Annotated in this window: 39 protein-coding genes (2 of these 39 running past the window's edge); 20 read left to right on the top strand and 19 right to left on the bottom strand. The window is 53.3% G+C overall.

Features of this window, described 5'->3' with window-relative positions; all coding sequences use genetic code 11:
* The 5 genes in view from narH to LDN30_RS02430 are tightly spaced (at most 44 nt apart) and all read right to left on the bottom strand, a layout consistent with a single transcriptional unit that may run on beyond the window.
* Positions 1-293, bottom strand: partial view of a nitrate reductase subunit beta gene (narH, locus tag LDN30_RS02450; RefSeq protein WP_223928640.1) — the beginning only. The gene continues 1,219 nt to the left of window position 1, outside the view; the window shows 293 of its 1,512 coding nt (coding positions 1-293); its start codon is at positions 291-293; its stop codon lies beyond the left edge, outside the window.
* A 1-nt stretch (position 294) separates the two neighbouring features.
* Positions 295-3,987 (bottom strand): nitrate reductase subunit alpha, encoded by a 3,693-nt coding sequence (locus LDN30_RS02445; RefSeq protein WP_223928639.1) that lies wholly within the window; start codon positions 3,985-3,987, stop codon positions 295-297.
* Positions 3,988-4,011: 24 nt separating this feature from the next.
* The gene (locus LDN30_RS02440; protein ID WP_223928638.1) at positions 4,012-5,301 is read right to left on the bottom strand and encodes an MFS transporter; all 1,290 of its coding nucleotides are present in this window, start codon (positions 5,299-5,301) and stop codon (positions 4,012-4,014) included.
* Between the two features lie 44 nt (positions 5,302-5,345).
* The gene (mobA, locus tag LDN30_RS02435; RefSeq protein ID WP_223928637.1) at positions 5,346-5,954 is read right to left on the bottom strand and encodes a molybdenum cofactor guanylyltransferase; all 609 of its coding nucleotides are present in this window, start codon (positions 5,952-5,954) and stop codon (positions 5,346-5,348) included.
* 10 nt (positions 5,955-5,964) lie between these two features.
* Positions 5,965-6,399 carry a hypothetical protein gene (locus LDN30_RS02430; RefSeq protein WP_223928636.1) on the bottom strand — a complete coding sequence of 145 codons (435 nt, stop codon included), beginning with the start codon at positions 6,397-6,399 and terminating at the stop codon, positions 5,965-5,967.
* Positions 6,400-7,370: 971 nt separating this feature from the next.
* Here LDN30_RS02430 and rplM point away from each other — a divergent pair.
* The 10 genes from rplM to LDN30_RS02380 all read left to right on the top strand — a co-directional run bounded on the left by rplM (position 7,371) and on the right by LDN30_RS02380 (position 20,336).
* Positions 7,371-7,835, top strand: coding sequence for a 50S ribosomal protein L13 (rplM, locus tag LDN30_RS02425; RefSeq protein ID WP_223925053.1), 465 nt, complete (start codon positions 7,371-7,373; stop codon positions 7,833-7,835).
* Positions 7,836-7,847: 12 nt separating this feature from the next.
* Positions 7,848-8,234 carry a 30S ribosomal protein S9 gene (rpsI, locus tag LDN30_RS02420; protein WP_223925051.1) on the top strand — a complete coding sequence of 129 codons (387 nt, stop codon included), beginning with the start codon at positions 7,848-7,850 and terminating at the stop codon, positions 8,232-8,234.
* 156 nt (positions 8,235-8,390) lie between these two features.
* Positions 8,391-9,218: a 30S ribosomal protein S2 gene (gene rpsB / locus LDN30_RS02415; protein WP_223928635.1), complete on the top strand. Its 828-nt coding sequence runs from the start codon at positions 8,391-8,393 to the stop codon at positions 9,216-9,218.
* 36 nt (positions 9,219-9,254) lie between these two features.
* Positions 9,255-10,259, top strand: a complete 1,005-nt coding sequence (gene tsf, locus LDN30_RS02410) for a translation elongation factor Ts (RefSeq protein WP_223928634.1) — start codon at positions 9,255-9,257, stop codon at positions 10,257-10,259.
* A gap of 1,272 nt (positions 10,260-11,531) precedes the next feature.
* Entirely contained in the window at positions 11,532-12,149 is a 618-nt protein-coding gene (locus LDN30_RS02405; RefSeq protein WP_223928633.1) for a fumarylacetoacetate hydrolase family protein, read from the top strand.
* The gene (gene porU / locus LDN30_RS02400) at positions 12,146-15,751 is read left to right on the top strand and encodes a type IX secretion system sortase PorU (RefSeq protein WP_223928632.1); all 3,606 of its coding nucleotides are present in this window, start codon (positions 12,146-12,148) and stop codon (positions 15,749-15,751) included. The genes LDN30_RS02405 and porU overlap by 4 nt, the downstream gene beginning before the upstream one ends.
* Before the next feature lie 96 nt (positions 15,752-15,847).
* Complete coding sequence (gene porV / locus LDN30_RS02395; protein ID WP_373316520.1) at positions 15,848-16,984, top strand: type IX secretion system outer membrane channel protein PorV; 1,137 nt, start codon at positions 15,848-15,850, stop codon at positions 16,982-16,984.
* 184 nt (positions 16,985-17,168) lie between these two features.
* On the top strand, positions 17,169-17,690 hold the full coding sequence (ispF, locus tag LDN30_RS02390) for a 2-C-methyl-D-erythritol 2,4-cyclodiphosphate synthase (protein ID WP_223928630.1): 522 nt from the start codon (positions 17,169-17,171) through the stop codon (positions 17,688-17,690).
* Positions 17,691-18,270: 580 nt separating this feature from the next.
* Entirely contained in the window at positions 18,271-19,545 is a 1,275-nt protein-coding gene (locus tag LDN30_RS02385; protein ID WP_223925037.1) for a glycosyltransferase family 4 protein, read from the top strand.
* 17 nt (positions 19,546-19,562) lie between these two features.
* Positions 19,563-20,336, top strand: a complete 774-nt coding sequence (locus tag LDN30_RS02380; protein ID WP_223928629.1) for a glycosyltransferase family 2 protein — start codon at positions 19,563-19,565, stop codon at positions 20,334-20,336.
* 291 nt (positions 20,337-20,627) lie between these two features.
* Here the strand turns inward: LDN30_RS02380 and LDN30_RS02375 are convergent, their stop codons facing one another.
* Complete coding sequence (locus tag LDN30_RS02375) at positions 20,628-20,993, bottom strand: hypothetical protein (protein ID WP_223925033.1); 366 nt, start codon at positions 20,991-20,993, stop codon at positions 20,628-20,630.
* A 93-nt stretch (positions 20,994-21,086) separates the two neighbouring features.
* Between LDN30_RS02375 and LDN30_RS02370 the strand changes: the two genes are divergently transcribed.
* Complete coding sequence (locus LDN30_RS02370) at positions 21,087-22,109, top strand: hypothetical protein (protein WP_223928628.1); 1,023 nt, start codon at positions 21,087-21,089, stop codon at positions 22,107-22,109.
* 599 nt (positions 22,110-22,708) lie between these two features.
* On the opposite strand, the gene LDN30_RS02365 is transcribed toward LDN30_RS02370, so the two are convergent.
* From LDN30_RS02365 to LDN30_RS02345, 5 genes are all read right to left on the bottom strand, one after another.
* A complete protein-coding gene (locus LDN30_RS02365; RefSeq protein ID WP_223928627.1) occupies positions 22,709-23,578 on the bottom strand; it encodes a pullulanase X25 domain-containing protein in 870 nt (289 codons plus the stop codon).
* A 224-nt stretch (positions 23,579-23,802) separates the two neighbouring features.
* The gene (locus LDN30_RS02360) at positions 23,803-25,254 is read right to left on the bottom strand and encodes an Outer membrane protein SusF domain-containing protein (protein WP_223928626.1); all 1,452 of its coding nucleotides are present in this window, start codon (positions 25,252-25,254) and stop codon (positions 23,803-23,805) included.
* A gap of 36 nt (positions 25,255-25,290) precedes the next feature.
* Complete coding sequence (locus LDN30_RS02355) at positions 25,291-26,484, bottom strand: SusF/SusE family carbohydrate-binding protein (RefSeq protein WP_223928625.1); 1,194 nt, start codon at positions 26,482-26,484, stop codon at positions 25,291-25,293.
* Between the two features lie 22 nt (positions 26,485-26,506).
* A complete protein-coding gene (susD, locus tag LDN30_RS02350) occupies positions 26,507-28,180 on the bottom strand; it encodes a starch-binding outer membrane lipoprotein SusD (protein ID WP_223925024.1) in 1,674 nt (557 codons plus the stop codon).
* Positions 28,181-28,197: 17 nt separating this feature from the next.
* On the bottom strand, positions 28,198-31,215 hold the full coding sequence (locus LDN30_RS02345) for a SusC/RagA family TonB-linked outer membrane protein (RefSeq protein WP_223926905.1): 3,018 nt from the start codon (positions 31,213-31,215) through the stop codon (positions 28,198-28,200).
* 218 nt (positions 31,216-31,433) lie between these two features.
* Between LDN30_RS02345 and LDN30_RS02340 the strand changes: the two genes are divergently transcribed.
* The 7 genes from LDN30_RS02340 to LDN30_RS02310 all read left to right on the top strand — a co-directional run bounded on the left by LDN30_RS02340 (position 31,434) and on the right by LDN30_RS02310 (position 45,370).
* Positions 31,434-32,459: a LacI family DNA-binding transcriptional regulator gene (locus LDN30_RS02340; RefSeq protein WP_223925022.1), complete on the top strand. Its 1,026-nt coding sequence runs from the start codon at positions 31,434-31,436 to the stop codon at positions 32,457-32,459.
* 394 nt (positions 32,460-32,853) lie between these two features.
* The gene (locus tag LDN30_RS02335; RefSeq protein WP_223925020.1) at positions 32,854-34,170 is read left to right on the top strand and encodes an SLC45 family MFS transporter; all 1,317 of its coding nucleotides are present in this window, start codon (positions 32,854-32,856) and stop codon (positions 34,168-34,170) included.
* 112 nt (positions 34,171-34,282) lie between these two features.
* A complete protein-coding gene (locus LDN30_RS02330) occupies positions 34,283-37,042 on the top strand; it encodes a 4-alpha-glucanotransferase (protein WP_223925018.1) in 2,760 nt (919 codons plus the stop codon).
* Positions 37,043-37,108: 66 nt separating this feature from the next.
* Entirely contained in the window at positions 37,109-39,247 is a 2,139-nt protein-coding gene (locus LDN30_RS02325; protein ID WP_223928624.1) for a glycoside hydrolase family 97 protein, read from the top strand.
* Positions 39,248-39,263: 16 nt separating this feature from the next.
* Positions 39,264-41,174, top strand: coding sequence for a type I pullulanase (gene pulA, locus LDN30_RS02320; RefSeq protein ID WP_223928623.1), 1,911 nt, complete (start codon positions 39,264-39,266; stop codon positions 41,172-41,174).
* Positions 41,175-41,230: 56 nt separating this feature from the next.
* Complete coding sequence (locus LDN30_RS02315) at positions 41,231-43,174, top strand: glycoside hydrolase family 13 protein (protein WP_223928622.1); 1,944 nt, start codon at positions 41,231-41,233, stop codon at positions 43,172-43,174.
* A gap of 681 nt (positions 43,175-43,855) precedes the next feature.
* Positions 43,856-45,370 (top strand): endonuclease I family protein, encoded by a 1,515-nt coding sequence (locus LDN30_RS02310; protein ID WP_223928621.1) that lies wholly within the window; start codon positions 43,856-43,858, stop codon positions 45,368-45,370.
* Positions 45,371-45,532: 162 nt separating this feature from the next.
* Here the strand turns inward: LDN30_RS02310 and pdxT are convergent, their stop codons facing one another.
* The 5 genes from pdxT to LDN30_RS02285 all read right to left on the bottom strand — a co-directional run bounded on the left by pdxT (position 45,533) and on the right by LDN30_RS02285 (position 49,952).
* Positions 45,533-46,135 carry a pyridoxal 5'-phosphate synthase glutaminase subunit PdxT gene (gene pdxT / locus LDN30_RS02305; RefSeq protein WP_223928620.1) on the bottom strand — a complete coding sequence of 201 codons (603 nt, stop codon included), beginning with the start codon at positions 46,133-46,135 and terminating at the stop codon, positions 45,533-45,535.
* A gap of 4 nt (positions 46,136-46,139) precedes the next feature.
* Positions 46,140-47,012: a pyridoxal 5'-phosphate synthase lyase subunit PdxS gene (gene pdxS / locus LDN30_RS02300; RefSeq protein ID WP_223925006.1), complete on the bottom strand. Its 873-nt coding sequence runs from the start codon at positions 47,010-47,012 to the stop codon at positions 46,140-46,142.
* Positions 46,991-47,944: a bifunctional hydroxymethylpyrimidine kinase/phosphomethylpyrimidine kinase gene (locus tag LDN30_RS02295; RefSeq protein WP_223928619.1), complete on the bottom strand. Its 954-nt coding sequence runs from the start codon at positions 47,942-47,944 to the stop codon at positions 46,991-46,993. Before LDN30_RS02295 ends, pdxS begins: the two co-directional genes overlap by 22 nt.
* Before the next feature lie 143 nt (positions 47,945-48,087).
* Positions 48,088-48,741 carry an MgtC/SapB family protein gene (locus LDN30_RS02290; protein ID WP_223928618.1) on the bottom strand — a complete coding sequence of 218 codons (654 nt, stop codon included), beginning with the start codon at positions 48,739-48,741 and terminating at the stop codon, positions 48,088-48,090.
* Positions 48,741-49,952 carry an NADP-dependent isocitrate dehydrogenase gene (locus LDN30_RS02285; RefSeq protein WP_223928617.1) on the bottom strand — a complete coding sequence of 404 codons (1,212 nt, stop codon included), beginning with the start codon at positions 49,950-49,952 and terminating at the stop codon, positions 48,741-48,743. Before LDN30_RS02285 ends, LDN30_RS02290 begins: the two co-directional genes overlap by 1 nt.
* 126 nt (positions 49,953-50,078) lie before the next feature.
* Here LDN30_RS02285 and LDN30_RS02280 point away from each other — a divergent pair, with 126 nt between their 5' ends.
* Together LDN30_RS02280 and ftsH are read left to right on the top strand one after the other, a co-directional pair.
* Positions 50,079-50,708, top strand: coding sequence for an AlbA family DNA-binding domain-containing protein (locus tag LDN30_RS02280; RefSeq protein WP_223925000.1), 630 nt, complete (start codon positions 50,079-50,081; stop codon positions 50,706-50,708).
* A 356-nt stretch (positions 50,709-51,064) separates the two neighbouring features.
* Positions 51,065-52,918: an ATP-dependent zinc metalloprotease FtsH gene (gene ftsH, locus LDN30_RS02275; RefSeq protein ID WP_223924998.1), complete on the top strand. Its 1,854-nt coding sequence runs from the start codon at positions 51,065-51,067 to the stop codon at positions 52,916-52,918.
* Here the strand turns inward: ftsH and LDN30_RS02270 are convergent.
* From LDN30_RS02270 to LDN30_RS02260, 3 genes are all read right to left on the bottom strand, one after another.
* Entirely contained in the window at positions 52,883-53,863 is a 981-nt protein-coding gene (locus LDN30_RS02270) for an esterase-like activity of phytase family protein (protein ID WP_223924996.1), read from the bottom strand. The genes ftsH and LDN30_RS02270 overlap by 36 nt on opposite strands.
* Positions 53,864-54,352: 489 nt before the next feature.
* Complete coding sequence (locus LDN30_RS02265; RefSeq protein WP_223928616.1) at positions 54,353-56,884, bottom strand: glycosyl hydrolase; 2,532 nt, start codon at positions 56,882-56,884, stop codon at positions 54,353-54,355.
* 67 nt (positions 56,885-56,951) lie between these two features.
* On the bottom strand, positions 56,952-57,671 hold the 3' portion of the coding sequence (locus LDN30_RS02260; protein WP_223928615.1) for a glycoside hydrolase family 88/105 protein. 390 nt of this gene lie beyond the right edge of the window; the window shows 720 of its 1,110 coding nt (coding positions 391-1,110); the start codon falls outside the window, past its right edge; the stop codon is at positions 56,952-56,954.

The raw sequence follows: 57,671 nt of genomic DNA, 5'->3' as shown, positions 1-57,671 counted from the left end.
TCGACCTGCGGCAGATAGGGATTGGAGAACAGTTGCGACATCACTCTCGGGCGGTTGCCAAGGCGCAGTTCCGTGCTGCCGTCCTTGCGCCTGACCCATCCGCCACGATATTTCTCCTGATTCTCCCAGGTTTTCGGATAACCGGGGCCGGGTTTCGTCTCTACATTATTCCACCATGCATACTCCAACCCCCTGCGCGATGTCCAGACATTCTTGCATGTCACCGAGCATGTATGGCATCCTATGCACTTGTCCAGGTTGAGGACCATTGCTATCTGTGATTTGATCTTCATCTTATTCCCATTTTACATTGTCAACTTTTCTCAACAGCACATACTCATCGCGGTTAGCGCCTATCGTACCGTAATAGTTCAGACTGTACGACAGTTGCGCATAACCGCCGATCATGTGCGTTGGCTTAGGGCAAAGCCGTGAGATTGAATTATGTATACCGCCGCGGTTACCCGTCAATGGGCTCAGCGGCACGTTGACGGTACGTCCTTGGTTATGATACATATAGAGCGCGCCCTCAGGTATACGCTGGCTGACACAGGCACGGGCCATGGCCGATCCGTTGTCGTTGATGACCTCCACCCAGTCGTTATCGGCGATACCAAGCTTGGCAGCGTCGCTCTCGCTCATCCAAATTACGGGGCCTCCGCGTCCCAAGGTGAGCATCAGCAGATTATCATTCCACGACGAGTGGATTGTCCACTTGTTGTGGGGAGTGAGCAGGTTCAAGGCAAGGGTCTCGTCCTTAATATTCAACCGCTCCTTGAGATTATTTATTTCCTTCTTCGCCAATGGCGGCTTATACCCCACCAACGACTCGCCGAAGGCACGCATCCAGGGGTGATCCTGATAGAAGCTCTGCCGTCCCGTGACCGTCCGCCATGGGATGAGATAATGAATATTGGTGTAGTTGGCTGTATATTCCGTCGTTTTGTTGTTGATTCCCGACCATATCGGTGTAGGCAACGACAGTCGCGGCTGAACGACGAGATCCTTATAGGTGTATTTTGTCTTGCCAAAATCAGCCGTAAGTGGCTCAGCTAAAGGCAGTCCGACGCTCTTCTCCAGGGCTTTCCACGCCCTGTAGCCGGCATCGCCATTGCTCGTCGGGTCGAGGGTGAGCACGGCATCGCAGGCTTGCGTAGCCTCCTCTATCAGCGGCATGCCATGACTTATGCCTTCGGCGCGGTCGACGCCATTCATCGCCTTCAGCTCGTCATACTCCTTAACGGCCTGCCAGCCAATGCCTTTACCGCCGATACCCTTGTCGCGGACATTCGGTCCGACAGTCGTAAACTGGCGGTAGATATCGGGATAATCGCGCGTCACGACGACAAGATTGCCCATATTCCGACCCGGCTGCGGCATCTCACCGGTCTCTTTCCAGTCGTCGACGGCCAACGGCTCACTGATTTCGCCCGTACTGTCGTGGGCCAACGGGGTGTAGACGACATCTTTTTCGTGGCCGAGATGGCCTACGCTCATCTTTGAGAAGACCTTCGACAGCTCACGGAAGATGTCCCAGTCGGTGCGACTCTCCCATACGGGGTCGACAGCCTTACTGAACGGATGAAGGAAGGGGTGCATATCAGTGGACGAGATGTCCTCCTTCTCATACCATGTTGCAGCTGGCAGCACGATATCGGCGAAGATACTCGACTGCGTCATCCTGTAGTCGATATTCACGACGAGGTCGAGTTTGCCGACAGTATCCTCGCTGTGCCATTTCTCGTATTTCGGCAACGGCTGTCCGCACTGCTCAAGATTCTGTCCGAGAACATTATTCTGCGCACCGAGGAGGTGCTTCATGAAGAATTCCATGCCCTTCGCCGAGCAGCCGATAAGATTGGCACGCCAGATGAAAAGCACCTTCGGACTGTTCCCGCGGGCATCAAGATCTTCGGCCGCGAGAGCCAGTTTATTCTCGTGGAGCTCCCGACAGACATAGTCTTTCTCGCTCATACCGGCTTTGGCGGCCTCACGGCACAAGTCGAGCGAGTTGCGGTTGAACTCCGGCGACGACGGCAGCCAGCCCATACGCTGGCTTTTGATGTTGCAGTCGAGGAGCGTAAGTCCTTTCCACCGGTTCTTATCGGCTAACGGCGAAAGCTGCTCATCGACAGTCACTTTCTCATATCGCCACTGGTCGGCGTGCTCGTAGATATAGCTTACCGTGTTCATGTGGCGCGGCGGACGCTTCCAGTCGAGGGCGAAAGCCATCTGGGCCCATCCGGCCTGCGGCCGCACTTTCTCCTGACCAACATAATGGCTCCATCCGCCACCGTTGACACCGAGAGTTCCGCAGAGCATAAGCATATTGATGGCTGCGCGGTATGTCATATCCGTATTATACCACTGGTTGACACCGGCACCAATGATTATCATGCTCTTTCCACGCGTTTTCTCAGCCGTAGAGGCAAAAGCGCGCGCCGTAGCGATAACTTTCTCAGCCTTGACACCCGTAATCTGTTCCTGCCACTTAGGGGTATAGGGCAGATCATCGTCGTAACTCTTGGCACAGTTGTCGTCGCCGAGGCCACGGTCGATGCCATAATGGGCCATCAGCAGGTCGAAAACGTTGGCACAATAAGCCACTCCGTCCTTCGTCTCCACCTTTACGACGGGAATCTTATGCTCTATGATATCCGGATGCCGGGTGGCATCGAAATGTGGATTCTTATAGTCGGCACCTCCGAAGTAAGGGTCGAGCAGCGTCACCACCTCGTCACGGTGGTCGATGAGCGACAGCCGTGGCGTGAAAGACTTGCCCGTACGCACATCCTCACACTTCAGATTCCACCGGCCTTCGTTGTTCCAGCGGCTGCCGATACTGCCGTTCGGCGTGACGAGCTCGCCCGACACGTCATCAACGGTTATCGGATACCACTCGGCTTTCGTCTTTACGCCGAAGTCGTCCTTGAGGTCGGAGGCCCGCAGGAGCATGCCCGCGGCATAACGTCCGTCACCGGCATCCTCTAATTTCACGAGGAAAGGCAGATCTGTAAATTTCCTTACATATTCATCGAAATACGGCACCGTGCGGTCACGGTAAAACTCCTTGAGGATGACGTGCCCCATTGCCATGCCCAAAGCCGAGTCGGTACCCTGCTTGGGAGCCATCCACACATCGGCGAACTTCGACGCATCGCTGTAGTCGGGCGACACGACAGCCACCTGGGTTCCCTTGTAGCGCACCTGCGTGTAGAACGGCGAATCGGGTGTTCGCGTCGTCGGAACATTGCTGCCCCACAGCAACAGGAACGAGGAGTTGAACCAGTCGGCACTCTCCGGGACATCGGTCTGCTCGCCCCACGTCTGCGGTGACGACGGCGGGAGGTCGCAATAGAAATCGTAGAAGCTCAGACAGGCACCGCCTAACAGACTCAGATAGCGGGTGCCGGAGGCGTAGCTGAGCATGGAGAAGGCCGGAATGGGCGTAAAGCCCACTAAGCGGTCGGGACCGAACTTCTTAATTGTGTAGATATTGCTGGCGGCAATAATCTGCAGGGCCGTCGGCCAGTCGAGGCGGACAAAGCCGCCGAGACCGCGCACCGCCTTATATTTCTTCCTTTTCTGCTCGTCGTCGACAATCGACGCCCATGCCTCCACGGGGTCGTGGTGCTGGGCCAGTGCCGCCTCCCAGAGGTCGAGGAGTTCCTTTCGTATCATCGGGTGCTTCACGCGACCGGAGTTATACAGATACCAACTGTAGCTGGCACCGCGCGGACAGCCACGCGGCTCATGGTTAGGCAGTCCGGGGCGCGTAGCAGGATAGTCGGTCTGCTGCATCTCCCAGGTGACGATACCCTTCTTAACGAAGATACGCCACGAGCACGAACCGGTACAGTTCACGCCGTGAGTGGACCGCACCTCCTTGTCGTGAGCCCAACGCGTGCGGTAGAAATGCTCCCACTCCTCGTTGGTCACGTTCTTCCTATTGATGAAGTATTTCAGATTGCTAAATATCGTATTCATATCATGATGTTCAAAACAGTGTCATTACTTCTTGCGAATCATCCCAAAGTAGTTGATAATCATCACCAGAAGGGCGAAGAATGTAAAGAGCAGGAATCCCAGTCCGTAGCCATACTGCGGCGAGACGTCGACAAGACGGCCCATCAGCGGCGGGAATACGAAGCCGCCGAAGGCTCCCAAGCCTCCCACCCAGCCGTTGGCACCACCCACACCCTCGCTGACATACACCGGGACGAGTTTCATTGTGGCACCGTTGTTAAAGCCGAAGGCCACCGAGATGAGCAGGCTGACGACAAAGGTAGCGCCCCACCCCATCGGGATATTCATAAGAATGCCGGCGACGGCCAACAGGGCGAGGGCACCCATTGATACCTTTTCGCCGCCGATACGGTCGGAGAGCTTTCCGCCGGGCACACGCAGCAGCGCGGCGAGGATGGAGAATACGGCCGTAAGACCGCCGGCAAGCATCGGGTCCAGACCCATAGCTTTCTTCCAGAAAGTCGGGAACCACGCCGTCAGGGCCATGAAACCGCCGAAGGTAGTGAAGTAGCAGAGCACGAGCATCCACGTTTGTGGTATCTTGGCCGAAATCTTCAGACTCGTCGCCGCACTGCCCTTGGGGAAGAGCTCCTGTCCGCAGGCCAGAGCGTTGTCCCTCGCCGTAGCCTCGTCCTTTCCGGCTTTAAGGAACTGGAAATACGGGGGGTTGGCCCCCAACCATATATACAGTATTAGACCGAGGAACATCACAGCCGTCAGAATATAGTAAGCGGCCTTGAAACCGAAGTGCTGGAGCAGTATCGGCAGGACAAAGGCAAGGATGCCGGCCGAGGTGGTGCCCAGTCCACCGTAAATACCTGAGGCATAGCCTTGTCGGCTCTTGGCGAACCAATAGTTCGACTGTGACGCACCGACGGAGAAAGTGGCTATGCCGCAGCCCGCAAGACAGCCGAGGGCGAGGACCACAGGATAGAGTCCTTTCATGCTGCCCGGAGTCTCAACAGGATAGACCGTGAAGAGGAAACTCAGCGCGGCGAGGCCCACGACGGCGGCTGCCAAGAGGAAGAGAAAGCCGCGACGACCGCCATTGCTGTCAACCATGGCACCGAAAGGTATGCGGAGCAGCGATCCCGTCAGCGACGGCACCGAGACGAGCAGACCTAACTCAGTGGCTCCCAAGCCCATAGCGGCACCGAGATTAGTACTCGTTGGACCGAACAGCGAGATGGCCATCACGCCGAAGAAGAAGCCTATCGTAGCTCCCCAGAGAGCGGAGGATGGCGTTCCTTTAAGTTTAAATTGCGATTGTCCCATTATTTCAATTTAGGTGTTTTCGTTAAATATTATTTAGTTATGGTTCATCTCAAATCACCCGGACGATTGACATTGCACAGCATCTCGTCCGTGGTGCTATATATATAATGTGTATCCAAAGCGTCGAGCAGACCTTTCACGCTGTACCGTCCGTCGTTAATCCTCTGGCGGAGCACCGTCAGCGCATCGCGCTCAACGAGCAGGGGGAAGGGCGAAATACTGTCGTCCGACCGCCTCCGCCACGCCACGGCATGCGGAAGGCTTTTTCCCCTACCATCGTCCGCAGGCCCGGCCTCATCGATCATCATGCTGAGGGCATCGCTGTCGACATAGGGCATGTCGCAGGTCACGACAAGGAGCCACGGCGTAGTGCACCGCTCCAGCAGGGTCTCGAGTCCACCCAACGGACCACAGTCGGTGAGTTCGTCCTCAACAATCTCCAGTCCGAGAAATTCATACGACGAGGCGTTGACATGGCTGGCACTGACGACGACCTCGTCGCAGACGGACCGCAGCAGTCGGGCGGCACGTGCGATGAGCGTCTCACCGCCGTAATAGAACAGAGCCTTGTTGCTTCCGAACCGGCTGCTGTGGCCACCGGCCAAGATTGCGGCGGAGAGCATCGTCCCTGAAGTCGTTACAGCTTTGTCCATTGCACGGTGGTCAGCCCACGATAAGCGTCAGGGCCACAGCCACAGCGAATGCGGGAACAGCCAAACGCGACTCCCACAGCGCGACAGCAGGGTTAGCCTTAAACCGCGGACGGAAGGAGAATGCCTGACAGAAAATGGCCATCATGGCTCCCTCGAGGAGGATATACATTGCCGGATGCAGCACACCGCCCTCAACACCGGGGAGGAGGAAGTCGGCCAATTTGATGACTGCGGCCACAACGGCGGTGAGCATCACAGCCACAGAGCCCTTGCCCGAGCGTCCGGCTGCGGAGAGCATGCAGAAGATGCCGAAAGCAAAAAGGATATTTGATGTGCCGTGATGGAGCTGGGTGGCATGGAGAGCCCATCCTATCGTGGCCTCAATAATGCCCCAAATGCTGCCCCAGAACAGAATAGCGAAAAAGATGCTTAATTTAGATTTCATAGATAAATTGTTTTAAGATGCCCCAAAGTTACGAATAAAACACGTAAGATGCAAGCAGTTTGCCGTTTTTTATCGAAGAAAATACGTGCAAACATTATTAATAGTGGGCGCAGAACGCAGTGAGAATCGGCCAATGCGCTTGCTGCGAGCGAGTTGTTTTCGTCCGTCACGGCATGGATTCTCCCGTTTAATACGATGCTTGCTGATGGTCACAAGGGTCCAAACGCCACAACCGCACAAATTTCGCTTGTCCGTGAATCTGCGGTATCTGCAGTGTCTGCGTGTCGAATATACTTCTCACGCTGAACCTACTGATTACACAGATATTCTGTTTTCTCCACGCCAATCAACTGAAGATCTATTTATGAAAAATCTTAACACGATTACAATATGTACCGTTTAGCACTCTCAAACGGACCGTTTGGCATTGCGAAACAGTCCGTTTCAGCGTCCCAAACAGTCCGTTTCGCAACGCCAAACGGACTGTTTTGCTATCTCCATGAGTAACAGCCAGTTACAGAGCCAATTTTAGTCTCATTCGGTTTTGAAATATCCTTACAACTATTATTACTCCTGCATCATCTTTTCCGCCTCGTTCCAAGTGCGCAATTCATCCACTGAATCTCACAATACATTCATTCGTCACACAAGAAACGCAATGGGGCACACGGAGGAACGATGGTTAAATAATCATAAAAAGGAGGCTGTTGCGTAATCATCCTATCCTCAGTTAATATAAATTGTGTACCTTTGCAGCCGCGATTGCGTACTGAGACTTAGAAGGTTCGCAGCCGGCGGATGTGTGAATAGCCGTGTCTCTGGCCGGACACGATGGTTCGTGAATCACCGCCACAAGCATTCAGGGATAATGCTGGATGGTCTCTTTTAGACTGGAGGCGCCGTGAAGGTCCCTGTTTTTCGCACAGATATCTTTTATAAAAACGTTTTTAAAGTAGTATTATTAAATCTTTATGGACACTTTAAGTTACAAGACTATTTCCGTCAACAAGGAAACAGCTAATAAAGAGTGGGTCATCGTCGACGCCACCGACCAGATTGTGGGCCGTCTGTGCTCAAAGGTTGCCAAGCTGCTCCGCGGAAAGTACAAACCATCATTCACTCCTCATGTAGACTGCGGCGACAACGTTATCATCGTCAACGCAGCAAAGGTCGTCTTCTCCGGAAAGAAGGAGACCGACAAGGTCTACACCCGTTATACCGGTTATCCTGGTGGCCAGCGTTTCAACACTCCTGCCGACCTCCGCACTCGCAAGGGCGGTATCGACAAGATGATTCGCCACGCTGTCAAGGGCATGCTGCCCAAGGGTTCCCTCGGCCGTAAGCTGATGGACAACCTCTATGTTATTGAGGGCGCAGAGCTCGGTGGACTCGAGGCTCAGAAGCCTAAGAAGATTGATATTAACCAGTATAAATAATAGGAAATAACGATGGAAACAATCAATGCAATCGGTCGCCGCAAGAGTGCTGTAGCACGTGTCTACCTCACTGAGGGCACCGGCAAAATCACAATAAACAAGAGAGACTTCGAAAAGTACTTCCCATCAGCAATCCTGCGCTACGTCGTAAAGCAGCCTCTGCAGCTCCTCGGCGTTGAGGGTCAGTACGATATCAAGGCAAACCTCGACGGTGGCGGTTTCACCGGTCAGAGCCAGGCTCTGCGCCTCGCCATCGCACGTGCTCTCGTGAAAATCAACGCTGAAGACAAGAAGCAGCTCAAGGACGCTGGATTCCTCACTCGCGACAGCCGTGCTGTTGAGCGTAAGAAGCCAGGACAGCCGAAGGCTCGCCGTCACTTCCAGTTCAGTAAGCGTTAATCGCAGTTTAGCATCTAAATCCCTGGGACGCACTGTGCTTACCCTGGGACTGATTCTGAACGGCAACAGCCCCATCGGCGTTGCGTTTAGCCGGACAACGAATCCGGCAACAAGAATTAACAAGAAAGTAAACAAACAAAACAAAAGAAAGAAAAAATGTCAAGAACAACATTTGACCAGTTATTACAGGCAGGTTGCCACTTCGGCCACCTCAAGCGCAAGTGGAACCCCGCAATGGCTCCTTACATCTTCATGGAGCGCAACGGTATTCACATCATCGACCTTCACAAGACCGTCGCTAAAATCGACGAGGCTGCCGAGGCTCTCAAGGGCATCGCTAAGCAGGGCAAGAAGATCCTCTTCGTCGCTACAAAGAAGCAGGCTAAGGACATCGTTGCCGAGAAGGCCGCAAGCGTGAACATGCCATACGTCATCGAGCGTTGGGCCGGTGGTACACTGACAAACTTCCCGACAATCCGCAAGGCTGTCAAGAAGATGACCAACATCGACAAGATGATGAACGACGGTACATTCTCAAACCTCTCAAAGCGCGAGCTGCTCCAGATCAGCCGCCAGCGCGCTAAGCTCGAGAAGAACCTCGGCTCTATCGCCGACCTGAACCGTCTGCCGTCAGCACTCTTCGTCGTCGACGTCCTCAAGGAGCACATCGCCGTCAAGGAGGCTAACCGTCTGGGTATCCCTGTCTTCGCTATCGTCGACACCAACTCTGACCCACGCAACATCGACTACGTCATCCCTGCCAACGACGACGCCAAGGATTCTCTCGAGGTAATCCTCACAGCTTGCTGCGACGCTATCGCCGAGGGTCTCGAGGAGCGCAAGGCTGAGAAGGCTGACGAGAAGGCTGCTGCTGAGCAGGCTGAGGAGGCTCCACGCCGCGCTGCCCGCCGCGCCCGCAAGGCCGACGACGCACCGAAGGCTGAGGAGGCACCGAAGGCTGAGGAAGCTCCAAAGGCTGAGTAATAACATCAATTTCTAATTCTTAACAATACAGAAAATATGGCTGTTTCAATTGCAGATATCAAAAAACTGCGCGCAATGACCGGTGCAGGTCTTGCTGATGTCAAAAAGGCACTTACAGAGGCTGACGGCGACTTCCCAAAGGCTCAGGAGATTCTCCGCGAGCGTGGTCTGGCCATCGCAGCTAAGCGTTCCGACCGTGAGACCAGCAATGGCGTTGTGCTCGTAAAGAAAGTTCCTGGCTTCGCAGCAATGGTTGCCGTGAAGTGCGAGACCGACTTCGTTGCCGCTGGTAAGGACTTCATCGCCCTGGTACAGGAGATCCTCGATGCTATCATCGAGAAGCGCCCGAAGAACCTCGATGAGGTTAAGGCTCTGACACTCGCTAACGGCGACGACGCAGAGACCGCTGTAAAACGCCGCTCGGGTATCACCGGTGAGAAGATGGAAATCGATGGATACAACTTCATCGAGGGCGACAATATCTCCATCTACGACCACATGGGCAAGCACACCCTCGCTACAATGGTCCAGCTCAACAAGGAGAACGAGGACGCTGCACACAAGGTAGCCATGCAGGTCGCTGCCATGAAGCCGGTAGCTCTCGACGAGGCCTCTGTTCCTCAGGAAGTTAAGGACGAGGAGCTCAAGGTAGCTATCGAGAAGACTAAGGAGGAGCAGGTTCAGCGCCAGGTCAACGGTGCGCTGAAGAAGGCCGGCATCAACCCGAACCTTGTCGACTCGCCGGAGCATATCGAGTCGAACGTAGCAAAGAACTGGCTCACCCAGGAGGATGCTGACAAGGCTAAGGACATCATCGCCAAGACTCAGGCTGAGGCTGCTGGCAAGCTCAACGAGAACATGATTCAGAACATCGCCAAGGGCCGTATGAACAAGTTCTTCAAGGAGAACTGTCTCGTCGACCAGGAGTTCCAGTTCGCTGATGAGGCTGATGGAAAGATTTCCGTCAACGATTGGCTGAAGAAGCAGGACAAGGATCTGAAGATTGTCAACTACAAGCGCTTCACCCTCGCTGCTGAGTAATCGCAGAATAGCATTACAACTCTTATAATGGGCAGTTACCGTATGGTAGCTGCCCTTTTTTATTGTAGTCACGACATTAGCGTATTTCAAACGTGACAGAGATTCGGTCTTACGACCGACCGGACGGCTATAAAGGCCGCCCCTGCAAATGGATAGGTGCTGTTCGTAATCTCTCGCCAAGCCGCCAAGACCGCAACGATTCCGCGAAAGAATTTTTATGTTCCTTGGCGTATCCTTTGCGGGCTTTGCGCCTTTGCGAGGAGATTTTCCTCTCTTTGCCACCACCAGCCTTAACGGGGATGAATCGCCAAATACCCCGGAATAAGCGAGCGATAGCGAGTGCAGTCCGGGGAAAAAGAATGCAGACAGCTATACATTCAGTGCCTCGAAGACGCACAATAGCACGTTGTGCGCCTTTACCTTTGCCATTGACATTCATGCGCGTTCCGCTATTCAACCTCTTCGAGGCTGGTCATAAATCTATATTTCCACTTTCCACCCAAGACTGCGGTCGCTGCGCTCCCTTAGTCAGGGGTTACTGAAGATTAAGCCCCGTCGGGGCTTTACGTTGGCAGAGAACAACGTAAATAAGGTATAATCAATTGAATATCAAGTGGGGGCGGGGCTTTACGGTGACAGAGAATAACCTATCCTCGTTCCCGTCTGAAAATGCCAAAGCAATAATAACAGTATAAAGATTTATATTTCCTCTCACCGTGGTCCCACGAAAAACACTCAATGCTCCAGCTGGGGAGAAAAAAAATCGCGTTAGCGCAGCTACGGCTAATCCCGATGATTATCAGGCGGCTACATCATATTTAGGAAAGAAGAAGATGTGACCGTCTGAAAAATTTCTTGCGAAAAACTTGCAATCGGGGGAAAAATTTTGTATCTTTGCATAAAGGAAAGCGAAGAGCTACGGACAAGAATCCTAAGTTTGTAGCCAGCTAACGTTTTCCTCTTCCCAATAATTTCTACGGAAACACTAAAAACAAAAGAAAGAAGGAGAGGTGCCGGAAAGTACCTGCGTCGTTGCATTGTAAATCAATCATCGACACAGACAATTATCATCCTTTATTAACACGTCACATACGATGTGAGAATTACTTCAATGGGCCACACAAAGGCTCATGAGAACTTCACTAATATACTGCTGCGGTGGACGATTGTTACCTTTATGGAGCCACGACAGACGGGATGAAGAACAAAATACCGGCATTTTCTTTGAGATAACAACCGAAAACACTAACTTTGTGCATAAATACGAATAATATGAAGATATTTTGCTTAGGAATGAACTACCCGCAGCACAATAAATCGCTGCACGGAACGTTAATGAAACCGGAGGAGCCTGTCATCTTCTGCAAGACCGACTCGGCGCTGCTGAAGAACGGAAAGCCATTCTTCATCCCCGACGACTTGGGGCGGATAGAGTATGAAGGTGAGCTCGTGGTGAGGATTTGCCGCCTCGGCAAGTCAGTGCCCGTGCGCTTCGCCAACCGCTACTACGACGCATTCACCGTCGGTGTCGACTTCACGGCGCGCGAGTTGCAGGCACGGCTCAGGGCTAAGGGGTTGCCGTGGGAGCGCAGCAAGAGCTTCGACAACTCGGCTGTCATCGGCGAATGGGTTGACAAGGACAAACTGCCTGAGGTCAACCGACTGCGGTTCCGTCTCGACATCAACGGCAATACGGTGCAGGAGGGTTGCGGAGCCGACATGTTCTTCTCTATCGACGAGACAATAAGTTTCATCAGCCGGTGGTTTACGCTCAAGACCGGCGACCTTCTCTTCACGGGTTGTCCCGCCGGCTGTGGTCCGGTAAGTCCCGACGACCATATCGAGGGATACATTGAAGAGAGAAAAGTTACGAATTTCTGGTGTAAATGAAAGGAAAAACATTACATATTATATTAACGGCAATATGCTTGTTGGCTGCTGTGGCGGCTCACGGACAGTCGCAGCGGTTCTTCAACCTCACCGTTGACGACATAGAGATCGACTCTATGCTGCCGGAGTTCACCTATTCGATACCTTTGGGAAAGAACTATGCCGACTCCACCTACAACCTGGAGATACGCTATCCTGAGTTTATCGAGATGAACAGCCACGACATTGAGCTGTACAACAAGGTCAGCGGTGCTCCCCTACCCGCCCTTCCGCAGATAACGAAACGCATCGTCGTCGACAGAAAGAACGGTAGCATGGAGTTTGCACTGACGCCTATCGTGGAGCGCAACGGGAAGAAAGAATTTCTCGTGAGTTTCATGATTGCCATCACGGCGAAGGCCAAGAAGAGCGCATCAAAGACTCGGCGGCTGCCATCTTCGGTAAGCACGGGAGCAAAAGCATCATCTGCCAACGGCTCAGTCTCGGCGGCATCGCGCTATGCCGCCCACAGCAAGTTGGCGTCGGGACGATGGGTGAAGATCCGCGTTCCTTCCGACGGCATATACCAGCTCACCGATGCTTTCATACAAAGGTGCGGGTTCAGTGACCCGTCGAAGGTACGAATCTTCGGCTACGGCGGGCACTTGGAGAACGAGACCCTCAACGGCGACGACCTGAAGAAGTACGACGACGTGCCCGAGGTGGCCACATGCACCGTCGGCGGCCGACGGCTGTTCTATGGTCGCGGACCCGTAAGCTGGGCTTCGGCGACGGCAACGGTGCGCACACAGAATCCGTATTCGTCATACGGTTATTACTTTCTAAGCGATATCGACGGCGAGGCCCTCACCGTCGACAGCGCAACGTTCATGAGCGACGAGTACGTCCACGACAACGACTATCACGCCATCCACGAGGTCGACAACTATGCCTGGTATCAGGGAGGACGCAAACTGTTCGAGAACGACCCCATTGAGGCCGGATCGTCGCGCACCTACACCTTCGCAAGTCCAGCCGGAGCAAAGAAAGCTGTGGCGGCAATGAACGTCACTGCCGGCACAAGATCGTACTTCACGGTGACCATCAACGGCAAGAGCGGATCCCTACAGTCGATATTGCCGGGACAGTACGACCGTGGCAACGAGAGGAGTCTGACGCAGAATATTGACAGCGTATGTGCCACCGACAGCATAACCATCGCCTGCAACAGTGGCGGGCCACTGCGCCTCGACTACATCTGCATGACCTACGACCAGCCGCGGCCGGTGCCATCGCTCACGACAACCGCGTTCGCCACGCCCGAATATGTCTACGGAATAACCAATCAGGACCACCATGCCGACGCCAACGCCGACATGATAATCATCATCCCCACGAGTCAGAAGCTCCTCGCCCAGGCACAGCGCTTAGCTGCCTACCACGAGCAGCACGACTCGATGACGGTGAGGATAGTTCCAGCCGATGAGCTGTACAACGAGTTCTCGAGTGGCACACCCGACGCCGGAGCCTACCGCCGCTACCTGAAGATGATGTACGACCGCGCCACCGACGACAAGGAGCTGCCCAAGCACCTACTGCTCTTCGGCGACTGTTTGTGGGACAACCGCATGCTCACTACCGACACACGGGGCCTCAACCCCGATGACTACCTCCTCTGCTACGAGAGCGAGAACTCCTACAGCCTCGTCTACTGCTATGTCGACGATGGATGGTTCACACTCCTCGACGACGGTGAGGGTGGCAGCAACACGTCGATAACCCGCACCGACAAGGAGGATATGGGTGTGGGAAGATTCCCCGTAACCACCGCTACCGACGCTAAGGTGCTCGTCGACAAGGTCATCAACTACGAGAACAACAGCAACGCCGGCGGATGGCAGAACACGATAATGTTCCTTGGCGACGACGGAAACAACAATCTGCACATGACAGACGCCAACCGTGCCGCCGACCAGACATCGGCACTGTATCCCGGCTACGTCATCAAGAAGGTCATGTGGGACGCCTACAAGCGAGTGTCCACCTCAACGGGAAATTCCTACCCCGACGCGTCGGAGATAATAAAGAAACAGCAGGCTGCCGGAGCACTGATCATCGACTATGCCGGTCATGGATCGGAGACGCAGATTTCGCACGAGGCCGTACTGCGGCTGAAGGATTTTGCATCATTTACGAACACGAATCTTCCGTTGTGGGTGACGGCGAGCTGCGATATCATGCCCTTCGACGGTACCGTGGAGAATATCGGCGAGACCGCAATGCTCAACAGCAACGGTGGTTCCGTGGCCTTCTTCGGCACCACACGGACCGTGTTTGCCCAGGACAACACTCCTCTCAACATCGCATTCATGAAGTATGTGCTGAGCTTGAAGGACGGAAAGCCGATAACCCTCGGTGAGGCTCAGCGCCTGACGAAGAACCAGATGATTACCGGGCGCGAGGACCTCAGCCAGAACAAGCTCCAATACTCGCTGCTCGGCGACCCGGCCATGTCGCTGAACCTGCCAACGCAGACAGTTGTCATCGACTCCATCAACGGCACAAGTACCACGGGCGAGACGCTCGCCGTGCTCCGCGCTGGATCTGTCTGTAAGGTCAGCGGACACATCGAGAAAGGCGGTCAGACCGACAACAGCTTCAACGGTCTGTTAGCCATCACCGTACGCGACACCCGCGAGCTCATCACCTGCCGTCTGAACAGCAAAGAGGACACGGAGTCGGCATTCAAATTCTACGACCGCACAAAGAATATCTACAACGGCAATGACAGCATCCGCGACGGAAAATTCAGCCTCCTCTTCGCCGTTCCACGCGATATCAACTACTCCGACGGTACGGGGCTGATGAACCTCTATGCCGTCAACAACAGCCATACGGCCATCGCCAACGGCTACACGGAGCAGTTTCTCGTCAATGGCTCCGACACTATAGCCAACGACTCCATCGGTCCGTCGATATACTGTTATCTCAACAGTCCGTCGTTCGTCAACGGCGACAACGTTAATACCACCCCCTACTTTGTGGCAAACGTCAGCGACAAGAACGGCATCAACGCCGCCGGAACGGGCATCGGCCACAATATGGAACTCATTATCGACGGCGACATGACGAAGACTTACGACCTCAACGACAACTTCTCGTTCGACTTCGGCAGCTACACCAAGGGATCCACGTTCTACAACATCCCCGAGCTGAGCGAAGGAAGGCACCAGCTGCTCTTCAGGGTGTGGGACATACTTAACAACTGCAACACAGCGAGACTCGACTTCAACGTCGTGAAGGGGCTGAGCCCACAGATCAGTAATATCAACGTAACGAACAATCCCGCCACAACGTCGACGACATTCATCGTCCAGCACAACTTTGCGGGCTCTAACGTTGACGTCATCATCGATGTCTTCGACATGAGCGGCCGTCTGCTGTGGCAGAACGCCTCAAGCGGAGTATCGACCGGTAACACCTTCACCGTCGACTGGAATCTCACCACACAGAGCGGAGGACGGCTGCCTACCGGTGTCTACCTCTACCGCGTGCGCCTCAGTTCCGGCGGCAGCAAGAGAGTGTCGAAGGCCAAGAAACTGATTATATTGAACAATAATTAAGAACCGACAGCGTTAGTAAGGATAACGATTCGAAACAATAGGAAACGACAAATGAAAATAGACCACATCAGAATATGCGCATTCTCCGTTCTTGCCATGGGAGCACTGACAGCGCAGGCACAGGAGAAGCGCGACATGTTCAACCCGGAGAAGACGGAGGTGACCTCGCAGACCATCGCGCCGGACGCACGGGCAGGAGGAATGGGTGACACCGGAGCCGCTACCGACCCTGATGTCAACTCACAGTACTGGAATCCGGCCAAATACCCGTTCACCATCAGTAGGGCCGGTGTAGCACTCAACTACACACCGTGGCTCCGGCAACTCGTCAACGACATCGACCTCGCCTATCTTGCAGGTTACTACCGCATCGGCGACTATAGTGCCGTGAGTGCCTCGCTGCGCTATTTCTCCTTAGGAGAAGTGCAGGCCTCCTCGTCGCAGAGCGGCAACTACGACCTGACCGTCAACCCTTATGAGATGTCGGTCGATGTGGCCTACTCGCTGATGCTCAGTGAGACATTCTCAATAGCGGCTGCAGTGAGATGGATATACTCCGATCTGAAATACGATTACACCGAGGATTCGAAACCGGGGTCTGCCTTCGCTGCCGATATCGCAGCCTACTATCAGAACTACATCAACATCGGAAGTCGCGAATGCCAGTTGGGACTCGGTCTGAACATCTCAAATATAGGTTCAAAAATCACTATGGGCACCGACGACCGCAGTGAGTTCATACCGACGAACATGCGTCTTGGAGCCTCGCTGATGGTACCTATCGACGAATACAACAAGTTCAGCATCTCAGCCGATGCCAACAAACTCCTCGTTCCTACATATCCACAACAAGAGGACGGCGAGTCGACAGAGGCTTACCAGGATCGCGTCCAGAAAGACTACTACGACGTGTCGAGTATTGCCGGAATCTTCAAGAGTTTCGGCGATGCCCCCGGCGGATTCAAGGAGGAGCTGCAGGAAGTGCGGTGGAGTGTCGGTGGTGAGTACACCTACAACGACCGGTTCAGCGTCAGGGCCGGCTACCACCACGAGAGTGAGAACAAAGGTAACCGCAAATACTTCACTGTCGGAGCTGGATTCAAGATGAATGTATTCTCCCTCGATGCAGGATACGTCATTGCCACAGCCAAGAGCAATCCTCTCGACCAGACACTGCGTTTCACACTTTCGTTCGATATGGACGGAATCAAGGATTTGTTCCATAGAAGATAATGGCTAAAGTCATTAAGGAATAAATCCTATACTTGCAAGACAACAGCACCGTACATAAGCTGCGCTGTTGTCTTGCAAGCGTTTTCTTCGTTTAAAATCGCCGTGATGCCAACGGGCAAACACCCTGATTTTATAATCTTTGGCGGTCAACAACCACACTAAACAATATTCAACACACATAACAATGGAAAACAACACTGACAACAATAGTAGCAACAGCCCGCTACTGCCATTCCGCGTAGGGATGGGATACGACGTACATAAGCTCGTAGAGGGCCGAGACCTCATCCTCGGAGGAATAAAAATCGACAACGACCGCGGACTCCTCGGCCACAGCGACGCCGACGTTCTCATCCATGCCATCAGCGACGCTCTGCTCGGAGCCGCCAACATGCGCGACATTGGCTATCACTTTCCCGACACCTCGGACGCTACCCTCAACATGGACTCGAAGATTATCCTCCGTAAGGTCGTCGACCTCATTGCCACAAAGGGCTATATGGTGGGCAATATCGACGCCACGGTATGTGCCGAGCACCCGAAACTAAACCCTCACATCCCCGCAATGCAGGAGTGTCTGGCCAAAGTGATGGGCTGCGACGCTGATGCTGTATCCATAAAGGCAACAACCACCGAGCACCTTGGATTCACCGGCCGCGAGGAAGGTATCTCCGCTTATGCTGTGGCGATGATAATCCGCAAATAAACCGGTAAATATTACGACGAGGAAGCGACGAAGGCCGTACACCGTCGGTGGCGATGAACCGCCGACGACAAAAGCCCGCACCAACCACCTCAGTTAGTATCGTCTAAGGCGCACAAGAAAGTAACAATACAGCGACAAAAGCCCGCGCCGACCGTCTCAGTTCGTATTGTATAAGGAAGTGCAATAGCTATAGAAATAGAAAACGCTGAAACTCTCACGAGCCCCAGCGTTTAAGCCTATGTTTAACTAAAAATCCTTTTCAAATCGAACTTCAGTCTCACGACCTCGGTTGTCATCCTTATACGAATCTGTTAAACTTCTACCTTAAAATAAAATAACTAAAAACCTAAATCTATTACTACTAACCTAAACAATCTATTAACCTTTTGACGATGCAAAGGTACTACTAATTTCTCGTCGGACAATAACTTTAACCGATTTTTTATAACTATTTCATACTTTATTGACCCAAATCAAGGTCTTTTAACCAAATGTGCACGTACACAATGATTATTTTCTCAATTTTCTTGTCAGATGAATCATTTTGCATTACCTTTGTATTAGTTATAAGCACAGGACTATGAGAGTACTTATCATCAACACCTCAGAGAAGACAGGCGGTGCCGCTGTAGCCTCCAACCGCCTGATGAACGCCCTGAACAACAACGGCGTGAAAGCGCGCATGCTCGTGCGCGACAAGGAGACCGACGAGATAACGGTATCGCCGGTAGGTCATCCGTGGAAAGCCCAGTGGGCATTCCTTTGGGAACGACTGTGCATATTCCTACACCTCCACCTCAAGCGCAAGCATCTCTTCGAGATCGACATCGCCAACGCCGGTGTCGATGTCACCCACAGCCGCTACTTCAAGGAGGCCGACGTCATCCACCTCGAATGGATAAACCAGGGAATGCTGTCGCTGAGGGGAATCAGAAAGATTCTTGACAGCGGCAAGCCAGTAGTATGGACGATGCACGACCTATGGCCCGCTACGGCAATATGCCACTACGCCCGCGGATGCAAGCGCTACATGGCATCGTGCCACGACTGTCAGCTGCTACCCGGTGGAGGCAGCAACCGTGACCTCTCATCGAAGGTATGGCGGAAGAAGCACAAGACCATCAGCGGCCACACCATCCACTTCGTGGCTTGCAGCAAATGGCTGCAGAGGCAGGCTGCTGCCAGCGGTCTCTTCCGTCACCAGACCGTCACAGCCATTCCGAACCCTATCAACACGCACGTCTTCTGCCCTGCAAGCAAGGAGGAGGCTCGCAAGCGGCTCGGCCTGCCAGTCGACAAGCGCGTGATTCTCTTCGTATCGCAGAAAGTCACCGACGAGCGCAAAGGCATGAAATACTTCATTGAGGCTCTCGACAAGATGGCGGCCAACGACCCGTCGGCAACGGCGACAACAGTCGTGGCCATCCTCGGAGGGCACGGTGAGGAGATTGCCGGCAAGCTCAACTTCACCGCCTACCCCTTGGGCTACATCGCCGACGAGAGGGCCATCGCCGACGTATACAACAGTGCTGATGTCTTTGTGCTTCCGTCGCTCGAGGACAACCTCCCGAACACCATTATGGAGGCCATGGCCTGTGGTGTGCCCTGCGTGGGATTCAACGTAGGAGGAATTCCGGAGATGATAGACCACGGAAAGACCGGGTACGTGGCTAAGGAACGCGACACCGACGACCTCGCCAAAGGCATCGACTGGGCCATCGACGCAAGCCGCAAGAGCGAGCTGTCGGCCAATGCCGTCAGCAAGGTGCAGCGCTGCTATTCCGAGCACGCTGTGGCAATGAAGTACATCGATGTCTACAGCGACGCCCTGGCTCAAAGGGGTTATAACATATAAACCGACAACTCTACAATATGAAGATAACAATAATAACGATAACATACAACGCGGCGGCAGTGGTGCGGCCGACCCTCGATTCCGTTTTCCGACAAGCCCACAACGACGTCGAGCACTGGATAATCGACGGGGCCTCGACCGACGACACCCTACAGATTGTCGAGGAATACAAACGCCACGACGACAGCACAGAGAACGGCCACGAGGTGAAGATACTGTCGGAACCCGACAAGGGCATCTACTACGCCATGAACAAAGGCCTCGAGCGTGCCACCGGCGACTATGTACTCTTTCTCAATGCCGGCGACACATTGGCATCCGGCAATACCCTCGACGAGGTATGTGCCAGCGTCGGCGACGGCGAGAAGCTGCCGGCGGTCATCTATGGCGATACCGACATCGTCGATGCCAATCACAACTTCATCCGCCACCGCCGTCTCGCACCACCGGAGCGCCTCACGTGGCGGTCATTCCGTCATGGCATGTTGGTTTGTCACCAGGCTTTCTATGCCCTACGCGACATTGCCAAAGATATACCCTACGACACCCGCTACCGTCATTCGGCCGATGTCGACTGGTGCATAAAGGTCCTGAAGGAGGGCAAACGACGCCGTCTGCCCAACCGCCGTGTACATGCCGTCGTTGCAGATTTCCTCGATGGTGGGGATACGACGCAGAACCACCGCGACTCGCTGAAAGAGCGTTTCGACGTTATGCGCCACCATTATGGTCTGATAACGACCGTAGCCATGCACGCGTGGTTCGTAGTACGTGGATTTATAAAAAAATAGAGCAAAGAGGAAGTATGCATGCGTAGAGAGCATCGATCATCCTCACCAAAAACAATATATTCCGCAAAGCCAGAATGGAGTAAAGAAAACGGAATAAAATAGACGATGCCCGCGCCAAAGATGTTCTTCGCCGACTCGATGAGCCACAGCGACGGGCAAAAAACATCAGCCGAGTCATAGTGTCTTGGGATAAAGGAGACCGCAAGACTGCTGCGCCAAGACATAGAAAAGGGAGGCCTCACGAGGAGACCTCCCAACACTTAAATCTTATTCTTATTGCAAGAATGATGATTACTGGATATACGTCTTGCCGTTCTTAACAACAACGCCCTTGTAAGCCTTTGTTACCTGCTGGCCAGCGAGGTTGAAGATGCGGTTGTCTGTGTTGACAGTTACAGTCTTCACAGCGTCGATACCGTCAGCGTTAGCTGTTGCATGGAACTCTACAGCGTGGCTTGTCGGGTCGTAAGAGATGACGACCTTGTATGTGCCGGCATTAGGAATGTTACCAGTAGCGTTAGAAGCTGGGTAAGCTACGCCCCAAGCGTGATCCTGGACAACCTTGAACTCGAAGTCGGTAGAAGCCTCAGCGGTGAAGTTTCTCTCGAGAGTATAGAGGCCATCGTAGTCGCTGTTAGGATCGTCAACGAGGGTCATGTCGTTGGTGCAGTAAAGATAATATTTTTTCCGTTCACTGTTTTGTTTTTCAGTTACTTTGACCTATCTTTGCAACTATAAGTACCTAATTCTATGAATCAAGAACAACTTCAACGCCGCATAGAACTCGCCGGACCCAAGAAGCAGTCAATGGCACGGCGGAAGCAGGACCACGACTACCAGTCGCGCCGTATGTACATGATAACGATGACAACCGAAGGACGCCAGCCCCTCCTCGGCACCGTCGTCGGCGATCCACGCCAGCCCTTCGGCAACGAGGAGGTCCCAAGGACTGTGCCCTCGCCGCTGGGACAGGCAATAACCGCCTGCTGGTATGAGATAGAGAAGCGTAATGACGATATTTCCGTTGTTGCTTTTCAGCTTATGCCCGATCACTTCCACGGTATCCTGTTTGTGAAGGAGCACATTGACAAGCATTTGGGGACTATCCTTAACGGCTTCAAGACTGGCTGCCGCAAGGCCTTCCGCACCCTCTGCCCCGTCGAGTACGCCGTCGCATTGCGACGACAAACGCAACGACGAGGACGGCATGACGATGATCACGGCATTCTCTTTGCCCCGGGCTATAACGACAAGATACTCTTGCGCGCCGGGCAGCTTGACAACTGGAAGCGATACTTAGCCGATAATCCCCGGCGCCTTCTGGTGAAGAGACAGCACCCGGAGTTCTTCCGCGTACAGAGGGCGATGGCATGGAAAGGAATGACGTTCTCGGCAATTGGCAACCTGTTCTTGCTCCGAAAGCCGTTCCTCGTGCAAGTGCAATGCTCGAGAAGGCTGACGGAAGAGCAGATAAAGGAAAAGACTGATGCCGCACTAAAGCTGTGCCAGCAAGGCGCAGTGCTTGTTTCACCGTCAATCTCTCCTGGTGAGAAAGCCATTATGCGAGCAGCCTTTGAGAAGGGCTATCCGGAGATAATCATTAAGGACAACGGCTTTGCACCACTAACAAAACCTTCAGGGGCAGGCTTCGACGCATGTGCCAGTGGGCAGATGCTCTTCCTTGGTCCTACATATCATAGCAACGAGCACAAGGCTATAACCCGCTCACAATGCCTTAACCTTAACGACATTGCAGAAAAGCTTTGCCAATAGCAGGTGCAAGAAAGCTTTGCCAATAGCAGGTGCAACAAACTTTGTTTTAGCATATGCCAATAGAAAAGGAGGACCCCGTTAAGAGTCCTCCCTTGACTAAAGTTATATTCTTATTGAAAGAATGATGTTAGAGTTTACTTTGCAGTAAGCGTGCAGTATGCATAGCCGTCAGCCCAAGCATACAAGGCGACGTCGTAAGTACCAGCAGCATTAACATTAGCGCCACCCTGAACAAGATTGTCAACAGTGCCACCCCAGTTGATCCCACACCAAACTTCTTTACTTCACGGAACTTGCCGCGGCTCTTGTCCACTACAACCACACTAATGGTGCCAGACCTATTCTTCTTTTTGCGTACAAACATGACGCAAAGGTAATCAAAATCGAGTTTGCGTCACCCTAAATTCAAAGACAATTTTATAACTACTTCATTTCCAAGCAGGTGAAAATGTAAATGCTTTTTGCGCTAAAGTCAGGAATAAGCCGGCAATAGAAGATAAACTTATTACGCAACCCTGATGAGCGAGGATAAAAAAAAGGGAGGCCTCACGAGGAGACCTCCCAACACTTAAATCTTATTCTTATTGCAAGAATGATGATTACTGGATATACTTCTTGCCGTTCTTAACAACAACGCCCTTGTAAGCCTTTGTTACCTGCTGGCCAGCGAGGTTGAAGATGCGGTTGTCGGTGTTGACTGTTACAGTCTTCACAGCGTCGATACCGTCAGCGTTAGCTGTTGCATGGAACTCTACAGCGTGGCTTGTCGGGTCGTAAGAGATGACGACCTTGTATGTGCCGGCATTAGGAATGTTACCAGTAGCGTTAGAAGCTGGGTAAGCTACGCCCCAAGCGTGATCCTGAACAACCTTGAACTCGAAGTCGGTAGAAGCCTCAGCGGTGAAGTTTCTCTCGAGAGTATACAGGCCATCGTAGTCGCTGTTAGGATCGTCGACGAGGGTCATGTCGTTGTTGGCATCGTCCTGCTTCCAGTTGCTGCCGAAGAAAGCCTCAGGAGAACCAGCAACAGTGTAAGTGTGAGTAATCTCACCAGCGTTACCAGTCTTTTTGTACTGGAATGTCGGCGTAGGAGTCGAAGCAGAAGTAGGAGTCAGAGTGATGGTCACGGTGTAGACAGCAGTCTCAGGAACTGAAGCCTTCACATTAGACGGAGTACCATCAGCATTGAGGTTCTCGTTGTCACCCCAGTTACCGAGTGACCAGTCGCCGTCGGTGTCACCCTCACGAACCTTGAACTCGTAGTTGGTACCAGCCTCGAGAGTCACGCCCTCGCTTGTGTAGGTGTAAGTACCATTGTTGTTTGTCATCTCGGCACCATGATTCCAGTCGGTTGTACCTGCTGCGTCAAACTGGAAACCCATGACGTGCAAAGACTGTGTCGGAGTGTACTGTGCATAAGCACCAACAGCCATGAAAGCGGCTGCTACAAGAGTAAATAATTTCTTCATAATTGTTCTATTTAAGTTAATACGTTATTAGTTACCTTTTTTCGGATACAAAGATAAGCAAAATAGCAATAGGATATTCTAATATTATGAAAAAAATCATTGCACGGCTGTGCAAACGTTTACACAAAGCTATCTACAGGCGGAAACGAAAAAGTCCCACAATGGACCTTTACTTCCATCATGGGACTCTTATACTACGTTACTGAGCTTATACTCAGCTAATTTTACTCAGCTACGATGTTCCAAGTGCCGTCGATATCGTTTAGGTAGAACGAGTACTTGCCTGCCGGTAGAGTAACGTCGTAGGTACCAACGCCGAAGGAGTAGTTCTGACTCGAGATTGTCTTTCCTGCTGCCGATGCACCCCATACAGTACCATCGTTTGCAACGAAGTGGACTGTTGTTGCGCTGGCCACGTTGACATCATTGACAAACCAGTTGTGAGGAGCCTTGGCTAAGTGGGTCAGAGCCTTATTGATGCCGCTGACTGTCACTGAAGAGTAAGTCTTTGAAGGCTCGCTGACAGCTTCCCACTGGTAGGTCGACGAGTTCATATCGAGGGTGAACTTATACCATCCGGCAGAAGGAGCAGAGATGAAGCCTGCCTCTGTACCCTGAGTGACAGATCCTGTAGCGGTCGTTGCATCAGGTGTTGTTGCACCGAAGAACATTCCGCTGTTGCCGAAGTTGGCGATATCCCAGATCTTCATATCCTGGGTACCGTTCCACTTCGTGGTCATAGTGTAGGTATTGTCACCGTTAGAATAGAGCATCAGGCGCTTCTTACCGCGGTTGGCAGAGTTGTAAATGTAATACTCCGTAGGAGCGCGACGAATCTTGTAAGTCAAGTTGATCGGGTCGAGAGTTATTACATACGTACCGAGCGAGAAGATACCTGCCGACTGCGGCTCGCCATAGACAGGGTCGTTTGCATAGACAGCGAACTCGTCGAGAGCCTGGTCGCCATTAGTCGGAGCACCAATCTTACCTTTGTTTACTTCGTCCCATGTTGGATTGGCCTCATCATAGTTAGAGGCGCGATAGAAAGCGAAGTAGTTAGTGGTGTTGAACTGCGATGTCGAGACGGTAGCACTGTATGTGCCGTCGCCGTTGGCAGTCATCCACACCGGGGCAGAGAGGTCGAAGCCTTTGCCGTTCTCCTTAAAATGACCGAGGAGGAAGTATCCCTTCGGGTCGACAGCAGGAACTGGATCAGGAGTGATAGAGCCTGTTGTTGTACCCTCGGTATCGAAAGTTACAGCATCGCCGGTAGCGAGGTTGATAGACACCTGCGACTGCACGTTGAGCTGCAGAGGCTCAGCCTTGCGGTTGCCGTGAGCCTTGAAAGCCATCTTGGAAAGGGTGGCAGCCGGAACGGTGATATAGTAACCGTCGATGGAGCCTTTGACCGACTCGCCGTTGATGACGAGATTCTTCAGGGTGATACCCGAGATGCCGTCGTTGCCCTGATTCACCTGCACGAGGCGTATGTTGCCATCGCTGTCGGGGAGGACAGTGTTGGCCTCGGGACCATTGGCAAACGTTACACCATACTTGGCAGCTGCCTCTTCCTGCGAGTAAGCCTGTGGCGAAGCCCAATCAGAGTAGTCCTCGTTACAACTTGCAAGACCTATGGTAGCCAGGAAAGCCAAGCTATATAATATTGTCTTTTTCATTGTTTCGTTAATTTATAGTTATTGACTTTTACAACCTTACTTCACGCTGGCGTCACCATTATCGAAGTTGACATAGAGCTTCTGACCAGGAGCAACTTTAACAGAGTACTCAGCTCCCAAGTTCTTTTCCCAGTTGTCAGGTAAGTTGACAAGACGCCAGAAAGCCTTACCGTTGAAGATTGTGAACTCCGTTCTCCACCAATCCTGCTTAGGAACCTTAATGTAAGCACGCAGCTCACCGGCACCGGTAAATGCAGGAGATACCCAGTCGCCGTTAGCGTCTGGCTTAGTCATCTCCCAAGTAGCGTTAGCATCGGTCCAATCACCACCTGCGCCGGCACCGATAACGTAAGCCTTAGCCTCGTAGACATGCAGAGTGTAGTGACTCTCTGTCAAACGGCCGTCCTCACCGGCAGCAATCTCATCGTCGAAGACAAGTGTGTACCAGCCTGCGTTAGCGAATGCAATATCGCCGTCAGCACTCTCGCTGACACCTGCGCTTGCCTGATCGTCAACCGCGAAGATATTGCTGAATCCGCGGAGTTTGTCAGTAGTAGCACCGAACTTGAGCGTACCACCTGCCGGCATGTAAACCATGGTGTAGTAGCTGTTGGTCGTCGGACTCTTAACACCGTAGATAGGCGGAACCGACTTGATGGCTCCATTGTTGTTGGCAGCGCCCTGGATGTAAAGCTGACCAGGGATAGTAGCCAGAGGAGCAACGTAAGTGGCCTGGACGTGCGGCAGGGTGATAACGTTAGAGTAAGTCTGACCCAGGTTATCGGTGTTGTCGATGATTGCACGCAGACGGATGTTTACGGGCATATCGGTAGGCACCTTCACCGTGTTGTCGCCCTTCTGGTAGAGTTGGCAGACAGCATTGTTCAGCTCGCTGGCATCGACACCCATCTTAGCGGTGGTGTACGACGTGCTCAGCTCGACGAACTGCGTGCTGTCGGTGAAGTTGTTGTCGAGAGAAGCCTGCACATAGTAGCGCACCGGATAAGGAACGCCACCGTAGTTAGGCTGCGTGCAGGTGAGTGTCAGTGTGTTGGCGCTCACCAGGTCGTATGTATTGTTGGTTGCGTCAGCCGGGGTGTTGAGCTTAAACTCCTCGTTGACGTGGCTGAGGTCCAGTGTGGGGTTGTCGTCATCGTCCTCACTGCAGGAAGTGAGCATGAACGGCAGAACCAGAGCCGGAAGCAACATTAGCTTTAATATATTTTTCATTGTTAATTCGTTTTTAGGTTGATTAATATCCAGGGTTCTGTGTCATATTCGGGTTACCGGCAATGTCGATAGCCGGGATAGGATAGACATTGTAGTGAGAGTCGACACCTGTACCGCCGGCTACACCACCCTTAAAGTCCCAGAGATACGAGCTTCCGGTGAACTCACCGAAGCGGACGAGGTCGGAACGGCGGCGTCCCTCGAAGAATGTCTCACGGCACCACTCGTCGATAAGTGTCTGCTTGTCGACCGAAGCGATAGTGTTGGCATGAGCGCGGGCACGCAGAACGTTGATATCCTTGATGGCATTGTCATCGTCGCCGAGACGCCACTCAGCCTCTGCACGTGTCAGATAGATGACACCGAGACGGAACAATGGAATATCTGTGTCAGAGTAGGTATCGTTATGGCGGGCACCACCGTCAGTACGGTAGTTGGTCCACTTCACGATCGATGCACCATTGAGGAAGCCAGAGATAGTCTTGCCTGGGTTGAGGGTACGGTAGCCACCGCCGACACCCATGTAGAAGAGAGCGCGGTCGTCGCCGGCCTTCTTCTGGACATCCTTGGTCGAAACACCAAGAGAATCGTCGTAAGCGATAACTTGCGACTCGGTTGTGCCAGTGTAGTCCTTCACCTGCTTTTCAGTAGCGTGAGGAATGTTGGCAGCTGTCGGGAAGAACTTCTTGACGAGATCCTCGCGGGCAAAGTAGCAGGTCCAGTAGTTATTGATGTTGCGGTATGGCATACCGGCACCGCAAGTAGAGCTGACGAGGAAGGTAGAGCCACCATACTCCTCAGTGCTGTTACCGTCCTGGCGGATCGGGAAGATAATCTCCTTCATAGCCTGCTGGTTCTGGTCATTGTCGCCCATGAAGAGCTGCTCGTAACCGGTCCAGCCGTTCTTTGCCTGGGTGGAGAGAGCGTACTTGCCGCTGTTGATAATCTTATCGCAGTAGTCCTTTGCTTTCTGATAGTCCTTAACCTTACCATCGGTGTAGACGGCAGAGTTGAGAGCCAACTGAGCGTGAAGGGCATAGGCAGCGCCCTGGTCGGCACGGCCGAAGTTCTTAGAGTCGTCGTAGGAACCGATCTCAGCGAGCTGCGGCTCAATCTCGGTCAACTCCTGGTCAATCCAGTCGTAAAGATCCTTGCCACTCTTCTCTACCGGCAGAGAAGTATCGAACTTATCCTTGAACGGAGCCTTGTGGAAGAGGTCGAGGAAGTAATAGTAGTGGAGAGCGCGCAGGAAACGCACCTCGGCCGTAACCTGTGGACCAGCGTTCTCAGCCTCCTTGGTGATGAACTGGTTGTACAGGGTCACGTCGTAAGCCAGACGGCTATAGCACCAGTTGGCACGTGTGGAGCTCGATGTCCACGAAAGGTTGGTGATAGCAGGCACGTCGGTATCTCCCTGCCAAGCCCACAGACACTCGTCAGAAGGCATATCCTGAAGGTTGAACACGGTACGGTAGAAGGCGCTCTCACCCTCATCCATACTCAAGTCAGGTTTTCCTGCACCACCCTGCTGACCGGTAAGGCCAAGGGTAGCATATTGTTTTGCAAGCAGCTCGTTCAGGTCGTACGACGGTGAACTGTGCGGGTCGATCGACGAGATGTTCAGGTCATCGGAGCACGACGACATGCCAAGGGCGAGAAGGCCAACGACTGCTGTCTTGATAAATATATTTTTCATTGTTGATTTCCTTTCTATTAGAAGTTAAGATTTACACCAAGTTGGAAACTCATTGGACGCGGGTACGGGTTGGAGTCGATACCGTTGGCAACCTCCGGGTCGATACCGTCATACTTGGTAATCATGAACGGGTTCTGCCATGTGAAGAATACACGGCCGTCGAGGGTCTTGATACCGGTGCGTGTGGTAACGAGTGACGGGAATGAATAACCAAGAGTGATGTTAGAGCACTTGACGAACGATGCGTTACGGACGAAGTAGTCGCTGAGGTAGTTGTTGACGACAGTGGTACCGGTCCAGCCGAGGGCTACGTTGTCAGGAGTGTTGTTGTGGAAAGCACTGTTGGAGAAGAGTCCTGAAGCCGAGATGATGGCATTGCGCGACAGATAGTCGTAGTAGACATAGTTGCCGAGTGATGCGTGGAACGATGCGCTGAGGTCCCAGTTCTTGTAGATGAACTTGGTTGTCAGACCCATTGTCACGTCAGGAGCCGGATCCTTGTAATAGTAGCGGTCGGCATCATCAATCTTACCATCGGCGTTACGGTCGACGACAACACCCTCGATAGGTTTGCCGTTCTTGTCGTAAGCCTGCTGGTAAACGAAGAAGCTGTTGGCAGCCTCGCCCACCTTATTCTTCTGGATACGGGTGTTGTTACCACGGCTGATTTTGTTGCCTACCCATACCCAGTCGGTAGCTGTAGCGTCGAGGGCAGTGATACGGTTGTGGTTCCAACCTACATTATATGTAACCTGCCATGTGAAGTCCTTAGTAACGATAGGACGTGCGTCGAGAGAGAGCTCAAGACCATAGTTGGCCATGCTGCCGATATTCTTCATCAGCTGGTCACCGAAGTTGATACCTGCTGGGATGTCGACGGTAGCAAGAAGGTCGTGAGTCTTACGATAGTAGTAGTCGATGCTTGTCGATACACGGTTGTTGAGGACTGCGAAGTCAACACCAGCGTTGTAGGTAGTTGTCTTCTCCCAAGTCAGATCGCCGTTGTAGCGGTTCGGACGGGTTGTATAATAATATGTGTCGCCGAAAGGATACATTGCGTGAGAGTCACTGCGTACGTACAGCGGAGCATAGTAGAAGTCGTCGATACCGTTCTGCTGACCGGTCATACCCCAGCCTAAACGGAGTTTGAAATCGTTAATCCAATTTACATTCTTCAGGAACGGCTCCTTGTTGATACGCCAAGCGAAAGCGGCTGCAGGGAAGTAACCCCACTTGTTGCCTTCAGAGAAACGGCTTGAACCGTCGGCACGGAAAGTAACAGTGAGAAGGTAACGCTCAAGAAGGTTGTAGTTCAAACGACCGAAGTAAGAAACCAGGCTGTTGTGAGTAGCCCACTCCTGCTCTGAGCGGAGAGCTGGTGACGGAGCACTCGCGTCGCTGGCATGCTGGATGGCACCGCCCTCGTTGTAACCGGAACGGTGGTAGTGGCTGTCCTCGGCACCTGCCATGATGTCAATGCCATGGATGCCGAAGGTGTGAACATACTGCAGATATGCGCTACCTACGATATTGTACTTATAATAGCGTGTGATGCCATGATAGCCGTAGTAGTTGTTAGAGAAAGAATACGGGCTGATGTCATCGCTCTGGTGAGAGTCGGTATACTGCGAACCGAGACTTGCATGGATGTGCAGGTCCTCGAAACCATGAACCTTATAGTCGGCCTCGATATTACCCGAGAGGTCGTTGGCATTGGCGAATGTCTGCTTGAGGTTCAGCAGGGCAACAGGGTTCTGAGGAGCATTAGAGTTAGAGGTGTAAGTCCAAGTAGGATCAGTGAACGACGCTGTGTTGATGGTCTGATAGTAACCGTCGAAGAAGCGGTATGCAGGGTCGTTTGAGTATACGTTGCGGGTAGGATCCATAGCCAAAGCAGCACCAATGGCACCACCTGCATCAGCATAACGGTCCTTCTCAAGCATGTATTTGGCAGTGATATTGAATTTCAGGTGATCCTTGAGGAATGAAGGTGCGAGGTTCACGCTGGAATTGAAACGGCTCATATAGCTGGTCTTAACGATACCCTTGTCATAGTCGTAGCCGACGCTGACGCGGTAAGGCATATTCTTAAGACCACCCGACATACTCAGGCTGTGATGGTGAGAGATGACATCCTTGAAGATGTGGTCCTGCCACTTGTTGTTGGCTGTGCCGAGATTGTCGACCTGGTCGGGAAGGATCTGACCTACGAGTTTGCGGTACTGATCACCGCTGAGGACATCATATTTCTTTGCGATTGTCGACAGAGTGACATCGCCGTTGTAAGAGAACTTAGGCTTTGAGCCGGCACGTCCTTTCTTAGTAGTGATGATAATGACACCATTAGATGCACGCGAACCGTAGATGGCTGCGGCAGAAGCGTCCTTCAGGACTGTAAATGTCTCAATATCATTAGGATTGATCATAGCCAGTATGTTCGACATACCGGTAGCAGTGTTGTTATCGATTACAAGACCGTCGATAACGTACAGAGGGTCATTGGAGGCGTTCAGCGAAGCACCACCACGGATACGAATCTGTGCACCAGCACCTGGAGTACCGCCTGCGGTCTGGACATCCACACCGGCAACCTTACCGACGAGCATATCGCTGGCGTTGTTGGTGATACCCTTCGACATTTCATCAGGGTTGATGGCTGCCACAGAACCGGTGAGGTCCTCTTTCTTTGCCGTACCGTAACCGATGACGACAACTTCATTGAGGGCTTTGGTGTCCTCCTGCAGTGTCACCACTACATTTGGCGACACAGCCACTTTTGAGGTGAGGTATCCTACATAAGACACACTCAGAGTTGAGCCTTTGGCTGCTTCAAGGGTGAAGTTACCGTCGAGGTCCGTGATGGCACCGCCAGTAGTACCGTCGATACGTACTGTAGCACCAATGATAGGCTCGCCGTTAGCATCCTTGACGTGACCAGTGACAGAAATGTTCTGTGCAAAGGCTCCGACAGACAGAAGAAGTCCGCACAACAGAGCGAACAACCTGACAGGGAATTTAAGTTTTGCCTGCTTCATCATTCTTTAATATTTAAGTTAGTTACTAAGTTATAAAATGTTTCGAAGTCGTTTACGCTGCAAAGTTATGATTGTTTTGGGCTCGTTAGCGTTTTTTTTCAATAAATCTTGATATAGAACAATGTAATCGATTGCACAGCGTTATTAAATAAAAAGACCACATAGCAGAACAATTTAAGAGATTCTTATTTAATTTTGCAATGCAAACCTAAATGAAAATGAAACAGAACTCGCCCATAACGATGAAGGATATTGCACGCGACCTCGGTGTCTCGGTGGCAACGGTGAGTCGTGCGCTGAAAGACAGCCCGCGCATCTCCGAAGCCAAAAGGAAAGAGATACAAGAGTACGCGCGCGATCATAACTTCCTGCCTAACGTAATTGCGGAGACTCTGCGCAAGAGCCGTGTGCAACCAAACAAGGTCATCGGCGTGATAGTCCCGCAGTTCATACATTACTACTTCGCAAGTATCCTCAAAGGTGTGGAGGAGGAGGCCAGCCGACGTGGTTACCGCATAATGGTGGCCCAGAGTGATGACAAATATGAGCGTGAAGTGGAGATATGCAAATCGTTCTACGCCAACAAATGCTGTGGAATAATAGTGTCGATGGCAAAGAACACTACAAAGTATGACCACTTTCAGAAACTCATTGACATGGGCATACCTCTTGTTTTCTACGATAGGATTTGCACGGGTGTGAACGCCAGCCGCGTCGTCGTCGACGATTATATGGGCGCTTACACAGCCGTTACTCATCTTATCGACACCGGCTGCCGTAAGATTGCCTACTACGGTATGGTGCAGTCGATGGAGATTGACAAGAACAGATTCAACGGCTACGAGGACGCGCTGAGGAAGCACGGGCTGAAACCGAATCCCGACTGGCTGAGGAAATGTGACAACAGAGCTGATGCCGAAGTGGTCACACCGGAAATTCTGGCTCAGCCCGACCACCCCGATGCTTTCTTCGCCATCAACGATGATACAGCCATCGGCATTCTATACTCGGCAAAGAAAATGGGGTTCGACGTTCCCGACGATATCTCCATCTGCGGATTCACCAACGGCAACCGCGCCAAGGCCTGCAATCCAATGCTCACTACGGTGGAGCAACGGGGAGTGATGGTTGGCGAGGAGGCTGCAAACATCCTCATCGGACAGGTGGAAGGAAGTCTGCCGATGGACAAGGTGGAGAAACGGGTCGTCAGAACACGACTGATAATACGTGGCACAACGCGATGAGCAGCAACAGGTCTAAAACGCCACACGCTGAGCGGCAGCAGGTCAAAGGCGGCAAGCCAATCGCCGCGATACAGATCTTCATAATGAGCAGATGACTTAAAAGGCGGAAGACCATCAGGCAATGGAACTACACATTATATATATAGCACTCGTAAATGTATTTTCGCGTCAGCTACATTAATATATATGTGGATATTGGAACGGTCAGTCACGACCAAAGATAAGACTGAAAAGCATCGTCAAGCACAATATTGCGCAAAAAGTGCAAATCGTGCAAAAAAAAACAATACAAAAGGTCGAAAAGCAACATTAGAACCAACAAAACAAAAATATAAATACAAGAACTCGTCTATAGGCATTATGCTATGACAGTCTGCTAATTTGAATAAAAATTATGAACAATGAACTAAAAAAGAAACCCGACCTAAGTTTCTGGAGCCTGTTCAACCTGAGCTTTGGATTCTTCGGCGTACAGATTGCCTACGCTCTTCAGAGCGGAAACATTTCACGAATTTTCTCAACGATAGGCGCCGATCCTAAGAGTCTGTCGTTCTTCTGGATCTTGCCACCACTGATGGGAATGATTGTCCAGCCCATTGTCGGTGTGCTGAGCGACAAGACATGGTGCCGTCTGGGGCGCCGCATACCTTATTTGATAGCCGGTGCCATCATCGCCATCCTCGTTATGTGTCTGCTGCCTAACGCCGGAAGTCTCGGCACCGGAAGTATGGCCCTCATCATTGGTGCCGTCATCCTGATGTTCCTCGACACATCACTCAATATGGCCATGCAACCGTTCAAGATGATGGTTGGCGATATTGTCAACGAGAAGCAGAAAGGCACAGCCTATGCCATCCAGAGCTTCCTCTGCAACCTCGGTCAGGTGGTCGGTTTTGCACTTCCTTTCCTGATGTCCTACATCGGATTCAGCGATGATGCCACCCACGACGTACCGATGTCGCTGAAAATGGCATTCTATGTTGGTGCCGCAATTCTAATAGTCTGTGTCATATACACTTGCGTAAACGTAAAGGAGATGCCTCCACACGAGTACGCTATGTACCACGGCGGCAACGAGAAAGAGGAAGAAAAGAGCGTCGGAATAGTAGAGCTTCTGAAGGATGCACCGGGCAACTACTGGCGTGTATTCGTCGTACAGTTCTTCTGTTGGGCTGCTTTCCAGTTCATGTGGATATATTCCAACGGCACAATTGCCGACACAGTATGGGGAACCCTCGATCCGAAGTCGGCCGACTACCAGACAGCCGGCAACTGGTTGGGTATCGTTCTCGCCGGACAGGCCGTAGCCAGCGTAGCCTGGGCCGCCGTCCTGCCGTTCATTGAGAATAAGGCCGGGCTGAAAGTAGCCTATGGCATTAGCATCGCCATCGGCGCAGTAGGCTTCGCCATCATTCCTTTCGTCCACTCTCAGGCCTTGCTGTTCGTGCCTTACGCTCTCATCGGCTGCACATGGGCAGCAATGCTGGCACTGCCGTTCACCATTGTCACGAACGCTCTTGAGGGCCGACCACACATGGGCACCTATCTCGGACTGTTCAACTGTGCAATCTGCTTCCCACAAATCGTTGCAGGACTCTGCGGCGGACTCATCCTCGGACTGGTTGGCGGCATACAGAGCAGCATGATGTTCGTAGCAGCCGGAAGCCTTGTTTTAGGCATATTCAGCGTCAGCGTCATCAAGACGAAATAGCAATAAGGCAACCGTTTGCACAATTCCGATGCAAGAAGTGTGAACGGTTGCCATTTCACTATAGATAAAATTAACTAACTTTGGAGTTGAAATCAAAATCATTAAACCGCATATGAGTCTTCATTTCAATATCAACTACAACACCGTCTTCGGACAGGAGCTGATCCTGAACGTCATCGACGGGGTCGACGATGGAGAAGAACGCATCTCCCAATATCACATGTCGTCATACGACGGAAAGACATGGCAGTACACCATGCGCAAAGGTGTCACCCCCGGTGGCCGCTTCGACTACTTCTATTCCGTAAACCGCGGAGATGTCTGCGAGCGTACAGAATGGAGAATGATCTCCCACAGACTGGAAATCAGCGAGAGGAACGCCGAGAACTATATATGTTTCGACAACTGGATAGACATTCCCGACGATTCCTACCTCTACACATCGGCATTCAAGGACTGCGTATCGCCATCGAACGTCGTACCTGTAAAGGAAGAAACCTTCAACCGCACAATACGTCTGAAGGTCCGTGCCCCACAGCTGAAGAAAGGCCAGAGCCTCGCTGTTGTCGGCAAGGGCGACGCATTAGGCAACTGGGATCCCGATCATTGCATAGAGCTCGTTCAGCACAACGACAACGAATGGATTGTCGACTTGGATGCTGACACCCTCAATACCAAGCAGTTAGAGTTCAAGTTCTTCATCCGCGACGAACACAATGACTATGCGCCCATCTGGGAGGCCACCAACAACCGCGTCGTCGACCTCATAGATATCCATAATGGCGACGTCGTTGTCTACAGCCTCCCCGAGGCCGGTTTCGACATCTATCCTATGAAACTCGCCGGAACCCTCGTCCCGGTATTCTCATTGAGGAGCAAGACAAGTTTTGGCGTGGGCGATTTCGGTGATGTGAAGAAGATGATTGACTTCATAGCCAAGACTCATCAGCGCGTACTTCAGATTCTTCCCATCAACGATACAACGACAACTCACACGTGGACAGACAGTTATCCCTACAGCTGTATTTCCATCTTCGCGTTACATCCACAGTATGTCGACCTCACTCAGCTTCCGCCGATTGCCGACGCAGCAAAAAGGAAGAAGTTTGAGGAGCTCCGTCAGGAACTCAATGCACTGCCGCAGATCGACTACGAACGCGTAAACAACGCCAAGACCGAATATCTCCACATCATCTTTGAGCAGGAAGGCAAGAAGGTCCTCGCCTCGGAGAAATTCAAGAAGTTCTTCAAGGAAACAGAGCAGTGGCTCGTCCCCTATGCCGAATATTGCTACCTGCGCGACGTCAACGGCACTGCCGACTTCTCAAAATGGCCCGACCACAACCAATGGAGCGAGTCCGACCGCGCCGAGCTGACTTCAGCAAGGACGAAAGCATATAAGACCGTAAGTTTCTACTACTTCGTTCAGTACGTCCTCAACACCCAGATGGAGGACGTCCACAAGTATGCACGGGCTCACGGAGTTATCCTCAAGGGCGACATTCCTATCGGCGTGAACCGCTACGGTTGCGATGTATGGTCGGAGCCCCGTTACTTCAACCTCAACGGACAAGCCGGAGCACCGCCAGATGCTTTCAGCACGAACGGCCAGAACTGGGGATTCCCGACCTACAACTGGGACGAGATGATCAAGGACGGATGCCTGTGGTGGGTACGCCGGTTCAAGAATATGGCCAAATTCTTCGACGCTTACCGCATCGACCATGTCCTCGGATTCTTCCGTATCTGGGAGATTCCAATCAATTCCGTCCACGGTCTGCTCGGACAATTCCAGCCATCGCTCGGCATGACGCGCGAGGAAGTTGAGGGCTACGGCCTGCATTGGCAGGAGGAGCTATTCACTACACCGTTCATCACCGACTGGGTGCTCGACCGGATGTTCGGCGACCGTGCACAATACGTACGCAACAACTTCATCGAGCACAAGGACGAGCAGCACTACCGCATGCGCGCCGATTTCGACACCCAGCGCAAGGTGGAGGCTTACTTTGCCAAGGCCAATGCGGAACTGAGGAAGAAGCTCGACACCGCCGACGAAACTGAGGCTCAGAACATCAAGGCCAAGATTACCGAAAACGACAACCTGCGTGACGGTCTCTACGCACTCATCAGCGATGTGCTCTTCGTCCGCGACCACAAGGATGCCAACAAGTTCCATCCACGCATCAGCGTGCAGTTCGACTTCATCTTCGAGAGTCTCTACGACAGCGACAAAGCCATCTTCAACCGCCTGTATAACGACTACTACTATCGCCGCAACAACCAGTTCTGGTATCGCGAGGCAATGAAGAAGCTGCCAAAATTGGTCAACGCCACACGGATGCTGGTCTGTGCCGAGGACCTCGGCATGGTGCCCGACTGCGTATCCTGGGTGATGAACGAGCTGAAAATCCTCAGTCTCGAAATCCAAAGCATGCCAAAGGACCCGCAAGTCCGCTTCGGCCACTTGTCGCGCAACCCCTACCGTTCGGTATGTACGATATCCACCCACGACACCCCGACACTGCGCCAGTGGTGGGACGAGGACTGGAACCGCACCCAGGACTACTACAACAGCATGCTCTACCGCAGGGGTCCGGCACCGCATCCACTGCCGGGATGGCTCGCCCGCGACATTGTCAGCCGTCATCTCACGTCGCCGTCAATGGTGTGTGTCATAAGCATTCAGGACTGGCTGAGCATCGACGAGAAACTGCGGTTGCCCGACGAGAACGCCGAGCGAATAAACATCCCCGCCAATCCAAAGCACTACTGGCGTTACCGCATGCATATAAACATCGAGGATCTTATCGCCAACACCGACTTCGTTGCCAACATTTCAGAACTTGTCACCGAATCGGGACGTAAATAATTCCACAGCCCGCTGCCGCTTTTGTGGCAGCGGGCACATTAGTGTCTAACAACCATATAGAAAATTATGAACAATATCAAACTATTCATAGCCGCACTGCTGCTGCCGCTGACAGCAGCCGCACAAACGGTGACATCGCCTAACGGCAACGTTTCGCTGACATTCTCGCTGACCGGCAATGGTGTACCGACGTACGAAATGAAATACAAGAACCGCGAGGTGGTAAAACCGAGCCATCTCGGACTGGAGTTGGCCAAGGACAAACACGCCAGCAAAGGGCTCCACGAGACATCACTCATGGACGGATTCACGGTTACGAGCACCAAGACATCGACTTTCGACGAGACATGGACACCCGTCTGGGGGCAGTACGGCAAGATTCGCAACAACTACAACGAGCTCGCCGTCAACCTCACCCAGCCATCGACAAGTCGCCGGATGACAATTCGTTTCCGCGTCTACAACATCGGAATAGGCCTGCGCTATGAGTTCCCACAGCAGGACAGCCTCGTCTATTTTGTAATAAAAGACGAGCATACACAGTTCGCCATGACCGGCGATCACACCGCATGGTGGCTTCCCGGCGACTACGACACTCAGGAGCAGGAAACCCAGGAATCGAAACTGTCGGAGATAAGGTCTCGCTTCCACGACGCCGTAAACTGGAGCAATTCCTCCGTTGCCGTATTCTCACCGACCGGAGTACAGACATCGTTGCAGATGAAGACTGCCGACGGACTCTACATCAACATCCATGAGGCCGCCTGCCTCGACTACGCCACGATGCACCTGAACCTCGACGACAAGACCATGACATTCGAGTCGTGGCTGACCCCCGATGCCACGGGGATGAAAGGCTACATGCAGACACCGTGCCAGACACCTTGGCGCACAGTGGCTGTCAGCGATGATGCCCGCGACATGCTCGGCGAAGCTAACAGCTTGATATACAACCTCAACGAGCCCTGTAAGATAAAGGATACGAGCTGGATTCACCCGACGAAGTTCTGCGGTGTCTGGTGGGAGATGATTGTCGGAAAAAACTCATGGAACTACACCGACGAATTCCCCTCCATCAAACTCGGACAGATCGACTGGAACAAGGTGAAGCCTAACGGCCGCCATGGAGCCAACAACGCGGAGGTGAGAAAATACATCGACTTCGCGGCCAAGAACGGCCTCGACGAGGTGCTCGTCGAGGGTTGGAACGTCGGTTGGGAGGACTGGGCCAACCACTGGAAGGAGGACGTTTTCGACTTCGTCACCCCCTACCCCGACTTCGACATCAAGGCCCTCAACGACTATGCTCATTCCAAGGGCGTTAAACTGCTGATGCACAACGAGACATCATCGTCGACCCGCAACTACGAGCGCCACCTCGAGGATGCCCTCAATCTCATGAACAAGTATGGCTACGACGCCGTGAAGACCGGTTATGTCGGCGACATCATCCCCCGTGGCGACCACCACTACTCGCAGGCTATGAACAACCACTATCAGTACGTCGTCGAGCAGGCTGCCAAGCACCACGTCATGGTCGATGCCCACGAGGCCACCCGTCCCACCGGCATCGGCCGCACATGGCCTAACTACGTGGCTAACGAGAGCGCACGTGGCGGTGAGTATGAGGCTTTCGGCGGCAGCTACCCCAACCATACGGTCATCCTGCCGTTCACACGTCTTCAGGGCGGTCCTATGGACTACACCCCGGGAGTGCTCGAGACCCAGCTGAAGAAGTGGAGCGACAACACATCCTACGTCCACACCACGCTCGTCGGACAGCTCGCCCTCTACCTCGTCATGTGGGGACCGGTGCAGATGGCTGCCGACCTGCCTGAGAACTACGCCAAGTACAACGATGCATTCCAGTTCATCAAGGACGTCGCCGTCGACTGGCAGGACTCAAAGTATATCGACGCCGAACCCGCCCGCTACATCACCGTAGCCCGCAAGGCCAAAGGTTCCGACAACTGGTTCGTCGGCGGAAAGTGCGATGAGCACGGACACAAGGTCAACGTGAAACTCGACTTCCTCGATGCCGGCCGCACTTACGACTGCACCATCTACGCCGATGCCAAGAATGCCGACTACAAGAACAATCCGTCAGCCTACACCATCACCCACAAGAAGGTGCGCCGCGGCGACGTCCTGAAGATGACAGAGGCACCCGGCGGCGGCTTTGCCGTCAGTTTAATAGCTAAATAACATCAATCCGTAAGACATGAAAATATTCCCACTATTGCCAGCAATAGCATCCATACTCCTCCTGAACGCCCTTCCGGCACGTTCGCAGACTACATTCAACGAGGTTGAGTACAGTCCACGGCAGACCGTTTTCAAGCTCAACGCGCCCAAGCAACCTAAGCTCACCCTTTACAAATCGGGACAGGGCGACACGCGCCTGAAGCACATAAAGATGCAGCCGGCAGGAAAGAACGTATGGACATGCACCGTTAAGGGCGACCTCAAAGGCAAATTCTACACGTTCAACATCGGTAAGGGCGAGACACCGGGAGTCTTCGCCAAGGCCGTGGGGCGCTGCGGAAAGCGCGGAGCCATCGTCGACCTCAAGGATACCAACCCCGCAGGATGGGACAACGATACCCAGCTGACTACTAAAAAGATGACCGACCTCGTCATCTACGAGCTCCACTACCGCGACTTCTCCGTCGACCCGAGTTCAGGACTTGTCAACAAAGGTAAGTTTCTGTGCCTTACGGAGAAGAAAGCTATCGATCATCTGAAGGAGTTGGGTATCAACGCCGTACACGTGCTGCCGTCGTTCGATTTTGCGTCGGTCGACGAGAACCATCCGGAGCAGCCGCAGTACAACTGGGGCTACGACCCGCTGAACTACAATGTACCCGAGGGCAGCTACAGCTACGACGCCTCCAATCCCACAAGGCGCATCTTCGAGTTCAAGACGATGGTAGAGAAGCTCCACGAGAACGGCATCCGCGTCATCCTCGACGTGGTCTACAACCACACCTTCGACCTCGACCACAGCAACTTCAACCTTACGTTCCCCGGTGCCTACTACCGCTACACCGCCGACGGCAAGCCCAGCAACGGCTCCGGCTGCGGCAACGAGACAGCATCGGAGAAGCCCCTCATGCGCGAGTTTATGCTCGAGAGCGTAGCCTACTGGGCCAAGGAGTACCATATCGACGGTTTCCGTTTCGACCTCATGGGCTGCCACGACATCGAGACGATGAACCTCATCCGCAAGGAGCTCGCGGCCATCAATCCGAACATCTTCGTCTATGGCGAGGGCTGGAGTGCCGGTCAGTGCGCTCTGCCCACCGACAGCTTAGCTGTCAAGGCCAATATGAAGCAGATGCCGGGCATTGCCGCTTTCTGCGACGATATGCGCGATGCCCTCCGCGGGCCGTTCTCCGACGACCATAAGGGTGCGTTCTTAGCAGGACTGCCAGGATACGAGGAGAGCATCAAGGCCGGCATTGCCGGAATGGTGGCCCACCCGCAGGTCGACTACTCTAAGGTGAACTACTCCAAGGAGCCATGGGCCTTGGAGCCCACGCAGATGATCAGCTACGTCAGCTGCCACGACGACATGTGCCTCGCCGACCGTCTGCGCGCCGAGCTGCCAGGCATCAGCACCGACGAGGCCATCCGTCTCGACAAGATTGCCCAGACGGTAGTATTCCTCTCGCAGGGTGTTCCGTTCATGCTCTGCGGCGAGGAGATGTTCCGCACCAAACAGGGTGTGCACAACTCCTATAACTCGCCCGACTCCATAAACCGTATCGACTGGGACAACCTCAAACGCTACCCGAAGCTCTACTCCTACTATTGCGACCTCACCCGATTCCGCCGCGAGCACCCGGCTTTCCGTATGGGCTCGGCTGAGGAAATCCGCAAGCATCTGGAATTCCTCCCGACGAAGAACGGAATGGTGACGTTCATGCTCAAAAACCATGCCGGTGGCGATGAGTGGAACAACATCATCGTGTGCATAAACGCCGGCGATGACGACCAGCTCGTCGATATCCCCGACGGGAAATGGTACATCTGCGGTGACCTCGATGCCATCGACACCTACCGCTCCGACGAGTTCGTGGGCCACACCCTACGCATGTACGGCCAGTCGGTAAAGATTCTGCACGACTGACCGCGCACAACGGCAGGAAAAAAGCAACCAGCCGAAATTCTTAAACCCAATAAAACATGAAGAAAATATTATTGTTAGCATTATTGCTTATATCAATGACAATGAGTGCACAAGTTAACGTCAGCCGCATCGACCCTACCGACTGGTACGTGGGAATGAAGGACCCGTCGCTCCAGCTGATGGTCTACGGCAAGGACATACGGTCGGCAAGCGTCAGCACCGACTACCCCGGCGTGAGCATCGACTCACTGGTGAGGCTCGACTCACCAAACTACCTGCTCGTCTACCTCAACCTCAAGGGGGCGCAGCCGGGGACGATGAAACTGACCTTCACCAACAACGGCAAGAAGAAAACCGTAGGCTACGAGCTCAAGCAGCGTGCCATGGCCGGTGCCGACCATAAGGGCTTCTCCAATGCCGACGTCCTCTACCTGCTCATGCCCGACCGCTTCGCCAACGGCAACCCCAAGAATGATGTCGTCAAGGGCATGCGAACACAGGTCTGCGACCGCACGCAGCCAAGCCTGCGCCATGGTGGCGACCTCGAAGGCATACGCCAGCACCTCGACTACTTCAACCAGCTCGGGGTGACGGCACTGTGGTTCACGCCTATTCTTGAGAACGACTCACCCGACCAGAACGGTTTCAGCACATACCACGGCTATGCCACCACCGACTACTACCGCGTAGACCCGCGTTTCGGCACCAACAAGGAGTATGCCGAGCTCATCCGCGAGGCCCACGCCCACGGACTGAAGGTGGTCATGGATATGATCTTCAACCACTGCGGCTTCGAACATCCATGGGTGAGCGACATGCCGTCAAAGGACTGGTTCAACTCTCCCGACTGGCTCTCGGAGAAACAAGGCAACGGCCTCGACCCGATGACCGGCAAGGGCACCGGCAACAATAAGAGCAAATACCTGCAGACCAGTTACAAGCTGACACCAGTCCTCGACCCCTACGCCTCAAAGCAGGATCTGAAGGAGACCGTCGACGGATGGTTCGTGCCGTCGATGCCCGATCTCAACCAGCGCAACCCGCACCTCATGCGCTACCTCATCCAGAACTCGGAGTGGTGGATAGAGACTGCCGGCATCGACGGAATACGCATGGACACCTACCCCTATGCCGACAGGAAGGCAATGGCAGGATGGATGAAAGTCCTCGACAACGAATATCCCAACTTCAACACCGTAGGCGAGACATGGGTCACCGAGCCCGCCTATACAGCCGCATGGCAGAAGGACTCGAAGCTCTCGACGATGAACAGCTATCTGAAGACGGTCATGGACTTCAGTTTCTACGATAAGCTCAACCAGGCCAAGCACGAGGAGACCGACGACTGGTGGAAAGGCTTCAACCGCATCTACAACTCGCTCTGCTACGACTATCTATATGCCGACCCCTCACATGTGCTGGCATTCATCGAGAATCACGACACCGACCGGTTCCTCGGCAACGGCAAGGATTCAACAGCACTGCGCCAGGCCCTCGCTCTCCTGCTCACCATCAACCGCATACCGCAGCTCTACTACGGCACTGAGGTACTGATGAACGGCACGAAGGAGGTCACCGACGGCAACGTACGAAAAGACTTCCCGGGCGGTTTCGCCGGCGACAAGCACAACTGCTTCACCGAGCAGGGACGCACCAAGGCCGAGAACGCCATGTTCAACTGGACCCTTCAGCTCCTCCACTGGCGCCAGGGCAACGACGTCATAGCCAAAGGCAAGCAGACTCAGTTCATACCTTGGAAGGGTGTGTACGTCATCGCACGACAGTATAACGGCAAGGCCGTCATGACCATCCTCAACGGCAAACGTAGCGACAACACCCTTGAGGTGGAACGCTACAAGGAGATAATCGGTTCGGCCACCACGGCACGCGACGTTATCACCGGCGCTACCGTCGACCTGACAAAGAACATCCAGCTCTCGCCGCGTCAGACACTGATAATAGAGTTCGGCTCTACAGCCGATGCCTCAGCGCAGAAGTAAGCCGACAGCTGTGGCGTTGGCATGCGCTGATAATCCGACGCAGACCGGAAAACAAAAGATTCCGGGCGGATAGAAAGTGCAAAAGAGCACAAACAGAATGTAAATATAATTCAAACAAATATTCAAAGAGGAGTAGACTTCTTACTCTCTGATACACAACAACTTACGCAAAGGGGCCGTTTTGGATTGCAAAACGGCCCTTTTTGCATTGTCAAACGGCCCGTTTCGCACGACGAAACGGGCCGTTTTGCGTTGCAAAACGGTATGTATCGGAATGGTGTCAAGATATTTCAGCATAAAGCACCTGTCTTCTTATACAACGGAAGAGTCTGGAACAACAGGAAAAAGAGATCCTGTGCAAGCACAAGGGTTCTATTTGTTTTTGTCAGAACAGAATGTGCATCCTAACCTTAGCACCTATTTATAAGTATCAATCGTATCAGCCAGGCATTATAAATTTGGCGTTAAGCATTGACGAAGTCAGGGGGAAATTTTATCCGTCGAACGTATTTACATGTCCGGCAGAACATCACCGGAATAAGATTCGGCGCACCGAACAAGCTGAGATACAAGGTTTTTTAACCTTATTGTCACATTACGGGCATCAGATTAATGCCGAAAAGTTTGCCAATCAAGTCAAAACGACGTAACTTTGCAACCATAAACATAACCTACAACTCAATGAACAAAAGATTACTCTCAAGGGCAGCGTTCCTCGTGCTGTCCATCGGCATCAGCCTCAGCGCACATGCCATCAACCGTCAGGCCCTCACCACGTATGCCGCTTCGCTGAAAGGACTCAAAGGCGCCAGCCTGAAGGCGGCCCTCATGCCCCTGCTCAAACCGCAGCAAGTGCTCGAATATGGCTCAGGACAGGGACATACGTGGAGCGGATTCTACAAGACCGACCGCAACACCGAGACCAACGAGTGCTACAACCGCTACAGTTCGAAGAAGTTCTACTTCGATCCCTCAAATCCCTATAAGGCCATCTCGGGCATGAACATCGAGCACTCTTTCCCCAAGAGTTGGTGGGGCGGAGCAAAGAACAATGCCTATAAGGATTTGTACCACCTCTATCCGTCGGACAAGGACGCCAACTCGTCGAAATCGAACTACCCTATGGACGAGGTCAAGAACGTAACATCGGAGGACGAAGGCTACGACAAGGTGGGTACCGGAGTGCACACCGGAGGCAAAGCCTGGGAGCCAGGCGACAGATTCAAAGGTGACTTTGCGCGGACGTATATGTATATGGCCGTAGCCTACGGCGACCTGACATTCTCGGAAACAGGACAACAGACGATGAACAACGAGGACTACCCGGGACTGAAACCGTGGGCATCGACACTGTACATAGCCTGGAACAAGACCGACTCGGTGAGTACGCTCGAGCTCGACCGCAACAATGCCATTGCTGCCATCGAGGGCAACCGCAACCTCTTCATCGACTATCCTAACCTCGCCGAGTACGTATGGGGCGACAGCGTCGACGTGGCTTTCGACCCCTACACGTCGATAACAACGGCCAGTGACGACGACCGCTATAGCAACAGCGTTTCGCCCGACGAGCCCGGAGGCGACACGGAGAAGTATTATTTCGTTGCCGCAACGACTGTAACCTCTGGCAAGCAGTATCTCGTTGTGGCTAAGGACGGCAACACACTATACGCCATGGCACCTCTCGGCAGCTCGCAGAAGTTTGGTTATCCTAAGGCCGACAAGGTGAAAGAGGTCAGCGATACCATCCGCACGACCGCGCTCACCGATGCCTTCACGTTCACCCAGGACGGCAACGGCTACACTATCGCCGACGCCACAGGCCGCTATCTCTGGCACGAGGGTTCGTTCAAGACCATCAGCGTGAGCACCGACGCAAGCAATGCAGCCACATGGACGCTGACTGCCAATGCCGACGGAACATTCAAGATTCTCACCGATGCCGTTTATTACATCCAGTACTCCACGAAGTTCACGTCCTACGGATGCTACAACTCGGAGCAGGGGCTCATGCCGATGCTCTACGAGCGGGTGGAAAAGGGCGGCACACCGGATGCCATCACGGCCATCACGAGCAGCAAGAAGACCGCCGACGGACGCATCTTCAACCTTCAGGGTCAGTATGTGGGTACCGACGCGAGCGTTCTCCCGCACGGAATTTACATCCTCAACGGCCGGAAGATTGTCGTGAGATAACGAAATTTATATGCCGAACGGCTGAATGGTTGCCGTAATATGCCGGAATAAACCACGACAACGGCAACAAAGAAAATCCCTTTCCATCGCCTGCTGAATGCAGAACGGCGGAAAGGGATTTTCTTTTACCTTTGTCCGATGGACGTCGGGAGCCGCTGACGGCTATCTGTGGCCGTTGGCCCAGTTGGTGGCGATGCCTGCAAAGAATTCATGAATGCGTGTGTCGCCGTTCAGTTCTGGATGAAAGGCAGTGACAAGTTGATTATGCTGACGCGCAGCAACGATATGTCCGTCGACGGTGGCGAGACTCTCGGCACGGCCGTACACCTTATTAATATACGGCGCACGGATAAAGGTCATCGGCACACGGCCGATGCCCCGGAAGTCGGCCTCGGTCGAGAAACTGCCCAACTGGCGGCCATAGGCATTGCGGCGCACGTCGATATCCATTGTCGACAAGCGGTCGAAGTCCTCGCCCTCAACGCTCTTGGCCAACAGTATCAGTCCGGCACAGGTCCCGAAAACGGGCAGTCCCGACTCTATGGCCTCACGGATGGGTTCGAGAAGTCGAAGATCGCGGAGGAGCTTCAGCTGCACCGTCGACTCACCGCCGGGGATTATCAGTCCGTCCTTAGGCCGCTGCCAGTCAGCAAGTTGGCGCACCTCAAAGCTGTCGATGCCAATACTGCGGAGCATCTTCTCATGCTCTACGAACGCGCCCTGAAGGGCAAGGACAGCTATTGTCGGATGTTTTGATTTCTCCATAGACTTATTTTCCTCTCTCAGCCATCAGAACCTTAATCTCCTCCTCGTTGATGCCGACCATCGCAGGGCCGAGGTCCTCACTGAGTTCGGCAAGTTTCTTCGGGTCGTTATAGTTGGTGACGGCCTGGACGATGGCTGCAGCGCGCTTGGCGGGATTGCCGCTCTTAAAGATTCCGGACCCTACGAAGACGCCCTCGGCACCGAGCTGCATCATCAGGGCAGCGTCGGCAGGGGTTGCAACGCCACCGGCGGCGAAGTTGACAACCGGCAGTTTGCCGTTGTCGTGGACGTACTTAACAAGGTTGTAGGGGGCCTGCAGCTGCTTGGCGGCCTCATAGAGCTCATCCTCGGCGAGGTTAGCCAGACGGCGTATCTCGCTCTGCATGATGCGCATGTGCTGAACGGCCTGAACGACATCGCCCGTGCCGGGTTCTCCCTTCGTGCGGATCATCGACGCACCCTCGGCAATACGGCGGAGCGCCTCGCTGAGATTCTTGGCACCGCAGACGAAAGGCACCTTGAATTTTGTCTTGTCGATATGATACACATTGTCGGCAGGCGACAGCACCTCGCTCTCGTCGATATAGTCAATTTCTATGGCCTCAAGTATCTGTGCCTCGGCAATATGCCCTATTCTGCACTTTGCCATCACAGGTATCGATACGGCCTGCTGTATTCCCTTGATCATCTTCGGGTCGCTCATCCGCGCCACGCCACCGGCAGCACGTATGTCGGCCGGGATGCGCTCGAGGGCCATAACAGCGCAGGCACCAGCTTCCTCAGCCACCTTAGCCTGCTCAGGTGTCGTCACGTCCATAATCACACCGCCCTTGAGCATCTGCGCAAGATTGCGGTTCAGTTCTTGTCTGTTTTCCATTTTCTGTTCCTGTATTCTGTGGGGGACTTCCCCGTTTGATTCCGAAAGAATTTTGACAGATGAGCCTGATTCGCAAAGCCGAAGTCGGAGGCAATCTGCTGAACGCTGTCAGCAGTGGTGTCGAGACGGGTCATAACCCCCTTGACGACATAACCGTCGATGATGCTCTTCGGCGACTTCCCCGCAATACGGCGGCAGACCTGTGCGAGATAGCGTCCGCTGACGTTCAGCGCGTCGGCATAGTGGGCCACATCACTGTTGCGCGAATATTCGGCCGCGACAACGGAAAGGAACTCGTTGTAGAGTTCGCCGCTGCGGCCCTGCAGACGGCCGACTTTGCCGGTCCGACGAGCAATGAACGTGCGGGCCTTGTCGGTGGCGTCGGCGACGGAGATGCCGTCGGCAAGGTAGACGGCAAGGGCCGACGAGAAGTCGTTGGCGTAGCCGTGACCGGTATTGTCGGCAAGCAAGCAGATGTTGCCGCCTACATAATCCCGCAGGAGGGTCTCACTCTCGCGCTGCCGCATGACGATGACCGTACACAGAGGAAACAGATGCCGGCGTATCTGGTCGATGACATCGGTGCCCATGAGGCGGTCGCCACGGCTGGAGAAGAGTATGGGGTCGTAGACGACGGCCGACGGACGGTAGCGGCGGAGGGCCCTGACGATGACTTTCAGCTGTTCAGCCTCGCGAATCATTCCAATCTTCACCACCTCAGGCTCCACATCGTTGATGATGGCGTCGAGCTGACCGCTGACGACATCAGAGGGCAGATCGTAGAAATCCTGGATGCCAATGGTATTCTGGATGGTCACCGACGTGACCACCGATACGGCCTTGGCCCCAAGCGAGGTCATCGTGTTGATATCGGCCTGGATACCCGATTCGCCCGTACTGTCGCTACCTGTGATTGTGAGGATTGTTTTCATCTTGTCATTATATTGGGAAGCATTGGGAACAGAATGTCGTTTTCCTGCCCCTCAGTTCATTCCGGCTGCAAAGGAACAAGAAAAAAGGGAACTGTCATAGACGTGTTCCCTTTTTGACAAATATTACTTCATTTTTTACAAAATCATTCAGCGTCGATGATCGAAACCTCGTCGAAATCCTTTAGAATATCGAGGATGATGTCGTTGCGCTGGTCGCGCTTCATGCGCACCTCCATGTGGACATCGTAGAAAACGCCGCCGGAGGTGTGCTTGTTCTTTATCTCGTAAGCCACGACTTCGACCACTGTCTGACGTATTTTCGTGATGGCCTCAGCGATATCGGCACGCGACGGCGACGAGAATGTTATCTGCATTGCCGATGCCCCCAACTGCGGAATGATGTGGTTGAGGACCTCCAAGCCTAAGAGCATGAGCACTGTGACGAGCGCTGCGACATAGAACATCCCCACGCCACACGCCATGCCGATGGCAGCCGTCACCCACAGGCCGGCAGCAGTAGTCAAACCGCGGATGACATTGCGCTGGAATACTATCAGTCCGGCACCGAGGAATCCTATTCCTGAGACCACCTGCGCCGCCACGCGGGAGGTATCCTTAACACCATCAACAAAGCCGTAGATGGAGATGAGGGTGAAAAGGGCCGAGCCGATAGCCACGAGGAAGTGGGTACGGAATCCGGCGTCCTTGGCGCGGTACTCCCGTTCCAGGCCCACGATGCCCCCGAGGACCATCGCGACGACGAGGCGCAGGGTGAAGGTAAGAATATCGTCAGTCATCAGGCCAGACGTTTCTCAAGGCGCTGACGGATAGCGGCGATGAACTCCTTGGAGTTTGCGGGTTTCACGTCGACACCTTCCATGAGGTTCACGAGGTCCTTGGTGGCGATGCCGTCGTTGAGCGTGTCGAAGCAGGCAGCCTCGAGCTGATTGCCGAAGTTCACGAGTGCGTCGATGCCGTCGAGCTCGCCACGCTTGCGCAGGGCCCCGCTCCAGGCGAAGATGGTGGCCATAGGGTTCGTCGATGTCTCCTCGCCCTTGAGATAGCGGTAGTAGTGGCGGGTCACGGTGCCGTGGGCAGCCTCATACTCGTAATTGCCGTCGGGCGATACGAGCACCGATGTCATCATAGCCAACGACCCGAAGGCTGTCGAGAGCATATCGCTCATGACGTCGCCGTCGTAGTTCTTGCAAGCCCAGATGAAGCCGCCCTTCGACCGGATGACGCGGGCCACGGCATCGTCGATAAGGGTGTAGAAATAGGTGAGGCCGAGCGACTCGAACTTTGCCTTGTATTCCTGTTCGTAGACCTCCTGGAATATCTCACGGAAACGGGCATCGTAGGTTTTCGAAATGGTGTCCTTGGTGGCAAACCACAGGTCCTGCTTAGTGTCGACAGCAAACTTAAAGCAGCTGTGGGCAAAGGAGCGAATCGACTTGTCGGTGTTATGCATGCCCTGGATAACGCCCGGTGCGTCGAAGTTATGGACCACCACTTCCTCGTGCTTGCCGCTCTCGCCGTCGAAGACGAGCTTGGCCACGCCGGGCTCATCGGCCCGCAGTTCCACACTCTTGTACACATCGCCGTAAGCATGGCGCGCAATGGTTATCGGCTTTTCCCAGTTTTTCACCACAGGGTGGATGGAAGGAATGGTTATCGGGGCCCGGAAAACGGTGCCGTCCATAATACTGCGGATGGTACCGTTAGGACTCTTCCACATCTTATGGAGCTTATACTCGGTCATGCGTTGCGCATTGGGGGTGATAGTGGCACATTTCACGGCCACACCGTACTTGCAGGCGGCACGGGCAGAGTCGATAGTGACCTGATCGCCGGTCTCGTCGCGGTGAGGAAGACCAAGGTCGTAGTATTCTGTCTTCAGGTCAACAAACGGAAGGATAAGCTCGTCCTTGATCATCTTCCACAGTATGCGGGTCATCTCGTCGCCATCCATCTCTACGAGAGGGGTCGTCATCTTAATCTTTTCCATAAACGCGTTATTAGTAATATTAAATTGTCGTAAATCCAATCGCAAAGATAGTAAAAAGTTTTCGGATTCAAACTTTTTAGGGTATATTTGTGCTTAAAAAAGAATAAGGACGAGAAAAAACAGAAGATGGACGACAAAAAATACCTCACGAGCCTCATTTCGCAGGGTGAGCACAGTCAACAGGATTTCAAATATAAGGTTCAGGATGCGGTGAAACTGGCACGGTCGGTGTCGGCCTTTGCCAATACTGAGGGCGGAAGACTGCTCATAGGTGTCCGCGACGACGGAAACATATCGGGTGTACGCTCCGAGGAGGAGATATACATGATGCACGCAGCAGCATATAAGTACTGTCGGCCGGAGTCGGGGATTAGTTTCGGAACATACCATGCCGACGGGCGCACGGTCGTCATTGCCACCATACCGCCTGCCACACGCAAGCCCGTGTGCGCCATCGATGACGACGGGAAGAAGGTGGCCTTCGTCAGGATAGCCGATGAGAATATTGTTGCGTCACCGGTGCTGTTAGAGATTTGGCGGCAGGAGCAGATGGCGCAGACCGTAATGCACTACACATCGACGGAGCAGGCATTCATCGCGGTCATGAAGGCGAACCCGCAATCGACGCTGAACCGACTCGTCCGCCTCAGCAAGCAAGGCCGTCACCACGTCATCGGGACGCTGGCACGACTCGTGAGATACGGTATCGTGAAATGGGAATACGAGGATACGAAGTTTCTTTTCTCCTTAGCGTGAGGGAAATTGTACGGTAGCAAACGCCACGGCAGAACTTATTTCCGCGCCCTACCCTCCTTTCTATACCCCTCACTACCCCCCCCCCTTCTATACCACAGAAATTTGGATTCGGGGAAAAAATTATGTACCTTTGCACCGAAATAACAATGAGTGTTGGCCAACTTTATTTTGACTGGGCATTATATAATGTATTGTTTAGTCATTTTGGCTATGCGCTTATTCGCAAAAGAATACCATGAGAAACACTACGCAGACATACGGATTGTGGTCAGCAATGCTTTATTTTTCTGTCACAAAAGGTGTTAGGTACACTTTTTGCGAGATGAGAAAATAGAAGAACAAAGATATTTCTGACTATGGAAAAGAAACAAAACCAACGACCGCAGCAGTCATGGCTCAACTGGAACACATTCTTTTGGGTTATGCTCCTGCTGCTGATTATCAACTCGTTCGTCTACCCTAAGTTTGGGCAGCCGACCGTCAAGGATACCGATTACGCCACTTTTATAAGCTATGTAGACCATGGCAAGGTCAACAAGGTGGTCGTCAAGGACGACATTATCTACTTCACAGTGGGTAAGGAGCAGTTTAAGACCGTTGAAGTCGACGACCCTCAGCTCTCCGACAGGCTCCTGAAGGCGAAGAGTCCGAATAAGTCGGGGCGCATCGAGTTTACCAAGACGCTGCCGCAGAAGAACTCTCCCCTACTCGATTTCATTATCTGGTGGATACTTCCCGCACTCATCTTCTTCGGTCTGTGGCAGTGGGGCGCAAAGAGAATGATGAAAGGAGGTGCAGGCGGTGGCGGCTTCCTGTCGCTCGGAAAGAGTGGTGCGAAAGTCTATGCCGAGCGCGATGTGAAGACGACCTTTGCCGATGTAGCCGGTCAGGACGAGGCTAAGGAGACGCTGAAAGAGATTGTCGACTTCCTCCATAACCCGAAGAAATACACACGTTTGGGTGCAAAGCTGCCTAAAGGCGCCCTCCTCGTTGGACCACCGGGAACGGGTAAGACCCTCATAGCGCGTGCCGTAGCCGGTGAGGCCCACGTGCCTTTCTTCTCGATATCGGGAAGTGCCTTTGTACAGATGTTCGTAGGAATGGGTGCCGCAAAGGTCCGCGACCTCTTCCAACAAGCCCAGCAGAAAGCTCCGTGCATAATCTTCATCGACGAGATCGATGCCATCGGCAAGAGCCGCGACCAGGCTATGGGCAACGACGAACGGGAACAGACGCTCAACCAGCTGTTAACAGAGATGGACGGCTTCGACGCAACGAAGGGTCTCGTCATCCTCGCGGCAACAAACCGCCCCGAGACTCTCGACAAAGCCCTTCTGCGACCAGGCCGTTTCGACAGAAGAATAATCATGGAGCTCCCAGATCTTGAGGGACGCAAGGCCATACTGCAAGTTCATCTCAAGGACGTCAAGCACAGCGACATCGACCTCGACAAGGTGGGGCGTGCCACTGCCGGTTCGAGTGGTGCCGACATTGCCAACATTGTCAACGAGGCGGCTCTCCGCGCCGTCCGTCTGAACAAGAACGAGATAGATACCGACGACCTCTTGGAGAGCGTCGAGACGGTCATTGCGGGCGAACAGAAGAAGGGTGCGGTAATATCGCCCGAGGAGAAACGCATCATATCCTATCACGAGATAGGTCATGCGATGGTTGCAGCCTGCCAGTCGCACTCGGCTCCGGTGGAGAAAATAACCATCGTTCCGCGCACAAGCGGTGCCTTAGGCTACACCATGCAGGTCGATGCCGGCGAGAAACACCTTATGAGTAAGGAGGAGATGCTCAACCGCATAGCCACACTGACAGGCGGACGCGCCGCAGAGGAGGTAATGTGCCATACTGTCACAACGGGAGCCAGCAACGACATTGAGAAAGCTACACAGCTCGCACGCGAGATGATAACTATCTATGGCATGAGCGATAAGTACGGTATGATGCAGCTGGAGGAGGTGCGCAACCGCTACCTCGGCGGCAACACGTCGCTGACATGCTCAGCTGAGACCGCCCGCGACATCGACAAGGAGGTGGCGAGGATCATCCATGAGGCCCACGAGAAGGCCACGCGGATTATCACCGAGCACAAAGCCGAAATGGATGCGGCCACTGCCATCCTCCTGAAGAAGGAGACCATCACCGGCGAAGAGTTTATGAAGGTTTTAGAGGACAATAGTCCGGAACCAGTCGCGGAGTAACCGCCCCTCCTGATTCTGGCTGTCAGCACACAGGATGATTACCTGCCGGCCGTCGGCAAGGACCGGTCCTACACACATTCCCTCATAGTTTGCGAAGTCCTTATGAATGAGGTTAAAGCTTGTACGCCACATAGCTACAAGCTTTTTCTGTGCCGGACGGGTCTTGTCCTTAGTGTCTATACAGTAGACGCGGTTCACCACCCACGCTCCGAGGTACGCTTTCGGCACCCAGGCCTCGCGCTCGAGGACGAGCAGACGGCCGTCGTCGAGGGCACAGAGGTCGCTGACGCCATCGGCATATATCCTTGCCGGACGCGTGCTCAGTGGCGTATCCATGATATAATCAATCGTGGAGCAGTAGTTGAGATTATCGTCGAACGACATCAGCCGCAGCCGGTTGCGAATGCCGTTGACAGCGTTGGCCTGCTGACCGTCCTGCGGCAGGGTGCTCTCCGTTGTCGTCCAGAAGCGGTGAGTGTGAGCGTTGTATGTCAGCGACTCCAAACCGTAGTTGCCCAATGGTCCGTTGATAACCGAAGGCAGTTTCAACTCACGCCCCGTAAGCTGTCCGTCCATGTCGTACTCGAGCACGCGGTTGTCGGTTTCCCCACTGATAAACACGGTATTGGCAGGCTTGAAATAGGCTATGCCCTCACCGTCGCGGGTACCGGCGCGTCCCGACGACAGACTGCCCACCCTCCGAACGTTGGCTATCTCACCCGTGATGGAGTCGATATCTATATGGAATATGTCGAAACCGTCGTTCTTCGGCTTGTCGTTGACGACCACATAGCGGTTGCCGCCGATACGCGACAGACCACTGTAGTTGCCTGCCGGCACACTGTTCTTATAGTAAGCCTGCTGGTTGAGAAGTCCAATCTGCGCATTCAAAGGCACATAAGCCACACTGAGCAGAAACAAAAGCGATAGAAATTTCTTTTTCATCAATACAGTAATCATCAATTTTCAGAAGTCAATTGTAGTCCATTATGCTGCCGCCGCGCCACGAACGGTACTGATTTACGAGCATCCGCCAATCCGCGTGAGCCACAATAATAGGACAATATATAATGAACGTACAATCAATCAGATTATTTTACGAATGGTATATAAAAGAAATGGCGCGACTCACGCCGCGCCACTGATTTCTTCTTTACGCCGAACGAAAATGCTGTTCAGCGAGCCGAGGCTTCACGCCTGGCTAATTGCTTTTCAGGAACCCTTTCGGGTCATTCGTGCTGACCTATAGGAATCAGCTCCTGTGACCTTTTGTATCACACTGCAAATATACGAACAGTATTTATAAAATACAAGTTTTTTGCCCATTATTTTTGCGGTGCAATACATTTTTAACATTGTAATCGCACACAATCAAACTTCCGTCCATTCGCAGTTCGAAATTGTTGCTTATTACAGATGTTACGAGAGCGGAAATCACTCTGCCGACAAGTCCATGAGCGTCACAGCAGAGTTAAGTCCACTCTTGACAGGTTTCCATCCGGCATAGGTAGTATGCTTGTAGTTGATGTCGACGACATTGATCTCCTTCATCTTCCGCCACTTCACCCCGCGCCGGTCCATATCGGCAATGCGGTTGGCCGGAAGATTGGTTACCTCGATGCGGATGACGTTCTTTCCGGCCTTCAGCGTGTTCTTAGTATCGAGGATGAATGGTGCCGACCAGGCGCAACCTACGAACTCTCCGTTGATATACACGCGTGCCGACTCTCTCACATCGCCGAGGTTGATGGCCCAATGGCGTTTAGCCTCAGACTTTGAAAGACGCATAGTAGTGGTATAGACACCCGTTCCCATGGTCACTTTCACACTGTCGTCGTCGAGATTCTCCCATGTCTGAGGATGATCCAGCGTCCATGTGCGCGCCACATGAGGATGGTCCTCGACGAAGCTGAGCGTCCACGGAGTGTCGATGACCTTTGCGGGGGCATCGCGGCGCACGATGGCAGCAGCAGAGCCGGCCGAGCGGAAGCCTGCCGATGCCAAGGCACCAGCACTCTTTCCCACAAGCAGGAAACGGCTTTCGCCACTGAGCATTGTCACCCGGACACGTCCATTTCGCATCTCAGCAGCCGAATACTCATCGGTAAGAGGATTATACCACATGGCCTCAGCCCCCGGAACAGCCAACGGCACATAGTCGTCGACGTCGTTCGGTGTGAGATTAGCAATGAAATAATGCCATCCCGACGGATTACTGCGTCTGATATACCGCAGATGGAGAACGGTGCTGAGAGCCTCAGGGGTGGCCTTAGCAGCGAGTGCCGCAGCATCGATGGGTTTGCGCGGGTCGATAATTCCCTTGTATTTTGTTCCGCCTTCGGTGACTATCGGTGCCGACGATGCCGTCGAGAGATTTTCCAGACCGCCCACCGACGAACGCGCCAGCTGCCGGTCGCTGATGTAATCGTAGCCATAGCCGAGCGAGTCGACCTCCATAACGGCGCGGATGAAGTCGGGAGCTTTCTTACCCATAGTATTGATGTCGAACATCATCAGCAGGTCCTTGGTGTTCTTCTTCCACATCTCGCGGACGGGAAGGTATATGAGGAAGTCGTTGTCGGGACTACCCCACTGCAGGAAACGCTGACACCGCTCTATATATTTCATAAGGTATGGAGCGTCACGCCATATACTGTTTGTCGGACTCATATCGATAGAGGCATAGAACTTCCACCCCGGCCACGGGTCGTTCTTAGGACTGTAGGCCGTTCCGTGGAAGAACATCCGGTTCACTCCGCACGTATACATAAGGTCGAGGTCGGGTTTCATCTGGTTCAGCGAGGTGCGGAAATGCTCCGTCAGCCACGTGAATGTCTCACTGCTGACAAGCTTTTTCCCCGTGACATGAGCCGCCGACGGGGCATATTTCAGCATACTCACGTCGGAGAAGTTTTTCCGGGTGAATCCAGGATCGGTGCGCAAGCCACGAATTCCGAAGTCGGAGAGTCCGAAACCCTCTATCTCCGGTATGTCGACAGCGGCATAGAGGTCAAGGAGATTGGCGGGAGAACCGTGGGCCTGGTTGCGGACGACGACCCCATGACTATGAGCCCAAGCCGTCCATTGGAGGGTAAAATTCTCATAGAGCATGTCGGACAGCGTCTCACGATAGTCGCTCACCACCTTCGCATCGCCGTCGAGGAGCTTGTCGAGGTTGTCGAGAAGACTGTATCCGCGCCGTTTCTCAAACTCATCGGCCAACGTCGGTGTCCAGTTTGCGCCGTAAACCTCATAGCTGTCGTTGAAGAACGTCGTGGGATAAGGTGTGGCGTTAGCAGCGAAAGCCGAGTCAATATGGGTCAGATAGTGCTTGACGGCATTCTTGTCGAAGTGGTCGATGACCCATCCTTCGCCGCCAGGAGCCGCCCGTTTCACCTTTTGCCGGGTGCGACCGATGAAGAGTGCTATAACCCTCTGCCTGCCTTTTTCGCCTGTGGGGAATGTCCTCACGGCCGACAGCCTACTGTAAGGGCGCTCTTTCTGCGGTACGGCAAAGTCTATTTTGTCTGCTTTGACCGACTTGCTGACGACAGTATCGACAAAGACGGCCTTACAAGCGCCCTCACTCAGCGGCACCCACGGACCGCCGAAGGGCCATCCGGTGCCGTTGTTCATATCCACCTGCATGGAGTCGCGGGCAGCAATCTGCTCCGTAATCCGCAGAGCGTGCATCCACTCTGGCGACAGATATTTCAGTTCGTTGCGTTCATTGCCCTGCACACCATATATTGGTGTTATCTCGACGGTACCGATACCGTGGCGGTGTAGCTGGTCGAGGTTCCACTGAAGGTTCACCGAGTCGACAGCCGACCCTAACCACCACCACCGCGTTCCGGCCTTACAGGTGATATTATCCTGAGGCTGGAGAGGCGTATTCTGCGCTGAAACCGCAGCTGTAGCGGTCATCAGCACCAATGAAAAAGCTATATTCAGTTTTTGCGACATATCATTTTTTATTATTTATCGACTATCGTTTGAATACTATCAGGAAGCAGTTTGTTGTGCCGAAATGTCATTTTCGGTTGTTTATCAACCGATAGTATTCCACCGCACCGAGCAACCAGCAGCCGGTGCCATAGTCCTCGAAGTCAGGAACGCTGTTGAATGTCACGGGCTGTCCAGTCGACGGATCAGCGCCCGTGCCTTGGTTGTAGCCGAGGAAACCATTGGCGTGAACACAGCTGCGGAGAGCTTTCCACGCCTTGTCGCACACGGGACGATACTCCTTGGCATCGAGGATGCCGTTGCGCACACCCCATGCCATTCCGTAGAGGAACAGTGCCGTACCCGTCATCTCCGGTCCGGCATAGTTCGTCGACACAAGGCTGGCATTCCAATAGCCGTCGCGGCGCTGCAACTTGACAAGGGCGTGAGTCATAAGGAGATAATCCTTCAGAAGCTCCTTATAGTAAGGGTCGTCGGCATCGACAGTTTTCATAACCCTCACCAGTGCGGCATAAACCCATCCGTTGCCCCGACTCCAGTAGCAATTCTTACCGTCGGGCTCCTTGTACGGTGCCTTATAGACGCTGTCGCGCCACCACAGACCATCGGTAATATTGAACAATCCACGACGGTCACGGGCATCGCGGTAGCAGTCCATGGCATAATCGAGGTAGTGGCGGTCACCACTGATTTTGGCATACTTGGCATATACGGGCATTGCCATCTGTATGGCGTCAATCCACCACCAGTAGTCCTTTCTGCCGGTAGCCATCTGATGGTTTAGATT

Source organism: Prevotella lacticifex, from assembly GCF_019973375.1.
In the GTDB taxonomy this organism is placed as follows: domain Bacteria; phylum Bacteroidota; class Bacteroidia; order Bacteroidales; family Bacteroidaceae; genus Prevotella; species Prevotella lacticifex.
The sequence above is the reverse complement of the archived record's forward strand: the minus strand, read 5'-3'. Positions and strand labels throughout refer to the sequence as shown.

Bases quoted from the DNA above. Each gene is read 5' to 3' on its own strand.
- LDN30_RS02445 (WP_223928639.1), bottom strand. From the start codon at position 3,987: ATGAATACGATATTTAGCAATCTGAAATACTTCATCAATAGGAAGAAC.
- LDN30_RS02440 (WP_223928638.1), bottom strand. From the start codon at position 5,301: ATGGGACAATCGCAATTTAAACTTAAAGGAACGCCATCCTCCGCTCTC.
- mobA (WP_223928637.1), bottom strand. From the start codon at position 5,954: ATGGACAAAGCTGTAACGACTTCAGGGACGATGCTCTCCGCCGCAATC.
- LDN30_RS02430 (WP_223928636.1), bottom strand. From the start codon at position 6,399: ATGAAATCTAAATTAAGCATCTTTTTCGCTATTCTGTTCTGGGGCAGC.
- rplM (WP_223925053.1), top strand. From the start codon at position 7,371: ATGGACACTTTAAGTTACAAGACTATTTCCGTCAACAAGGAAACAGCT.
- rpsI (WP_223925051.1), top strand. From the start codon at position 7,848: ATGGAAACAATCAATGCAATCGGTCGCCGCAAGAGTGCTGTAGCACGT.
- rpsB (WP_223928635.1), top strand. From the start codon at position 8,391: ATGTCAAGAACAACATTTGACCAGTTATTACAGGCAGGTTGCCACTTC.
- tsf (WP_223928634.1), top strand. From the start codon at position 9,255: ATGGCTGTTTCAATTGCAGATATCAAAAAACTGCGCGCAATGACCGGT.
- LDN30_RS02405 (WP_223928633.1), top strand. From the start codon at position 11,532: ATGAAGATATTTTGCTTAGGAATGAACTACCCGCAGCACAATAAATCG.
- porU (WP_223928632.1), top strand. From the start codon at position 12,146: ATGAAAGGAAAAACATTACATATTATATTAACGGCAATATGCTTGTTG.
- porV (WP_373316520.1), top strand. From the start codon at position 15,848: ATGGGAGCACTGACAGCGCAGGCACAGGAGAAGCGCGACATGTTCAAC.
- ispF (WP_223928630.1), top strand. From the start codon at position 17,169: ATGGAAAACAACACTGACAACAATAGTAGCAACAGCCCGCTACTGCCA.
- LDN30_RS02385 (WP_223925037.1), top strand. From the start codon at position 18,271: ATGAGAGTACTTATCATCAACACCTCAGAGAAGACAGGCGGTGCCGCT.
- LDN30_RS02380 (WP_223928629.1), top strand. From the start codon at position 19,563: ATGAAGATAACAATAATAACGATAACATACAACGCGGCGGCAGTGGTG.
- LDN30_RS02375 (WP_223925033.1), bottom strand. From the start codon at position 20,993: ATGACCCTCGTTGACGATCCTAACAGCGACTACGATGGCCTCTATACT.
- LDN30_RS02370 (WP_223928628.1), top strand. From the start codon at position 21,087: ATGAATCAAGAACAACTTCAACGCCGCATAGAACTCGCCGGACCCAAG.
- LDN30_RS02365 (WP_223928627.1), bottom strand. From the start codon at position 23,578: ATGAAGAAATTATTTACTCTTGTAGCAGCCGCTTTCATGGCTGTTGGT.
- LDN30_RS02360 (WP_223928626.1), bottom strand. From the start codon at position 25,254: ATGAAAAAGACAATATTATATAGCTTGGCTTTCCTGGCTACCATAGGT.
- LDN30_RS02355 (WP_223928625.1), bottom strand. From the start codon at position 26,484: ATGAAAAATATATTAAAGCTAATGTTGCTTCCGGCTCTGGTTCTGCCG.
- susD (WP_223925024.1), bottom strand. From the start codon at position 28,180: ATGAAAAATATATTTATCAAGACAGCAGTCGTTGGCCTTCTCGCCCTT.
- LDN30_RS02345 (WP_223926905.1), bottom strand. From the start codon at position 31,215: ATGAAGCAGGCAAAACTTAAATTCCCTGTCAGGTTGTTCGCTCTGTTG.
- LDN30_RS02340 (WP_223925022.1), top strand. From the start codon at position 31,434: ATGAAACAGAACTCGCCCATAACGATGAAGGATATTGCACGCGACCTC.
- LDN30_RS02335 (WP_223925020.1), top strand. From the start codon at position 32,854: ATGAACAATGAACTAAAAAAGAAACCCGACCTAAGTTTCTGGAGCCTG.
- LDN30_RS02330 (WP_223925018.1), top strand. From the start codon at position 34,283: ATGAGTCTTCATTTCAATATCAACTACAACACCGTCTTCGGACAGGAG.
- LDN30_RS02325 (WP_223928624.1), top strand. From the start codon at position 37,109: ATGAACAATATCAAACTATTCATAGCCGCACTGCTGCTGCCGCTGACA.
- pulA (WP_223928623.1), top strand. From the start codon at position 39,264: ATGAAAATATTCCCACTATTGCCAGCAATAGCATCCATACTCCTCCTG.
- LDN30_RS02315 (WP_223928622.1), top strand. From the start codon at position 41,231: ATGAAGAAAATATTATTGTTAGCATTATTGCTTATATCAATGACAATG.
- LDN30_RS02310 (WP_223928621.1), top strand. From the start codon at position 43,856: ATGAACAAAAGATTACTCTCAAGGGCAGCGTTCCTCGTGCTGTCCATC.
- pdxT (WP_223928620.1), bottom strand. From the start codon at position 46,135: ATGGAGAAATCAAAACATCCGACAATAGCTGTCCTTGCCCTTCAGGGC.
- pdxS (WP_223925006.1), bottom strand. From the start codon at position 47,012: ATGGAAAACAGACAAGAACTGAACCGCAATCTTGCGCAGATGCTCAAG.
- LDN30_RS02295 (WP_223928619.1), bottom strand. From the start codon at position 47,944: ATGAAAACAATCCTCACAATCACAGGTAGCGACAGTACGGGCGAATCG.
- LDN30_RS02290 (WP_223928618.1), bottom strand. From the start codon at position 48,741: ATGACTGACGATATTCTTACCTTCACCCTGCGCCTCGTCGTCGCGATG.
- LDN30_RS02285 (WP_223928617.1), bottom strand. From the start codon at position 49,952: ATGGAAAAGATTAAGATGACGACCCCTCTCGTAGAGATGGATGGCGAC.
- LDN30_RS02280 (WP_223925000.1), top strand. From the start codon at position 50,079: ATGGACGACAAAAAATACCTCACGAGCCTCATTTCGCAGGGTGAGCAC.
- ftsH (WP_223924998.1), top strand. From the start codon at position 51,065: ATGGAAAAGAAACAAAACCAACGACCGCAGCAGTCATGGCTCAACTGG.
- LDN30_RS02270 (WP_223924996.1), bottom strand. From the start codon at position 53,863: ATGAAAAAGAAATTTCTATCGCTTTTGTTTCTGCTCAGTGTGGCTTAT.
- LDN30_RS02265 (WP_223928616.1), bottom strand. From the start codon at position 56,884: ATGTCGCAAAAACTGAATATAGCTTTTTCATTGGTGCTGATGACCGCT.